The sequence below is a fragment of the Bacillus sp. UNC437CL72CviS29 genome, from assembly GCF_000482345.1.
Lineage (GTDB): Bacteria > Bacillota > Bacilli > Bacillales > Bacillaceae_G > Bacillus_A > Bacillus_A arachidis.
The window spans coordinates 1-57,671 of record NZ_AXVB01000006.1 but is presented as its reverse complement, the minus strand read 5'-3'; the positions used below and the strand labels follow the sequence as shown (position 1 = coordinate 57,671).

52 protein-coding genes, 1 other RNA gene and 6 pseudogenes (1 of these 59 running past the window's edge) are annotated in these 57,671 nt (G+C 34.5%); 41 read left to right on the top strand and 18 right to left on the bottom strand.

All coding sequences use genetic code 11. The features are described from left to right. From panB to M014_RS0107525, 10 genes are all read left to right on the top strand, one after another. Window positions 1–508, top strand: the 3' portion of a protein-coding gene (gene panB, locus M014_RS0107570) for a 3-methyl-2-oxobutanoate hydroxymethyltransferase (RefSeq protein ID WP_026591175.1). It extends 329 nt beyond the left edge of the window; the window shows 508 of its 837 coding nt (coding positions 330–837); its start codon lies off the left edge, out of view; it ends in the stop codon at window positions 506–508. Next, window positions 508–1,356 (top strand): pantoate--beta-alanine ligase, encoded by an 849-nt coding sequence (panC, locus tag M014_RS0107565; protein ID WP_026591174.1) that lies wholly within the window; start codon window positions 508–510, stop codon window positions 1,354–1,356. Before panB ends, panC begins: the two co-directional genes overlap by 1 nt. Window positions 1,357–1,368: 12 nt before the next feature. Continuing rightward, window positions 1,369–1,752 carry an aspartate 1-decarboxylase gene (panD, locus tag M014_RS0107560; protein ID WP_026591173.1) on the top strand — a complete coding sequence of 128 codons (384 nt, stop codon included), beginning with the start codon at window positions 1,369–1,371 and terminating at the stop codon, window positions 1,750–1,752. A gap of 204 nt (window positions 1,753–1,956) precedes the next feature. Continuing rightward, complete coding sequence (gene dinG / locus M014_RS0107555) at window positions 1,957–4,749, top strand: ATP-dependent DNA helicase DinG (protein ID WP_026591172.1); 2,793 nt, start codon at window positions 1,957–1,959, stop codon at window positions 4,747–4,749. A gap of 389 nt (window positions 4,750–5,138) precedes the next feature. Next, entirely contained in the window at window positions 5,139–5,309 is a 171-nt protein-coding gene (locus M014_RS28055; protein ID WP_000412180.1) for a YpmA family protein, read from the top strand. 7 nt (window positions 5,310–5,316) lie between these two features. Then, entirely contained in the window at window positions 5,317–5,793 is a 477-nt protein-coding gene (locus M014_RS0107545) for a cell wall elongation regulator TseB-like domain-containing protein (protein WP_026591171.1), read from the top strand. An 18-nt stretch (window positions 5,794–5,811) separates the two neighbouring features. Further along, window positions 5,812–6,999 carry an aspartate transaminase AspB gene (aspB, locus tag M014_RS0107540; RefSeq protein ID WP_026591170.1) on the top strand — a complete coding sequence of 396 codons (1,188 nt, stop codon included), beginning with the start codon at window positions 5,812–5,814 and terminating at the stop codon, window positions 6,997–6,999. A 149-nt stretch (window positions 7,000–7,148) separates the two neighbouring features. Further along, on the top strand, window positions 7,149–7,856 hold the full coding sequence (gene dnaD, locus M014_RS0107535; RefSeq protein ID WP_026591169.1) for a DNA replication protein DnaD: 708 nt from the start codon (window positions 7,149–7,151) through the stop codon (window positions 7,854–7,856). A 15-nt stretch (window positions 7,857–7,871) separates the two neighbouring features. Then, complete coding sequence (nth, locus tag M014_RS0107530) at window positions 7,872–8,519, top strand: endonuclease III (protein WP_026591168.1); 648 nt, start codon at window positions 7,872–7,874, stop codon at window positions 8,517–8,519. Window positions 8,520–8,523: 4 nt separating this feature from the next. After that, window positions 8,524–9,042: a YpoC family protein gene (locus tag M014_RS0107525; protein WP_026591167.1), complete on the top strand. Its 519-nt coding sequence runs from the start codon at window positions 8,524–8,526 to the stop codon at window positions 9,040–9,042. Between the two features lie 23 nt (window positions 9,043–9,065). On the opposite strand, the gene M014_RS0107520 is transcribed toward M014_RS0107525, so the two are convergent. Together M014_RS0107520 and recU are read right to left on the bottom strand one after the other, a co-directional pair. Beyond that, on the bottom strand, window positions 9,066–11,708 hold the full coding sequence (locus M014_RS0107520; RefSeq protein ID WP_026591166.1) for a PBP1A family penicillin-binding protein: 2,643 nt from the start codon (window positions 11,706–11,708) through the stop codon (window positions 9,066–9,068). A 65-nt stretch (window positions 11,709–11,773) separates the two neighbouring features. Then, the gene (gene recU / locus M014_RS0107515) at window positions 11,774–12,376 is read right to left on the bottom strand and encodes a Holliday junction resolvase RecU (protein ID WP_026591165.1); all 603 of its coding nucleotides are present in this window, start codon (window positions 12,374–12,376) and stop codon (window positions 11,774–11,776) included. A gap of 103 nt (window positions 12,377–12,479) precedes the next feature. Between recU and M014_RS0107510 the strand changes: the two genes are divergently transcribed. The 3 genes from M014_RS0107510 (at window position 12,480) to M014_RS0107495 (ending at window position 14,644) form a co-directional block, all read left to right on the top strand. After that, entirely contained in the window at window positions 12,480–13,505 is a 1,026-nt protein-coding gene (locus M014_RS0107510) for a DUF2515 domain-containing protein (RefSeq protein WP_026591164.1), read from the top strand. Window positions 13,506–14,041: 536 nt separating this feature from the next. Continuing rightward, window positions 14,042–14,284 (top strand): hypothetical protein, encoded by a 243-nt coding sequence (locus tag M014_RS0107500; RefSeq protein ID WP_026591163.1) that lies wholly within the window; start codon window positions 14,042–14,044, stop codon window positions 14,282–14,284. 15 nt (window positions 14,285–14,299) lie between these two features. After that, the gene (locus M014_RS0107495; protein WP_026591162.1) at window positions 14,300–14,644 is read left to right on the top strand and encodes a YppE family protein; all 345 of its coding nucleotides are present in this window, start codon (window positions 14,300–14,302) and stop codon (window positions 14,642–14,644) included. 23 nt (window positions 14,645–14,667) lie between these two features. Here the strand turns inward: M014_RS0107495 and M014_RS0107490 are convergent, their stop codons facing one another. After that, on the bottom strand, window positions 14,668–14,859 hold the full coding sequence (locus M014_RS0107490; RefSeq protein WP_026591161.1) for a YppF family protein: 192 nt from the start codon (window positions 14,857–14,859) through the stop codon (window positions 14,668–14,670). A 176-nt stretch (window positions 14,860–15,035) separates the two neighbouring features. Between M014_RS0107490 and M014_RS0107485 the strand changes: the two genes are divergently transcribed. The 12 genes from M014_RS0107485 to M014_RS0107430 all read left to right on the top strand — a co-directional run bounded on the left by M014_RS0107485 (window position 15,036) and on the right by M014_RS0107430 (window position 25,202). Further along, window positions 15,036–15,683 (top strand): YppG family protein, encoded by a 648-nt coding sequence (locus M014_RS0107485; protein WP_026591160.1) that lies wholly within the window; start codon window positions 15,036–15,038, stop codon window positions 15,681–15,683. A 149-nt stretch (window positions 15,684–15,832) separates the two neighbouring features. Beyond that, entirely contained in the window at window positions 15,833–16,297 is a 465-nt protein-coding gene (locus M014_RS0107480; protein WP_026591159.1) for a CotD family spore coat protein, read from the top strand. Window positions 16,298–16,350: 53 nt separating this feature from the next. Next, on the top strand, window positions 16,351–16,905 hold the full coding sequence (locus M014_RS0107475) for a DUF1273 domain-containing protein (RefSeq protein ID WP_026591158.1): 555 nt from the start codon (window positions 16,351–16,353) through the stop codon (window positions 16,903–16,905). Window positions 16,906–17,002: 97 nt separating this feature from the next. After that, on the top strand, window positions 17,003–17,338 hold the full coding sequence (gpsB, locus tag M014_RS0107470; RefSeq protein ID WP_026591157.1) for a cell division regulator GpsB: 336 nt from the start codon (window positions 17,003–17,005) through the stop codon (window positions 17,336–17,338). Between the two features lie 87 nt (window positions 17,339–17,425). After that, window positions 17,426–17,816, top strand: an RNA gene (rnpB, locus tag M014_RS28050) — RNase P RNA component class B. Between the two features lie 176 nt (window positions 17,817–17,992). Next, entirely contained in the window at window positions 17,993–19,132 is a 1,140-nt protein-coding gene (locus tag M014_RS0107465) for a THUMP domain-containing class I SAM-dependent RNA methyltransferase (protein ID WP_026591156.1), read from the top strand. A 62-nt stretch (window positions 19,133–19,194) separates the two neighbouring features. Continuing rightward, entirely contained in the window at window positions 19,195–19,380 is a 186-nt protein-coding gene (locus M014_RS0107460; protein WP_026591155.1) for a DUF3921 family protein, read from the top strand. 135 nt (window positions 19,381–19,515) lie between these two features. Continuing rightward, complete coding sequence (locus tag M014_RS0107455; RefSeq protein WP_026591154.1) at window positions 19,516–21,453, top strand: ATP-dependent DNA helicase; 1,938 nt, start codon at window positions 19,516–19,518, stop codon at window positions 21,451–21,453. 99 nt (window positions 21,454–21,552) lie between these two features. Next, on the top strand, window positions 21,553–23,070 hold the full coding sequence (locus tag M014_RS0107450; protein WP_026591153.1) for a carboxypeptidase M32: 1,518 nt from the start codon (window positions 21,553–21,555) through the stop codon (window positions 23,068–23,070). An 87-nt stretch (window positions 23,071–23,157) separates the two neighbouring features. After that, window positions 23,158–23,637 (top strand): GNAT family N-acetyltransferase, encoded by a 480-nt coding sequence (locus M014_RS0107440; protein WP_026591152.1) that lies wholly within the window; start codon window positions 23,158–23,160, stop codon window positions 23,635–23,637. Between the two features lie 98 nt (window positions 23,638–23,735). Beyond that, window positions 23,736–24,710: an SMI1/KNR4 family protein gene (locus M014_RS0107435; protein WP_231503917.1), complete on the top strand. Its 975-nt coding sequence runs from the start codon at window positions 23,736–23,738 to the stop codon at window positions 24,708–24,710. A gap of 66 nt (window positions 24,711–24,776) precedes the next feature. Then, window positions 24,777–25,202 (top strand): hypothetical protein, encoded by a 426-nt coding sequence (locus M014_RS0107430; RefSeq protein WP_026591150.1) that lies wholly within the window; start codon window positions 24,777–24,779, stop codon window positions 25,200–25,202. Window positions 25,203–25,250: 48 nt separating this feature from the next. On the opposite strand, the gene M014_RS0107425 is transcribed toward M014_RS0107430, so the two are convergent. From M014_RS0107425 to M014_RS0107395, 5 genes are all read right to left on the bottom strand, one after another. Next, on the bottom strand, window positions 25,251–26,900 hold the full coding sequence (locus M014_RS0107425; protein ID WP_026591149.1) for a b(o/a)3-type cytochrome-c oxidase subunit 1: 1,650 nt from the start codon (window positions 26,898–26,900) through the stop codon (window positions 25,251–25,253). Further along, window positions 26,897–27,370, bottom strand: coding sequence for a cytochrome c oxidase subunit II (locus tag M014_RS0107420; RefSeq protein WP_026591148.1), 474 nt, complete (start codon window positions 27,368–27,370; stop codon window positions 26,897–26,899). Before M014_RS0107420 ends, M014_RS0107425 begins: the two co-directional genes overlap by 4 nt. 30 nt (window positions 27,371–27,400) lie before the next feature. Beyond that, a complete protein-coding gene (locus tag M014_RS29120) occupies window positions 27,401–27,547 on the bottom strand; it encodes a cytochrome c oxidase subunit 2A (protein WP_090691183.1) in 147 nt (48 codons plus the stop codon). Window positions 27,548–27,960: 413 nt separating this feature from the next. Beyond that, a complete protein-coding gene (locus M014_RS28045) occupies window positions 27,961–28,068 on the bottom strand; it encodes a YjcZ family sporulation protein (protein WP_000505670.1) in 108 nt (35 codons plus the stop codon). 861 nt (window positions 28,069–28,929) lie between these two features. Further along, window positions 28,930–29,283: a hypothetical protein gene (locus tag M014_RS0107395; RefSeq protein ID WP_026591146.1), complete on the bottom strand. Its 354-nt coding sequence runs from the start codon at window positions 29,281–29,283 to the stop codon at window positions 28,930–28,932. A 251-nt stretch (window positions 29,284–29,534) separates the two neighbouring features. Here M014_RS0107395 and hfq point away from each other — a divergent pair, with 251 nt between their 5' ends. Beyond that, on the top strand, window positions 29,535–29,723 hold the full coding sequence (gene hfq, locus M014_RS0107390) for an RNA chaperone Hfq (RefSeq protein ID WP_026591145.1): 189 nt from the start codon (window positions 29,535–29,537) through the stop codon (window positions 29,721–29,723). Between the two features lie 433 nt (window positions 29,724–30,156). Here the strand turns inward: hfq and M014_RS0107385 are convergent, their stop codons facing one another. Continuing rightward, window positions 30,157–31,830, bottom strand: a complete 1,674-nt coding sequence (locus tag M014_RS0107385; protein ID WP_026591144.1) for a M4 family metallopeptidase — start codon at window positions 31,828–31,830, stop codon at window positions 30,157–30,159. Between the two features lie 473 nt (window positions 31,831–32,303). Further along, window positions 32,304–32,987 (bottom strand): annotated as a pseudogene (locus tag M014_RS26600) (IS6 family transposase). A 66-nt stretch (window positions 32,988–33,053) separates the two neighbouring features. Here M014_RS26600 and M014_RS26595 point away from each other — a divergent pair. The 5 genes and pseudogenes from M014_RS26595 to M014_RS0107350 form a co-directional block, all read left to right on the top strand. Next, window positions 33,054–33,580 (top strand): annotated as a pseudogene (locus M014_RS26595) (acyl-ACP desaturase); the annotation flags it as partial. A 216-nt stretch (window positions 33,581–33,796) separates the two neighbouring features. Then, window positions 33,797–34,258, top strand: coding sequence for a CarD family transcriptional regulator (locus M014_RS0107365; RefSeq protein ID WP_026591143.1), 462 nt, complete (start codon window positions 33,797–33,799; stop codon window positions 34,256–34,258). A 553-nt stretch (window positions 34,259–34,811) separates the two neighbouring features. Next, a complete protein-coding gene (locus tag M014_RS29115; protein ID WP_035414715.1) occupies window positions 34,812–34,949 on the top strand; it encodes a BC1881 family protein in 138 nt (45 codons plus the stop codon). Window positions 34,950–35,246: 297 nt separating this feature from the next. Further along, the gene (locus M014_RS0107355; protein ID WP_026591142.1) at window positions 35,247–35,480 is read left to right on the top strand and encodes a hypothetical protein; all 234 of its coding nucleotides are present in this window, start codon (window positions 35,247–35,249) and stop codon (window positions 35,478–35,480) included. 239 nt (window positions 35,481–35,719) lie between these two features. Next, complete coding sequence (locus M014_RS0107350) at window positions 35,720–35,953, top strand: YuzF family protein (protein WP_026591141.1); 234 nt, start codon at window positions 35,720–35,722, stop codon at window positions 35,951–35,953. A gap of 37 nt (window positions 35,954–35,990) precedes the next feature. Here the strand turns inward: M014_RS0107350 and M014_RS0107345 are convergent, their stop codons facing one another. Further along, a complete protein-coding gene (locus M014_RS0107345) occupies window positions 35,991–36,296 on the bottom strand; it encodes a hypothetical protein (protein WP_026591140.1) in 306 nt (101 codons plus the stop codon). 599 nt (window positions 36,297–36,895) lie between these two features. On the opposite strand from M014_RS0107345, the pseudogene M014_RS26585 reads away from it, so the two are divergent. Continuing rightward, a pseudogene (locus M014_RS26585) lies at window positions 36,896–37,393 on the top strand (DinB family protein). Window positions 37,394–37,772: 379 nt separating this feature from the next. Here M014_RS26585 and M014_RS0107335 read toward each other — a convergent pair. After that, the gene (locus M014_RS0107335) at window positions 37,773–38,027 is read right to left on the bottom strand and encodes a SunI/YnzG family protein (protein ID WP_026591139.1); all 255 of its coding nucleotides are present in this window, start codon (window positions 38,025–38,027) and stop codon (window positions 37,773–37,775) included. 153 nt (window positions 38,028–38,180) lie between these two features. Further along, entirely contained in the window at window positions 38,181–38,387 is a 207-nt protein-coding gene (locus tag M014_RS28035; RefSeq protein WP_081810984.1) for a hypothetical protein, read from the bottom strand. A gap of 742 nt (window positions 38,388–39,129) precedes the next feature. On the opposite strand from M014_RS28035, the pseudogene M014_RS0107325 reads away from it, so the two are divergent. Then, a pseudogene (locus M014_RS0107325) lies at window positions 39,130–39,735 on the top strand (IS6 family transposase); the annotation flags it as partial. Between the two features lie 218 nt (window positions 39,736–39,953). On the opposite strand, the gene M014_RS0107320 reads toward M014_RS0107325, so the two are convergent. Further along, on the bottom strand, window positions 39,954–41,972 hold the full coding sequence (locus M014_RS0107320; protein WP_026591137.1) for a serine hydrolase domain-containing protein: 2,019 nt from the start codon (window positions 41,970–41,972) through the stop codon (window positions 39,954–39,956). Between the two features lie 579 nt (window positions 41,973–42,551). Between M014_RS0107320 and M014_RS0107315 the strand changes: the two genes are divergently transcribed. From M014_RS0107315 to M014_RS0107295, 5 genes are all read left to right on the top strand, one after another. Then, window positions 42,552–43,712, top strand: a complete 1,161-nt coding sequence (locus tag M014_RS0107315; protein ID WP_026591136.1) for a serine hydrolase domain-containing protein — start codon at window positions 42,552–42,554, stop codon at window positions 43,710–43,712. Between the two features lie 586 nt (window positions 43,713–44,298). Continuing rightward, on the top strand, window positions 44,299–45,630 hold the full coding sequence (locus tag M014_RS0107310; protein ID WP_026591135.1) for an erythromycin esterase family protein: 1,332 nt from the start codon (window positions 44,299–44,301) through the stop codon (window positions 45,628–45,630). 430 nt (window positions 45,631–46,060) lie between these two features. After that, the gene (locus M014_RS0107305; RefSeq protein WP_026591134.1) at window positions 46,061–46,651 is read left to right on the top strand and encodes a sensor domain-containing protein; all 591 of its coding nucleotides are present in this window, start codon (window positions 46,061–46,063) and stop codon (window positions 46,649–46,651) included. Window positions 46,652–46,655: 4 nt separating this feature from the next. After that, window positions 46,656–48,446 (top strand): helix-turn-helix transcriptional regulator, encoded by a 1,791-nt coding sequence (locus M014_RS0107300; RefSeq protein ID WP_026591133.1) that lies wholly within the window; start codon window positions 46,656–46,658, stop codon window positions 48,444–48,446. A 296-nt stretch (window positions 48,447–48,742) separates the two neighbouring features. Next, on the top strand, window positions 48,743–49,780 hold the full coding sequence (locus M014_RS0107295) for a serine hydrolase domain-containing protein (RefSeq protein ID WP_026591132.1): 1,038 nt from the start codon (window positions 48,743–48,745) through the stop codon (window positions 49,778–49,780). 626 nt (window positions 49,781–50,406) lie between these two features. On the opposite strand, the gene M014_RS0107290 is transcribed toward M014_RS0107295, so the two are convergent. Beyond that, window positions 50,407–50,703: an ArsR/SmtB family transcription factor gene (locus M014_RS0107290; protein ID WP_026591131.1), complete on the bottom strand. Its 297-nt coding sequence runs from the start codon at window positions 50,701–50,703 to the stop codon at window positions 50,407–50,409. Window positions 50,704–51,342: 639 nt separating this feature from the next. Here M014_RS0107290 and M014_RS26575 point away from each other — a divergent pair. Both M014_RS26575 and M014_RS28030 read left to right on the top strand, forming a co-directional pair. Then, window positions 51,343–52,227 (top strand): annotated as a pseudogene (locus M014_RS26575) (Rpn family recombination-promoting nuclease/putative transposase). A 335-nt stretch (window positions 52,228–52,562) separates the two neighbouring features. Continuing rightward, window positions 52,563–52,676 (top strand): YjcZ family sporulation protein, encoded by a 114-nt coding sequence (locus tag M014_RS28030; RefSeq protein WP_081810983.1) that lies wholly within the window; start codon window positions 52,563–52,565, stop codon window positions 52,674–52,676. Between the two features lie 615 nt (window positions 52,677–53,291). Here M014_RS28030 and M014_RS0107270 read toward each other — a convergent pair. Together M014_RS0107270 and M014_RS0107265 are read right to left on the bottom strand one after the other, a co-directional pair. Beyond that, window positions 53,292–53,960 carry a lipoprotein BA_5634 family protein gene (locus tag M014_RS0107270; protein WP_026591130.1) on the bottom strand — a complete coding sequence of 223 codons (669 nt, stop codon included), beginning with the start codon at window positions 53,958–53,960 and terminating at the stop codon, window positions 53,292–53,294. Between the two features lie 418 nt (window positions 53,961–54,378). Next, window positions 54,379–55,323, bottom strand: coding sequence for a nucleoside hydrolase (locus tag M014_RS0107265; RefSeq protein ID WP_026591129.1), 945 nt, complete (start codon window positions 55,321–55,323; stop codon window positions 54,379–54,381). Between the two features lie 746 nt (window positions 55,324–56,069). Here M014_RS0107265 and M014_RS0107260 point away from each other — a divergent pair. Beyond that, window positions 56,070–57,281, top strand: coding sequence for an IS110 family transposase (locus M014_RS0107260; protein WP_026591128.1), 1,212 nt, complete (start codon window positions 56,070–56,072; stop codon window positions 57,279–57,281). 134 nt (window positions 57,282–57,415) lie between these two features. Here the strand turns inward: M014_RS0107260 and M014_RS26570 are convergent. Beyond that, window positions 57,416–57,671: pseudogene (locus tag M014_RS26570) on the bottom strand (IS4 family transposase); the annotation flags it as partial.

Sequence of the window (57,671 nt, the reverse complement as noted above, 5' to 3'; positions counted from 1 at the left end):
AGTGAAAGTGGAAGGGGCTGATGAAGTAGTCTCAATCATTCGCTTCTTAACGAATGCAGGAATTCCTGTTGTATCCCATCTTGGTTTAACACCTCAATCTGTGGGGGTATTAGGTGGTTATAAAGTGCAAGGAAAAGATGCGGAAAGTGCAAAGAAATTGTTAGAAGATGCGAAGAGGTGTGAAGAAGCTGGTGCGATGGCAATCGTTTTAGAATGCGTACCAATGCAATTAGCAGAGCTTGTATCACAGCAACTGACAATTCCTACAATAGGCATTGGTGCAGGGAGTAAAGTAGACGGCCAAGTGCTTGTTTATCACGATCTCATTACGTATGGAGTGGAGCGTGTTCCAAAATTTGTGAAGCAATATACGTCTGTTCAGGAAGAAATTGTACGTGGGATCTCACAATATGTTACTGAAGTAAAAGCAAGACAATTTCCTGAAGAAAAACATTCATTCACAATGAAAGAGGAAGAGTGCTTAGCGTTATACGGAGGGAAACAGTAATGAAAATTGTAACAACAGTGCAAGAGATGCAGAGAATTGCCAGTGAAATTCGTGCAAGTGGGAAAGAAAGTGGCTTTGTTCCAACGATGGGATATTTACATGAAGGGCATGCTACTTTATTACGTCAAGCACGAGAAGAGAATGAAGTGGTTATTTTAAGTGTATTTGTAAATCCATTGCAGTTTGGACCGAATGAAGATTTGGATCGCTATCCTCGGGACATTGTTAGGGATGAGAAGGTAGCAAAAGAAGCTGGAGTCGATTATTTATTTTATCCGAGTGTGGAAGAAATGTACCCAGCAGAACAGACTACAAAAGTTGAGGTTGTAAAGCGGACAGACGTGTTATGCGGTAAGCAACGACCAGTTCATTTTTCTGGTGTTGCGACTGTATTGATGAAGCTATTTAATATTACAATGCCGAATCGTGCCTATTTTGGTATGAAAGACGCACAGCAAGTTGCTGTTATTGAAGGGTTTGTACGTGATTTTAATATTCCAATTACAATTGTACCTGTTGATATTGTTAGGAAAGAAGACGGATTAGCAAGAAGTTCTCGCAATGTATATTTATCGGAGAAAGAGCGCGAGGAAGCGCCGCATTTATATCGTAGCTTATGTATAGCGAAAGAGCGGATTGAAGAGGGAGAGCGTAATCCACAAGTGGTTACAAACCTCGTGAAAGAATACATTGAAAAAAATACACAAGGTACTGTTGATTATGCAGATCTATATACGTATCCAGCTTTGACAGAGTTAGAGGTAATTCAAGGACGTATTATTCTTGCAATTGCAGTGAAATTTGAAAATGCACGATTAATTGACAATATAACATTAACAGTTAAATAAGGGGGAACATCTATGTTTCGCACAATGATGAGAGCAAAGTTACACCGCGCGACTGTAACGGAAGCAAATTTAAATTATGTAGGTAGTATTACAATTGATGAAGACTTAATGGATGCAGTCGAGATTGTAGAAAATGAAAAAGTACAAATTGTAAATAATAACAACGGAGCTCGCTTAGAGACGTATGTGATTAAAGGAGAACGTGGAAGCGGCGTTGTTTGTTTAAATGGTGCAGCTGCAAGGCTTGTACAACCTGGAGATAAAGTTATTATTATTTGCTACGGCCTCGTAGCGGCAGAAGAAGTATATAAGCAAGCACCAAAAATTGCGGTGTTAGATGATAACAATCAAATTATTGAAATGTTAGGTGCTGAAAAAGCTGGCACGATTTTATAAAGTAGAATTTTAATTAGTCGGGGACTTCATCCTCACCGATTGAGAGAAACAAAAGAAAAGTTATTCCTTATGGAATAGCTTTTTTATTTTGAAATGAAATCATTTCATTTTGTGCATCTTTTCATTAAGATGATATAAAACGTGGTATAGTAACAATATATGAATTTTTATTGTTTGAAAGGGTAAGAAATTGAGGTGTTACATATGAGTAAGCGTTATGTCGTTGTCGATTTAGAGACGACAGGGAACTCCTGGAAAGATGGGAAGGACAGAATTACACAAATTGCAGCTGTTGTAGTAGAAGATGGAGAAATACTGGAAATTTTTTCGTCTTTTGTTAACCCGAAGAGAGAGATTCCCCCATTTATTACAGAATTAACAGGGATTGATGAAAATCTTGTGAAACAAGCCCCGCTATTTTGCGATATTGCGCCAATGGTAGCTGAACTATTACATGGTGCTTATTTTGTTGCACATAACGTTCACTTTGATTGGAATTTTTTGAAGGAAGAATTAAAGCAGGCTGGATATGGAGAAGTAAACTGCCCAAAAATTGATACGGTTGAATTGGCACAAATTTTATTGCCGACAGCTGATAGCTATAAATTGCGCGATTTAGCAAAAAAACATGAATTGGAACACGATCAACCGCATCGTGCGGATAGCGATGCTCTTGTGACAGCAGAATTATTTTTACAATTTCTAAATCAATTAGAAAAACTCCCCCTTGTCACCTTACAATCTTTTTATGAGCTAAGCGATGTATTACAAAGTGATATAGCGAATATCATTTCAGAAAATATTTTAAATAAAGTGATGCTTGGTACAGAAGAGGCAAATGAGTACGAAGTATACCGAAATATTGCGCTGCGAAAACGAAATTATGCATTAGAAATGGGTGATGATTGTTCATCTAAATTTGATGCTTTTTTATACAAGTCAATGGAACAACTTGAATTAAAGATGCCAACTTTTGAAAAAAGGGAAAGTCAACAGCGAATGATGAAGGAAATATATACAGCGTTAAGAGATTCTCGTTTTTCATTAATTGAAGCTGGTACGGGTACAGGTAAGACACTTGCTTATTTGCTTCCAAGTATTTATTTTGCAAAGAAAAAAGAAGAGCCAGTTATTATTAGTACGCAAACGGTACAATTGCAACAACAAATGATTGAAAATGAAATTCCTTTATTGCAAAGTATACTACCATTTCCATTCGAAGTGGCTCTCTTAAAAGGAAGGAAACACTACCTTTGTTTACATAAATTTGAATATGCATTGCAAGAAGAAGAGAAGAACTATGATGCTGCGCTTACGAAAGCAAAAATTTTAGTATGGTTACTGCAAACAGAGACTGGTGATCGTGATGAGCTTAATATCCCAGAGGGTGGGAAGTTACTGTGGGATCGTATATGTAGTGACACATATAGTCCAGGTGGAATGCAAAGCAATTGGTTTAGTCGCTGTTTTTATCAACGTGCAAAAAATAAAGCGTTGTTCGCAGATATTGTTATTACAAATCATGCATTACTATTTCAAGACTTTGTTAGCGAAGATCCATTGTTGGGATCATGTGAATATATTATTTTTGACGAAGCTCATCATATTGAAGAAACAGCGACTCGGACACTTGGAGACCAGTTTTCATGCATGTATTTTCAATTGATCTTATCACGATTGGGTACGTTAGAAACAGATGATGTACTATCAAAGGTGTATGAATTGGTGGGAAAATCTAAAAATTCACCACGATCAACTTTTCGGATGTTAAGTCATAGGTTGAAAGAAATTAAATTTGATGCGGATGAATTATTTCAAATGTTACGTACATTTATATTTCAGCAAACACAGCAAGAACAAGGGGCAAATAATATACCACTTATTTATCGATATAATGCGGATCAAGAGGATGGAAAACTATGGAGGAGTATAGTCGAGTTAACTAATCGCTTCGTATACGAGTTGAGAAAAATACTTACTGTGCTAGATAAACAAGCGGATATATTACAAAGTAAAATTGAATGGGAGATACATGTTGTTACAGGCGAATTTATGCATTTACTTGAAATATTGCGCAAAATGGCCGACTCATTACAATTGCTTATACTAGAAAAAACAGCATATGTGACATGGATGGAAACAGAAACGAAAGGTACAATTCATTCCACTGTGTTATATGCACAACCTGTCCATATAGGCGAAAGATTTGCGGATGAGTTCTTAACAAAAAAGAGAAGCGTTATTTTTACTTCGGCGACTTTGACAGTTAATAATACATTTGATTATATGCAGGAACAACTTGGCTTATATGACTTTGCACCAGATACATTAACAGTTTCATCGCCATTTCATTATGAGGAGCAAGTGAAATTAATGGTTCCTACTGATGTCCCTCTTATTAAGGAAGTAAGCGAGGATACGTATATAAGAGAAGTATCCTATCATATTACGAAGATTGCTAAAGCGACAAATGGAAGGATGCTCGTATTATTTACATCATATGAAATGTTAAAGAAAGCATATACAAACTTAAAACAAGCGGAGGAATTAGAAGATTTTGTATTACTAACACAAAGTGTTCATAATCGTAGTCGAAGTCGTTTAGTTCGGAAGTTTCAAGAGTTTGATAAATCAATTTTGTTAGGAACAAGTAGTTTTTGGGAAGGGATTGATATTCCTGGAGATGCATTAAGCTGTCTTGTTATTGTTCGATTACCATTTACACCGCCTCATCAGCCGATGATGGAAGCTAAAAGCGAATGGTTGAAAAATAAAGGGGAAGATGTATTTACGAAGTTGGCACTTCCGCAAGCGATTCTTCGTTTTAAACAAGGATTTGGTCGATTAATTCGTACAACGACGGATACTGGAACGGTGTTTGTGTTAGACCGTCGTTTAACTAATTCTTTCTATGGAAAAAGGTTTATGCAATCTATTCCGAATGTTCCTCTTTATGAAGGGACATTAGAACAACTATTAGAGCACTTAGAACAATAATGCCGAAACAAGGAAACTTTAGTTAGTAGGAGTTTCTTCATTCTATACCGGTTCTTCGTTTTTACAAATGGTTTTTAGACGAAAAGTGTACTCTTGTCTAAGTATTATTCCTAGAGGTAGGAAAGGTTACGATCCATAAGTAGTGGAATAAATAAAAATATGCCTGAAGTACGATGTACTTCAGGCATGAAATGTGGGTAGGAGGAAATTTATTTTTTCTTACTTCTTGTATACAAATGTTTCGGTTTTCAATTTGAAACCTTTTTTTGCTGAACATGTCCTGCTATAATAGATGGGTGATGAAGCAGGGGTTGTAAAGAATGTACTCTTATTGTAACCGCATTGCGTTCTTCTATAATTAGAAATTTTTGTGTAACGGAGGAGTTTTCATGGAAAAGAAAATCGAAGTGCTATCAACGACGCGTATTAAATATTCGTCTGACTTATATAAAATCGTTGATAGTTTAAATCGCACTTTAAAAGAGCAAGACCTCATGTTCGGATTGGCATTAGACGAAAACGAAAAAGAAACAGCAGTATTTACGATATACAGAACGTAGTGATACAATGAAAAAGTGGATCTTTGCCATCATTATCGTTATCGTTGCCGTTGTGCTATATGGGGTGCATGTTTATAATGCGACAATGGAAAAGAAAATTCCGAAAGAGTCAAAAGTCGTAGAGATTGCGAAAGAAAAAGGAAAACTTTCAGAGGTAAAAACCGTTGACTATTATAATGGAAAATCTTCATATACAGTCGTACAAGGTTTAAATGAAAAAAGAGAACAAACTATCGTTTGGGTACCTGAGAAAGAAGGAAATGTTCTAGTACGAAAAAAGAACGAAGGCATTTCTGAAAAGAAAGCTTTACAGATTGTGGCTAGTGACCGTAATCCAAAAGAATTTGTAAAGGCAAAATTAGGTGCTGAAAACGATGTTCCGTTGTGGGAAATTACATATATTGATCAAGAAGGTCGTTATACGTATTATTATCTAGAATTTCAAGATGGGAAATATGCTGGATATTACAGCATTGAAAAATAGATGCAGGGGGAACCACAAATGAAATTAGCAAAGCGAGTAGCTGCCTTAACACCGTCTTCAACTTTAGAAATTACAGCAAAGGCACAAGCATTAAAAGCCGAGGGGCATGATGTAATAGGATTAGGTGCAGGGGAACCTGACTTTAATACACCAGAACATATTATGAATGCCGCACATCAAGCAATGCTAGAAGGACATACAAAATATACACCAACTGGTGGATTAGCTACATTAAAACAAGAAATTGCGAAGAAATTTAGTCGTGATCAAGGATTATCCTATGATCCTACTGAGATTATCGTATGTAATGGAGCAAAACATGCACTTTATACGTTGTTTCAAGTGTTACTTGATGAAGAAGACGAAGTTATCATTCCGACTCCTTATTGGGTAAGTTATCCAGAACAAGTAAAGCTTGCTGGTGGTAAACCGGTTTATGTAGAAGGCTTAGAAGACAATCAGTATAAAATTACGCCAGAGCAGCTGCGCGGGGCAATTACAGAGAAAACGAAAGCTGTTATTATTAATTCGCCGAGCAATCCAACAGGGATGATTTACAGTAAGGAAGAATTACAGCAGCTTGGAGAAGTATGTTTAGAACACGATATCTTAATCGTTTCTGATGAGATTTATGAGAAATTGGTTTATGGTGGAATCGAGTATACATCTATTGCTCAGCTTTCTAATGCATTAAAGGAACAAACACTTATTATTAATGGTGTATCAAAATCGCACTCTATGACAGGATGGCGCATTGGCTATGCAGCAGGAAATAAGCAGCTTATTAAAGCGATGACAAACTTAGCAAGTCATAGTACGTCAAACCCTACTTCAATTGCTCAATACGGTGCAATTGCTGCGTATGCTGGATCGCAAGAGCCTGTAGAGATGATGCGTCAAGCATTCGAAGAACGATTAAACATTATTTATGATAAATTAATTCAAATTCCTGGTTTCACTTGTATTAAACCACAAGGTGCATTCTATTTATTCCCGAACGTAAAAGAAGCTGTAGCGCTAGCTGGATATGAAACAGTTGATGAATGGGCAAAAGCGTTATTAGAAGAAGAGAAAGTCGCTCTTGTTCCAGGAACAGGATTTGGCGCACCAAACAATGTTCGTTTATCCTATGCAACATCTCTTGAACAATTAGAGAAAGCGTTAGAGCGAATTAATACGTTTATGAGAAGTAAAGTACAGGCTTAAAAAGTTACTTATGTTCATTTTTATCACATAAGTAACTCTGAGCAAATGAAAATGACCTCCCTATCTATTCTATAGGGAGGTTTTTTGACGAATTGTGGTAAAAGGAAATCATAACAGGTGTGTTATACTAGAAAGCGAGGTGTATGGTTATGAAGAAAAAAATGATGTTACAATGGTTTGAACAAGGCAGCATCGCAATTCCGAAATTACTTATGATGCATTATAGAAAATTAGGTTTAAATGAGATGGAATTTATGGTTGTACTCCATGTCCATACCTTTTTAGAGTCGGGGAATTCTTTTCCAACCCCTTCAGAGATTGCAGAACGAATGACAATAACAGAAATGAAATGTATGGAGATCATTCAAGCATTAATTCAAAAAGGTTTTTTAGCCTTAGAAGGTAGTCAAAAATCTGAAGCGATGATGTGCGAAAGTTATTCCTTACAACCGCTTTGGGAAAAGATCTTGCATTTTTTAATGAACGAGACAATAGAAGAAGAAAAAGAAGAACAAAAGCAGCTCCAAGTAAATTTATATACAATTTTTGAACGTGAATTTGGTAGACCGTTATCGCCTTTTGAATGTGAAACATTAGCGATGTGGCAAGATCAGGATCAACATCATCCGAATTTAATTCAAGCAGCCCTTCGAGAATCTGTAATGAGTGGAAAACTTAATTTTCGATATATTGATCGCATTCTCTTTGAGTGGAAAAAGAACGGAATTAAGACGGTTGATCAAGCGCAAGATCAAGGGCGAAAATTTAGAGCGAATCAACAACGATCGCAGCAAGTAACGAAACAAGAGACGAAATATACAGGGAAAGTTCCCTTTTATAATTGGTTGGAGCAGTGATATAGGAGGAAAGGTATGTTAAACAAGACACAAATTCGTTACTGTTTAGATACAATGGCAGAAATGTATCCAGAAGCACACTGTGAATTAAATCATGACAATCCATTTGAACTTGTAATTGCGGTTGCATTATCTGCACAATGTACAGATGTCCTTGTAAATAAAGTAACGAAAAGCTTATTTCAAAAATATAAGACACCCCAAGATTATCTAAATGTATCTTTAGAAGAATTACAACAGGATATTCGTTCGATCGGATTGTATCGGAACAAAGCGAAAAATATTCAAAAGTTATGCCGAATGTTGCTTGAAGACTATAATGGAGAGGTACCACAAGATCGTGATGAACTAACAAAACTACCAGGAGTTGGTAGAAAAACTGCAAATGTAGTTGTTTCTGTAGCATTTGATATCCCAGCTATCGCTGTTGATACACATGTGGAACGGGTAAGTAAACGCTTGGCTATTTGCCGTTGGAAAGATTCAGTGCTAGAGGTAGAGAAAACGTTAATGAAGAAAGTTCCAATGGAAGAGTGGGGAGTTACGCATCACCGCATGATTTTCTTTGGACGTTATCATTGCAAAGCACAGCGACCGCAATGCGAAGTATGTCCGCTACTAGAAGTGTGCCGTGAAGGTAAGAAGCGAACGAAAGGAAAATAAAAAGATGGAACAAGTCGTACAAATACCGGATGAATTTCGATGCACTCCTTTTTTTGAAGGGAATATAGACAAGATTGTATATTGTTCAGAGCAAACTTTTGAAGAACTGTTACAAAGTACTTATTTTTTATTTGATATTGAAAAACAATACGAGCCATGGAATGGAATTGATAAGAGTATCCCAATTGTATTAGATGTATGGAAAAGTAAGCAAGGGGATATAGCTAGATTGTTTCGAAATAGAAAGCGAAAAGAAGCGAGAGATCCCATGATTCAATTTATCGCTCATGTATTATCAGTTTTATACTGGTTAAATGGAAAACGCGTACCAGGGCTGAAAGATATGTGTAGAGAAATTGAAGAGCTAAATATAAAACCTGTTAATTTTATGGAACGATATTTATATATGATAGAGCAACCAAATCATTATCATTCATATATTCAATTAACGCAGCTGTATCTAGAAATAGAAAAACTATATGCGAAAAAAATTATAATAAAAAAGAAGTCACCGTCTCAATAGAGAAAGGTGACTTCTTTTTTATATTATGGTGCTGGATTAACATTTTCTGCTGGAGGAACATCTCCACCACCTGTTGGTTGATCTGGTTTTGGCTTGTTGGCTTCCTCTTCAGCCTTTTTCTTAGCTTCTTCTTCAGCTTTTCTTCTAGCTTCTTCTTCAGCTTTTTTCTTAGCTTCGTCCTCAGCCTTTTTCTTCAGCTCGTCTTCAGCTTTTTTCTTAGCTTCATCCTCAGCTTTTTTATTGACTTCTTCTAATTTTTTCTGCTCATCTTGCTTTTTCTTAGCTTCATCCTCAGCCTTTTTCTTCAGCTCGTCTTCAGCTTTTTTCTTAGCTTCGTCCTCAGTTTTCTTCTTAGCATCTTCACTCTCGCCAGGAACAGTAAAGGATACACCAGCCGCATTGCTTGTGCCTGTTCCTTTTTTCGCTACTACTGAGAAGCTGTAAGTTACACCTGGTTTCACTCCGCTAAGTGAAGCTTTTGTGCCGCTTACGGAGAGACCGCCACTAGAACCATCAGTCGCTTTATAGCTTGCGGAGTATGATTCAGCATCTGAAGGACCAGACCAGCTTAGTGAAATCGTATTAGATGCTGCGTCATAAGATGGCGTTACACCAGTCGGTGGATCTACTTTGATCTGCTTAACAGCATCCTTTTTCGCACCTTTCACATAGAGTTCGTCATTTAAACGTTCTACAGAAGAAGGTTGCTCAAAACGAGATGTATCTGTTGCGAACTTACTCATCATTTCTTTGAAAATTTGTTGGGCTATTCGGACCGAAGGTGATTTATCTGGAATATAGTTTTCTTCAGAATCTCTTTCATACCCTGTCCATACCGACATCGTGTATTGCGGTGAATAACCTGCAAACCAACTATCTCTGTTAGCACTTTCTGGAATATTATATTTTTTTAATGTATCTGGATCAAAGTTTTGTGTTCCTGTTTTACCAGCAACATCAATTCCTGATACATAAGCTGTTGGACCTGTACCACCAGAACCTGGTTTTACAACATCACGAAGAACATCCGTAATCATAAATGCTGTGTAGTCTTTCATTACTCGTTCTTCTTTTGGTTTAAAGCTTTTCTCTTTTCCATCAGGAAAGACAACTTTTGTTACGAAATGTGGCTTGTTATAATTTCCTTCGTTACCATAGGCAGCATATGCACCAGCTACTTGTAATGGAGAAGCGGTGTTACTACCAATTGCTGTTGATTCGTATACTGTGTTGTCCTTGAAAGTCATTCCAAGTCCTTCAGCAAATGCTTTTGATTTGTCTAATCCAACTGCTTGTGCTGTTTTTAAAGCAGGGATGTTTAATGATTTTTTCAATGCTTCACGTAACGATACGTCACCTTTATAGCTGTTTGTAGCATTTCGGATTTTTTTACCGTTAGAATACGTATATTCTGAGTCATTTAATTGATGGTATGTAGACCATTGCATATATTCAATAGCAGGACCGTAGTCAAAGATTGGCTTCATAGTTGAACCTACTTGGCGCTGCATATCAACGGCCATATTATGTCCTTTAAATGCTGCTTTATTTTCTTTACGGCCAGCACCAATTGCACGAACTTCACCATTTTTTGTATCCATAAATACGAAAGCACCTTGGAAACGATCATTTGGATAGTTAATAATATCTCCATCTAGTAATTGGTCAGCGTATTCTTGTGCTTTTGTATCAATTGTTGTATAGATCTGTAATCCGTCAGATCCAATATTTACATCGGGCATTTCTTTTTCGATTTCTTTTACAGCCGCGTCGATAAATGCTTGATAAGGCATTTCGGTTACTTCTTTAGATGGAAGAAGCCCTTCTGTTACTGGGATTTTTATCGCTTCATCCATTTCTTGTTTTGAAATAAAGCCATGTCGATTCATTAATGATAAGACTGTATTACGACGTTTTGTTGCTCGATCGATATTTTCTTTTTTTGTTGGATCATACATATTAGGACCTTGTGGTAATCCAGCAAGCATCGCAGCTTCATGTAATTTTAGATCCTTTAACTCTTTCCCGTAATAATTTTGTGCTGCCGTTGCAACACCATAAGAGCGATTGCCAAGGTTGATTTTGTTTAAATACATTTCTAAAATTTCATGTTTGGAATATTGTTGCTCTAATTTATAAGCTAGATACCATTCCTGTACTTTACGTTTTGATGTTTTTTCCATCGTTAGAAAATAGTTTTTAATTACTTGTTGGGTAATTGTACTACCACCTTGAGAACCAAAACCACCTGTGACATTTTCAAGAATTGCTTTTCCTGTACGTTTAAAGTCGATTCCATTATGTTGATAGAAGCGAGCATCTTCTGTCGCTAGGAATGCACTTTCTACTACTTTCGGAACTTGATCGTAAGTAATATTCGTTCGTTTTTCGGCACCATATTCATAAATGAAGTTCTTGTCTTTATCATAAAATTTAGTTGATAGTGGGTTGACAAGTTTAGCTTTATCTAGCTTTGGAGCATCCTTTACCATTATAAAAAAGGCGGAAACTCCAGCTATAAGACCAACAATGCCAAGAAGTAGGCAGCCAATTAAAAATTTCTTGAAAAAGGAACCTTTCTTCTTTGGTTTCTCCGTTTTGTTTGTTTCTTGTTTTTGATGTTGTGCATGTTTTCGTTCTGTACGAGAACGATAATTCTCTGACATTATACTTTCTCCTACCTTTCATTTTCTCCCCAAAAGTCGAAAAAAGAGCCTTATTGTTGACTCTATCACGAAAAATAAACCATGTCTAGTACACGAATATAATCAATTCGAGGATGATAACCGCATGATAACAAGTATCCGTGTTCTTCGATTTCTTGTTTCTTAATCGATTTACGTCCACCAGCATCTTGGCGATTCCAAAATGAAATGACATGTTTTGCATCTAGTAAATAAAATTCATCATAAAGTGTAAATTTAATAATAACAAATGCAATTCCGTTATGAGCCATTACTTGTTCCATATGCTTAATTTGATGAAGATGAAAATTTTGCAGCGGGAAACTTGTTTTATTTTTTGTCTCTTTTGCTTCGAAGTCGATATATTTTCCTCTATATACACCATTGTAGTCTGTTGTAGAAGGCTGTTTAAAATAAGCTTCTTTCACAACTGCAGCACTTCGAGCGGGATAATCCACTTTTACAATTTGAAGAGGGGTGGGTTTTTTATGTATACAGGCAATATTATGAGTTAAATAATATTGATTTGTTTCATTTAATTCCTCTTCAAGAGACATACCTCTATTGCTATAAGTATGCTTTTTAAATTGTGTTTTTTGAGGTTGCAATGCTTGATTATACCTTTTTCCGTTTGGATAACGAATGGTCATAGTTTGTCCACTCCAACTTACATAGAATCACTTACAAAGGTGATTATATCAAAAAAAACAAAAAAGATGCGATTTTTTTCAAGAGAGATGTGGTGATTCATATATGCTCATGCAGAATGAGTATGAGAAAATAAATAGAGAGCGTAGTGGAATAGCTTGTTCAATGGAAGAGAAGTACTTAATAACGCATATTAAACAGCAGACAGCTCTAGCGAATATTGATAATATTTCACGTACACATACTTATCAAGAATATTATTTAAGAAATAAAGAAATCCGGTGGTCATTTTTGGCGAGTATGGTTTCGAGAAACGCTGGGTGGAATATAACAGATCTAGGGGGGGAATACTATGCGAATGTTTTATCTGAAAGAATGAGAAAGCAATTGTTCCTTACTTATGAAAGTGCAAATTGGCTTATTTTTTCAGATGCATACCCACAATTGTTGTTATATGAGTATAGTAAAAAAATGAATAGATCACTTTTTCATTTATCACAGTTTTTTAATGTATCCATTTTTATGGAGAAGGAATGGAAAGATTTTTGGAATAAAAGAGATTGCATACGTCTTATTACAGCACTTGTTATTAATGAACAAAATAAGATTCAAAAACCGATTATTGAACACCCATATTTTCAAAAATACGTATTTCAAACTTTACTGTTTAAATTTCAAGAGCTCTTTCATTTCAATGCTGTAATTTTTCCGACAACAAAAGGAAAGCTATATGGTTTTTCGGTTTATCAATTTGAAGAATTACAAAAACGGATAGAATTGGGAAAAAAATTGGCGTGGTTATTATTTCACCCTAAATATGAAGTGTTATTTTATGATTTTTCTTTGCGAACATTTCCTACAGGATCGAGAGTGGATTACGAGCAGTATTTTACAAATCCAAAAGAAAAAGATACACCCCGGTTAAGAGATGCTTTTCCAGTTGTTCTGCATCAAAATAGCTTAGAGAAAGATTGGTTTCATACAAAAATGAATATTGAGCCATTATTTTTGTTCCAGGAACCGAAAGAAGAAATAGATATTACAGAATGGTTTCTACAAAAACAACATCAAATACATATTTTTTCTGCCTTGAATAGCTTTTTTAAAAGGAATAATGACTTCATGATATAATAGGAAAAGTCCCACTCTCTTATAGGGAGGTGGGACTACTTGATTACATAAATGAATCGACATTTTTTATACAAAGGTACGAAAAATTAAAGAAGCTAGGTGAAAGGAGAAGTCACACCATTTAAATTTCACTTTATCCCGCTATTCATGGGCATTCATACTCCCGCCTTAAAATTTAGCGCAAAGGAGCTAGATGGAAGATAAGTTGCCCGTGAAGATAAGAGCTACTAACCAATAGGGAATGAATCCCTCAAATTGATTATTGTTTCGCTTTATGTAGCAGGAAAGTTCGGGCCATCTAGCTTCGGATTTCCAGTTTCAGGTTTATTTTGTTGTTTGTTTTGTTTTTTCTTCTTCTCATTTTTATTTTTAACCATTGTAAACACCTCCCTTTTGTATTGTTACCATTTCTATAAAACCCATACAAACCGATTTCTTTGCCGAATATCAACTAGTTTTGTCAGTCGTGCAGGAGTGATAAGGGAATCGTCGAAATAACAGGACAAAGGAAAAGCAAAGAAGGAGGCGTTTTATAAATGGCGATGGTTCAGAAGGAAAATGTAATGAAAAAAATGGATCAAATGTTAAGTGCTCTTGATTTGCTGGAAATGAATGTCTCAATTAGAGTTAATCATTCTTTAAAAGATAAACGTGAAGATATATGTAATAGAGGAGAAGTAACAGAGATGCACATTCAACATATGGAGGATAAATTATTACATCACGAAGAAAAAGGGAGTTGGCTCCAAACGTTTCAAAATGTCATAGTAAGCGCATAAGAGGGTGGAAATAAATTGGATTATGAAACATTAATGCAGTCTTCAATGAAATTAATACAGTACAATGATGAAACAATTATAAAAAAAAGAGCAGAAAAAGAGTTTGATTTTTATCAGGATATGAAGCCTTTTGTGGATATGGTTGATCGGGAGTTAGAAGTGTGGAAAGAATTAGCTTATCAATGGATAAAACATGAAAAGCCTAAGTATATACATGTGCAACAAATTGATCAAGTATATGAGAATTTACAAAATAATGCACTGCAATGTTTTGTAAATAAGGGAAAAGGTAAGCGATTTTATGAAACACATCAGGCGATTTTATATACATTGCAAAATATAGTAGAACAATGTAAATGACAAGAGGGGAAACCCTCTTGTTTTTATGATTCTACAGTTGTATGTGTGGGTTTCGCCCCATTTATTTCTAATTCACGTATTAATACTCGATATTCTGAGATGCAGATTTTTCCTTCTAAGTAGTGATGTCTAGCAAAATCAAGCAACTCATTCATATCCTCTGTAGCGTACCCCTTTTTTTGAGTGAAAGCCTGTTTTAAATCCCCTAATTTCATGTTGATTCCTCCCCTATGAGAATCTTCCTCGCTATTATCGTAACATGAAAAGGCTTACTTTCTTATTTTTTTAAAAATTTAAACTTCCGACAAAAACAGACATTTATCAGGTTACACATTTTATTTTATAGGTACATATTCTATAGGTAGAAACTTAGTTAGAGGAGGGAGAATACATGTTTCAACAACCAAATGCATATACGCAGCAACATGCATATACGCAGCAAAATGTATATACACACCCCAATGCTTATCAATATAATGAGGATACATATTTACGTTATAATATGTATCCATTCGCTCCTAATTACGGAAATCAAATGAATTATTATCAGCCATTTGAAGTATCTTTTATGAATCAGCAACCACAGTCTTATACGAATCAACAATCTGATGTACCACAGCAACCACAGTCTTATACGAATCAACAATTTGATGTACCGCAGCAACAACAGCCATATACGAATCAACAATTTGATGTACCGCAGCAACAACAGCCATATACGAATCAACAATCTTATGTACCACAGCAACCACAGCCATATACAAATCAACAATTTTATGTACCACAGCAACCCCAATCCTTTATGAATCAACCATCAATGTTTTACCCGCCAAAACAGCCTTTTCAACCATATCCAACGATGAACAAACAAAAACAACAACAGCCAAGTCAATTTTCTAGTTTCGTATCTCAATTTAAGACCGCAGATGGTAACTATGATGTGAATAAAATGATGAATACAGCTGGTCAAATGATGAATGCAATGAATCAGGTCACTGGGATTGTAAAACAAGTTGGAGGCTTTTTTGCTAAAGGGTGATAGTTGTGTGTCCAAGTTATCGTATGTAAACAGCTGTCATATAGACAAATTTCCATTAAATAAATGGGTATATATAACAAGCGGCTTTTATCTCTTTCTCATATTGTAAAGTGTAGTCAGATTTTTTATGAGAGAGGAGAGAAAAAACTATGTATCATTGTCATCCTTGTTTTGGAGGGCATAAACCTGTAGGACCTATTGGACCTGTAGGACCTGTTTGCACAACACCTCCTGTCATTCATCCAACAAAACAATGTGTAACGAACACTTTTTCCACAACAGTAGTACCACATATTCACCCAACTCATACAACACATGTTCATCATCAACAAGTTAAAAATCAACATTTCTTCCCGCAAACATTTTCAAATGTGAATGTTGTAGAACCTGTTGCTCCAGGATTCGGAGGAGGCTTTGGACCAGGATCACAAGTATCTCCATTTGGGCCAGGATCACAAGTATCTCCATTTGGGCCAGGATCACAAGTATCTCCATTTGGACCAGGACCACAAGTATCTCCATTTGGACCAGGACCAAATGTAGGGCCACAAGTATCTCCATTCGGACCAGGGCCAAATGTAGGACCAAATGTAGGTGGAATGTTTAAAAAGTAAATGTTATGTTAGAACTAGCAAAATGCTAGTTCTTTTTTTATTGGAGTGTTGACATGAAAGTTGTTGCGGTGACAGGATATAAACCATTTGAACTTGGGATATTTAAGGATGATCATCCAGGTGTTATTTGTATAAAAAAAGCATTGCATCGTAAGTTACTTGCTTTTATAGAAGAGGGATTGGAGTGGGTTATTATTAGTGGGCAGTTAGGAGTAGAGTTATGGACAGCTGAAGTTGTCTTTGACTTGCAGCTAGAATATCCTGATTTAAAGCTTGCTGTGTTTACTCCTTTTTTAGAACAAGAGGAAAATTGGAAAGAAGGAAACCGAGAACTATACGAGTTTATTCTAGGACAAGCAGATCATGTGGATAGCATTACGAAAAGAAAATATGAAAGCCCAGAACAGTTTCGATTAAAAAATCAATTTTTTATTGAAAAAAGTGATGCCTTTTTAGCTGTGTATGACGAAGAAAAACCGGGAAGTCCTAAATACATCGTAGAAGTAGCAAAGAAAAGAGGAGAAATAGAAAATTATCACAGTTATTTCATTCTTTTTTCTGATTTACAAGATATAATAGAAGAGGAACAGTGGAATAATGCAGAGTAATATGTAATATAGCTCACGTATATTTGATTGACAAAAGACGTAGTTTCTGAAAAAATTTAGTTAATGAAAGTTTTGGTAAAAATTTGAGGTGAAGAAAATGATTTCGGATAAAATTAAATTAACAGCGAAAGATATTTTGGAAAAAGAATTTAAAACGGGTATGAGAGGTTATCAGCAAGAAGAAGTAGATAAGTTTCTTGATATGATTATTAAAGATTATGAAGCGTTTCATAAGGAACTTGAGCAATTACAACAACAAAACGTTCGTTTGAAACGTGAATTAGAAGAGCAGAAAGTAGCGGTAGCACAAGCACCGCAACAACCTGCTCCAACACCGGTAGCACAACCAGTATACAACAATACGAATACAGATATCTTAAAGCGTTTATCTAATCTGGAAAAAGCTGTATTTGGAAGTAAGTTATACGAGTAATCTAGGGATGGAAAAAGATTGAAGCATTTTACATATAAAAAAGCATTGCAAAATCTTTTTGTTTCCACTATACTAATGTTTGTCATAACGTTTGGGTAATCGCTGCAACGCCAACGTTGTAGAGGAAAGTCCATGCTCGCACGACCTGAGATGGTCGTAGTGTTCGTGCCTAGCCAATTCATAAGCTAGGGTATTCTGGCTGCAAGGCTGGATTAACGGCAGGGAAAAAACCTAAGTCCTTTTGGATATGGTTTGACTACCTTTAAAGTGCCACAGTGACGAAGTCCTTGAAGAAATGATAGGAGTGGAACGAGGTAAACCCCACGAGCGAGAAACCCAAATAATGGTAGGGGAATCTTTTCCAAGGAAATGAACGATGGAAAAGGACAGACTTGATAGTCTGTAGATAGATGATTGCCACCGGAGTACGAGGCGTGGGCCGTTTGCAGTACAAAGGAACAGAACATGGCTTACAGAACGTTATGAACCAATTATGGAATGACTCAGCTCTCCTTTGTAAGAGGAGGGCTTTTTATTTGTATGAAGTTATAACTAGTGAGTTAAAATGGTTAATAAGAACATACTTCGTAATATTTAATAATTAATAGAAAAAACTGTTAATTATTGTTGATTATACATAAGAGGTGAATGCAAATGGGAAAAGTTACTTTAATTGCAACAGCAGCAATGGGTATCGAAGCTTTAGTTGCACGAGAAGTTCGCGATCTTGGTTATGAGTGCCAAGTAGAAAACGGAAAAGTAACGTTTGAAGCGGATGCGAAAGCGATTTGTCGTACGAATTTATGGTTGCGTACTGCAGATCGTGTAAAAATTAAAGTTGGTGAGTTTAAGGCGACAACTTTTGATGAGTTGTTTGAAAAGACAAAAGCATTAAATTGGGGAGATTATATTCCTGAAAATGGTGAGTTTCCTGTTATCGGAAAATCAATAAAATCAACATTATTTAGTGTTCCAGATTGTCAACGTATAGTGAAAAAAGCTGTTGTTGAAAAATTAAAATCAACTTATAGACGTACAACTTGGTTTGAAGAAGATGGACCGTTATTCCGCATTGAGATTGCAATGCTAAAAGATATTGCAACATTGACAATTGATGCAAGTGGCGTTGGACTTCATAAGCGTGGATACCGTGTGGATCAAGGGGAAGCACCTTTGAAAGAAACACTAGCTGCATCTTTAATTAAACTGACAAATTGGAAACCAAATCGTCCGTTTGTCGATCCGTTTTGTGGTTCGGGAACAATTCCAATCGAAGCGGCACTAATTGGACAAAATATTGCTCCTGGTTTTAATCGTGAGTTTGCATCTGATGAATGGGGCTGGATTGGTAAGAAAAATTGGAAAGAAGCACGTCAAGAAGTAGAAGATTTAGCAAATTATGATCAGCCATTACAAATTATCGGATCAGATATTGATCATCGGATGATAAGAGTTGCGCAAGATAACGCGGATGAAGTTGGATTAGGTGATTTAATTTCCTTTAAACAAATGCAAGTAAAAGATTTCACGACAAAAGAGGAATATGGCTATGTTGTAACGAATCCTCCATACGGAGAACGTTTAAGTGAAAAAGCACTGGTTGAAAAATTATATAAAGAAATGGGAGAAGTATTCCGCCCGTTAGATACTTGGTCGCTGTATTTATTAACGAGCTATGAAGCATTTGAAAAATGTTATGGACAAGATGCATCGAAAAAGCGTAAGTTATTTAACGGCTTTATTCGTACAGATTATTACCAGTACTTTGGGAAACGCCCACCTCGTAATTCATAGTATAAAACCTCTTTTCTGCGCATATACTGGCTATTATGTAATGTGCAAAAGGAGGAATCATTATGGACGGGTTCCAATTGTCAATGATTCAAAAAGCGATTCATCGTACGTATGATGAACTCGGAAAAGAACTCGATTTTCAAGGTGCAGTAGCAGATGAAATGCAAAGAGCGCAGGAAGAATATTTATCTGCGTTATCACATGAAACATTAATTGATAAGCGTTATTTAAAGTCATTAATAGAGTGAAAAAAGTTTTCCTTTATATAAAGGAAAACTTTTTTCACGCATTTCTATGTATTACAACAGGGGAAAGCAACTGCTATTTAGAAATAGCAGTTGCTATATCTTTTTATAGAAAAACTTTTTGGTTGGAGGCTGAGGATGTTTACTGAGAAGAGATTACCATTTGAAGTAGGGAAACAAGATAATTTTTATGATAAGTTGAATGAGTGGATTGGAGATGTGTTTTACGACATCCTCCCGGAAAAAGGTTTTGAAGAACGCGATGAACAAATTTTTATGGCGTTTCAATTAGAACGCGCGTTTCAAGAGAAAAAAGTAATGTTCGCAGAAGCGGGTGTAGGAACGGGTAAAACGATTGTATATCTTTTATATGCAATTTGTTATGCGCGTTATACAGGAAAGCCAGCTATTATTGCTTGTGCAGACGAAACGCTAATTGAGCAGCTTGTGAAAGAAGAAGGAGACATTGCGAAATTATCAGAAGCATTAGGGTTATCTGTTGATGTACGTCTAGCGAAATCAATGGATAATTATTTATGTTTACGTAAACTTGAAGATGTAATGAGTGGACGAGCTCCAGAAGTAATTGAAGATCTATATTATGAATTACCTCAGTTTGTATTTGATCATGGAACGATGCAAAACTTTACGCATTACGGTGATCGAAAAGAGTTTCCACTATTAAATGACGAAGAATGGTCAAAAGTATCATGGGATTATTTCCAAGATTGTTTCACATGTGATTCTCGTCATCGTTGTGGTCAAACGCTCTCTCGTGAACACTACCGTAAAGCAGCAGATTTAATTATTTGTTCTCAAGATTTCTATATGGATCATATTTGGACATATGATGCTCGTAAGCGTGAAGGACAAATGCCACTTTTACCAGAAAGTAGCTGTGTTGTCTTTGATGAAGGACATCTTGTTGAGTATGCAGCGCAAAAAGCACTAACTTACCGTTTAAAACAAACGATGATGGAACAACTCTTAACAAGGTTATTACAAAATGATATTCGCGAAGAGTTTGCTCATTTAGTTGAAGAAACAATTTGGCAAACAGAGCGATTCTTTGATGTTTTACAAGAGAATAAAAAAGAAATTGCTGGTTCAGATCGTCTAGAAATAACTGTGACAGAAAAAGTAACTGCTGAGGCGAAACGACTCTATGCGAAAATCGCGGAAGTCGGTGATGCATTAGTATTTGAAAGCGAAATGTATACAGTAAACACATACGATTTAAATATCGTTGACGAGCACTTAGATGTACTAGAACATTCACTTCGTCTTTTCATGCATGAGAAAAATGTAATTACATGGGGAGAAGAAGGCGATGGTGCATTCACGTTAGTTATTATGCCGCGTGCAGTAGAAGAAGTACTACAGGAGAAAGTATTCTCAAAAAAAATTCCGTATATTTTCTCTTCTGCTACACTATCTGAAAATGATTCGTTTGCATTTACAGCAAATAGTTTAGGTGTAAAAGATTATTTATCATTCTCAGTAGCTTCTCCATTTGACTATGAAGAGCAAATGAAAGTGTACTTACCATCGTATAACCAGGAAAATGAATGGGAACGAAAATGTCAGTATACGCTTGAAAACATTCAAAAAACAAATGGACGTACGCTTGTATTATTCCGTACAACAGGGGAGCTTGCAGCGTTCAAAGAATATGTGAATAAAGAGCAAATGTCTGTTCCGTTCTTATATGAAGGAGACCAAGAAATTAGTCAGCTTGTTTCACGTTTCCAAAATGAAGAAGAGACTGTACTTTGTGCGGTTCACTTATGGGAAGGTTTAGATATTCCAGGTTCTTCACTATCACATGTGATTATTTGGTCACTTCCATTCCCTCCAAACGATCCTGTGTTTGAAGCGAAACGTAAGCACGTTAATGATCCGTTTTGGGATGTAGATGTACCGTATATGATTTTACGTCTTCGTCAAGGAATTGGACGCTTAATTCGTACAAGTGAAGATAAAGGTGTTATTTCGTTATTCTTATCAGAAGATGAAAATGAAAAAGTTATAGAAGTTGTAAAAAAAGTACTTCCAGTAGAAGGTAAAGTATTGTAAAAGCTTGGCATTTGCTGAGCTTTTTTTCTTTTTAGCAGAAAAGGACTTTATATCTTTATGTCGAAATATAGGTGAGATAGAAAAAGGAGGCAATACAATATGACGATCGCTACATATGAAATTGAAAAAGAATTTTTAGCATACGTGAAAAAGATAGAAAATTATGGAGAAGCATTGAGTCTGATATTTTGGGATTTGCGTACAGGTGCGCCGAAGAAAGGTGTGGATCAGCGCTCTGAGGTAATAGGGATGCTTTCGTCAGAGGTGTTTTCATTATCGACTTCTGATGAGATGGGAAGATACTTAAAAGAATTAGAACAGTTAATTGCAGATAATAAAATTTCTGAAACAACGAAGAAAATTGTAGAAGAATGCCGCAAAGAATATGATCGAAATAAAAAAATTCCACAGGCCGAGTATGAAGAGTTTGTCAAATTACAAGCAAAATCGGAAAGTGTTTGGGGAGAAGCACGTGAAAAATCTGATTTTGAAATGTTCCGACCATACTTAGAAAAAATTGTTGAATATAAGAAGAAATTTATTGCATATTGGGGTTATGACACTTATAAATATAATACGCTTTTAGACATGTATGAGCCAGGAGTTAAAGTAGAAGTATTAGACCATGTGTTTGGACAACTACGTGAGCGGATTGTTCCGCTTGTAAAAGAAATTGCTGACTCAAATAAAAAATTAAAAACAAATGCTTTATTTGAGCATTTTTCAAAAGAACAACAAAAGAATTTCACTTTAGAGTTACTAAAACAATTAAATTATAATTTCGAGGCTGGCCGTCTAGACGAAACAATACATCCCTTCGAAATTACATTAAATAGAGGGGATGTTCGCATTACGACTCGTTATGACGAGAAGGATTTCCGGATGGCAGTTTTCGGAACAATTCATGAATGTGGACATGCTGTATATGAACAAAATATCTCAGAAGAATTAGAAGGAACGCCACTTTGCAGTGGTACGTCGATGGGAATTCACGAATCGCAATCACTATTCTTTGAAAACTTTATTGGGCGTAATAAATCGTTCTGGAAGAAAAATTATGATGTATTGAAACAATTTAGCGATGGGCAGTTTGAAAATATGTCTGTAGATGAATTTTATGATGCTATTAATGAATCAAAACCTTCCTTTATACGTATTGAGGCAGATGAACTCACATATCCGCTTCACGTTATGGTTCGTTATGAACTGGAGAAGGAATTATTTGATGGAACATTGGAAGTCAAGGACTTGCCGGCAGCGTGGAATGATAAAATGGAAAGTTATTTAGGTATCCGTCCAGAAACGGATGCACAAGGTGTGCTACAAGATGTACATTGGTCAGATGGATCGTTTGGCTACTTCCCATCTTATGCGCTTGGTTATATGTACGCAGCGCAATTTAAACATAAGATGCTAGAAGAAATTCCTAACTTCGATGCATTGCTAGAAGAAGGAAATGTGACGCCAATTCGTGAATGGCTTACAAAAAATATTCACCAGTATGGTAAAACAAAAAAACCATTACAAATATTAGAAGATATAACAGGTGAAGGGCTAAATGCGAATTATTTAGCTGATTATTTAGAGGCGAAATATAAAGAGATTTATGGGTTATAAAAAAGAGAAGGAGCTGCTTTTATGTGCAGCTTCTTTTTCTGGATTAACATTTTACTGTATATGTGCGTTACTTAAGGAGGAGGAAGAGTGAATTATACTTTTGAAGTGATGACACAAGATCAGGCAGAGGATATTGCATACAATTGGCATTATGAAGGGGAATATTCTTTTTATGACTTGGAAGCAGATCAAGAAGATTTAGCTGAGTTTTTAGACCCTAACATACGCGAAGAAACCACATTTGCTGTTAGTGAGAATAATAAGCTTGTTGGTTTTTTTAGTTTTCATAAAATAGATATACATACAGTAGATATTGGCCTTGGAATGAAACCGAGTATAACAGGAGATGGGTTAGGAGCAGATTTTGTACAGGCTGGCTTAGTGTTTTGTAAGGGGAAATACAAACCGCGGTATATAACATTATCAGTGGCAACATTTAATCAAAGGGCAATTAATGTTTATAAGAAAGCAGGATTTGAAGCAGTTGGAACTTTTATTCAAGAGACAAATGGAAGTCGCTTTGAATTTTTAAAAATGATGTATGTGACTATATGTCTATCAAGATAACATAGTTTTGAAACGGTTTGTTTAGTAGTGATATATGTTTTTTTATGGATTCTATCGTATGTAAAAAATACATTTTTTGAAATTTAGGGGGGATGAAAGTGGGTTGTTTTGATAATTTCGATTTTAATAACTTTTGGGATGACAGCGAATATGCAAGAGATGAATATATTTCTGAATATCCTACAGATGAAATGATTTCTAAACTAGAAAATGAATTAGGATATAAGCTACCTGAATCTTATATTTGGTTAATGAAGAAGTATAATGGGGGAATTCCGATAAACGATTGTTTTCCTACAGATATTCCTACAAGTTGGGCAGAGGATCATGTTGCTATAACTGGTATTTATGGTATTGGATATAAAAAAAGTTCTTCATTAGGTGGAGAATTTGGTAGTGAATTTTGGATTGAAGAATGGGGATATCCTGAAATAGGAGTAGCTATTTGTGATTGTCCTTCGGCTGGACACGATATGATATTTCTTGATTATAGGGAGTGCGGCCCAAAAGGAGAGCCTTGTGTTGTGCATATCGATCAAGAATATGATTATAAAATTACATGGTTAGCAAAAGACTTTGAGAGTTTTATTAGAGGGCTTGTAAATGGAGAAGTTTATGATGATAGCGAACAAATCAGGGAAGAATATTTAGAAATGGCGAAGAATGCAAAGTTTTCACCGAATTTATTAGAAATTTCCGCAGATATAGATGAGATACCGGAACTTGAAAGAAAAATTAGAACGCTTTCTACTGAAATAATTGAAGAGAAAGGGCACTTTTCACTTCATGCTGATGAAAAGTCAATGCTACTATATGATTTGCAATTCTGGTTATATACTCGCCAGTTTAAAAAAGTTTCGAAAGAAAAATATTTTGAAGATTATTCTCAAATTATGGCATGTGCTGGAAAACGGGGAGAGTATATCTTCAGTTGTGGCGGATATGCACCCGCGTTTATAGAGGATTGGTTAGAGCAACGTATACAAGAAAAAGTAATTGTAAATAAAAATGGAGAAATATGCTTTACTTCAGAAGCTACAAGGTCGGTAATCAAAAAAATGAATACAATATGATTTTTTATTATAGGGGACTCACCAGATTGTTCGATTTTATGAAAAAGCAAGAGTAGGAGAAGGGGTATGGAGGACATTAATAGATTTTTGAATAACTTTTCAAAATTTAATTCAGATGAATATGTGATGAATTACTATGAATTTGTTATTCTAGCATCAAATAAAGATGAAGATATTAAAAATTTATTCGAAAAGTTTCCAGATGTATATAAAGTTGAGTTAAAATTAAATAAATGGAAGGAAGCGTTTTTGAGGCAATACCCCAGTAGTGAAATATATTGGTTTGGGAAGTTTCCAGAAGGATATGAATTAAGTGGCCTTACACCAAAACAATATTTAATAGAACTTTTATTAGAGGAATTTAAACAAGAACCAGATGAGGTTTATTTAGTTCAAGTAGAACCAAATGGTTATTATGCTTGTAGCTCAGAAGAATACATTTTTAAAATAGAGAAAGGAATATATTTATTAAGCCTGCAGGTGCATGATTAAATAGCTATTCTCGAAATAAAGCAGAGGGGATTCCCCTCTGCTTTTCACTTACCATAATTTAAAGCCTTTCGAACCAGGCGGAGCATTTTGAATCATATCAATAAATGGAATGGTATAAGCGAATAAAATAAGTAGCGCTGTAATGCCAATCCAAAGTTTCCAATTATCGAAAGCCATCGGTGTCCGTTCAGAGGCATCCGCTACTTCACCGATTGGGAACTCTGTTTGACCTTTTGGTGCAAAGAAGACAAGATCTAAATAAATAATAATCGCTATTACGATTCCAACAAATAAAATCGCTCCTCCGACTGCTTGCGCAATTTGATAGGGAATCCATTCAAGTGCTTGTTGTGAATTTCCATATGTAGAAAATGCAGAGCGACGAGGTGCTCCGAGTAGTCCAGCAAAGTGCATACCAGCAGACATAAAGAACATACCGATAGCCCACACGCAAGTTTGGATGATAGCAAGGCGGTTCATTTCTTTTGTCATGACGCGTCCTGTTAAATGTGGAACGAGCCAATAACCAATTCCAAAGAACGTTAATACAACCGAAGTCGCTAATGTTAAATGGAAATGTCCAGTTACCCATACAGTGTTATGAACAACTTGATTGAGTTGGTTACTTGCATTAACAAGACCGCCGGCACCAGCTGGTATGAACATAAGCATACCGACGAATGGGGCGAAAAATCTAGCATCTCCCCATGGAAGCATACGAAGCCATCCAAATAGTCCAGTAGCTCCTTTAGAACGGCCGAACTGTTCAAAGGTTGCAAATAAAGAGAAGGCCGTCATTAAAGATGGAATAACAACCATAAATGTTAAGACAACTTGTAAGTATTTCCACCCTGGGTCAATACCTGGTTCAGTTAATTGATGGTGGAATCCTACAGGCATAGAAAATAGTAAAAATAGAATAAATGACAACCGAGCTAGTGAATCACTGAAAATTTTACCACCAATAATTTTCGGTATAATGACATACCAAGCCATATAAGCGGGAAGAAGCCAAAAATAAACGAGTGGATGACCGAAGTACCAAAATAGTGTTCGGCTGACCAAAACATCGATTTTATCAACTAAACCTAAGCTCCATGGAATAAATTGAATAAGTGCTGCAGCTGCAACGCCAAGAGTTGCAACAAGCCATAGCGCCATTGTTACAACAGCCATAAAGCTTAACAGGGGACCTATCTTTCCTTTGTTGTGTTTTTTCCATGTACGATACTGAGCAAACATTGCAAAGCCGCTGAACCAACTTCCAACAATAACTAGGGTAAGTCCGATATAAAATCCAGGGTGTGCTTTTAATGGAGCATAGAATGTATAGAGTACAGTAGCTTTATTGAGTAGAATAAAAATAGCGGTGATTGTTGTCCCTATTGTCATAAGCCAAAAACCAATCCAGCCTGTTTTTCGAACACCTTTTGATAGGACACCCGTTGTTTTACTCATACAAGCAAATAAGAAGCCAATAATGAAGAACGTTGTTAATACAAGTCCGAGTAAAACGCCATGTGTTGTTAATACTTGATAGTAGCCAATCCCAGCAGGTAAATTGAATTTACCTGAACGAACGAGAACTTGCAGTAAGCCACATATTCCACCTAGAAAAAGAGCAATAAATGCGACATGTATATGAGCCATAGCTAATTTTGCATCTCGTTTACTTATTTTATCTTGCAGTGCAATCATTTTTCTGTCACCTCCACTTTCGCGCTCATCATATGATGACCAGTACCACAATACTCATTACAAACAATTAAATACTCTCCAGCTTTTTGAAATACTTGTGAAGCTGTGCTTACATAGCCAGGCTCAATCATCATATTGACGTTTGTACCTGCGATTTCAAACCCATGTACAACATCTTTTGTCGCAACAACAAAATCTACTTTTGCACCTTTTGGTACTTTAATTGTATTTGGTGTAAAAGAAAAAGCTTGTGAGACAATCGTAACTTGATAATGATTTTTTCCAACTTGTTTCACACCGGGTTGATCAAATGGTGCGGTTGCATGAACTTTTTCTGGGTCAATTGTAGTTAAACAACTCGGTGGTTTGTTTCCCATATAAAAAGCACTAATTCCTAAAATAGCCAAAAATACGAACAGTGAGCCGACACCGAAAATGAGCCAAATTTTTTCGTATTTATGTAAGTGCATATCCCCATCTCTCCTTAAAAAAACAATGTGTTATAAACGATTGACAAAAATTTGATAGACGCTAAACCAAGTGAAAATAATGAAAAATCCAACAAAAAAAACAGAGATTAATGTACCTTTTAATGAATTTTTTTCATTACTTTCTGATTGTTGCTGATGCAGTTTATGCTCACCCATGATACCCCTCCTTGGATAAATGAAATCTTACAATTTTATAATACAAAAAATTTAGACAATTTCATCACGTCCGAATATGCTTTCAAAAAGTGTTCATTAATACAATAAAAACTATGTCTATGATGAGAACTTATAAAGCCGCGAATTCTTATACATTTTGGGATATTAATTTGTGAAAAAAATGTGAAATAAAGGCTCTTTTGAAATGGTTGAGAAGGGGGTGTAGGATCATACCCATCAACTTAAGAAAAGTAAACACCCCCAAAACGAAAAAAACAGCCGACTTCTCAAAATAACTAACTATAGAGAAAGAAAATTTTCATTTTGGGGGTACTTCAAAATTTTAGCTTGATGGGCATGGGGTACCGCATAAAGAAAAGACACCCATAAGAGTGTCTTTTCTGATAGTTTTTTTAGCAGAAGCAAGCAGCTCCAACTATGATCAATAATATAAAGAGGACAACGAGTAAAGCGAATCCTCCAGCAAAGCCACAGCCTCCACAACTACCACCAAAGCCCATAAAATAGTTCCTCCTTTTGATAAGAGGGGGAAACGTTGGGTCATTCATGTGTTTTCACGGTTTACATTACCTTATGTTTTTAAATGATATATGAGCAGGTCCTTTTGAAAAAAGAAAAGACACTCTAAGATTTCTTTCTCCGACTTGAACAACTTGAGGTACCGCCAGCATTTCGAAACCCCCCCACGCTAAACAAAAAATAAAATGAGCCGTCCATTTGGACAGCTCATTTACATAATTATCGTTATTGGAAGTTGAAACTTTTTATTCTTTGCTGGGACTACCGCCGAGATACCTTAAAATAAAGATTGCTTTATATGAGATCCAACATCTTTTGATTTTTTATCCCCATATTTTAGCGATAAAACTAATTCCCCACAGAATGTATGCGAATTGTGACAATATATACATTAGAAGCTCAAAACGGGTAAATTTTCTTTCTAATTTAATTTTCCTTAAATATATATATAAACAAAATGCAGATAAAACTAGTAATATTTCAGAAGCGTTATTTACATTTTCTAACATATTAATACGCATTCAACCCCTTGCAACAAATTGTAAAATATAACCTAAAATTACCATAAAAATTATTTGAATAGAAGTTTAATTATTGTTTAATGAAAAATTAAAAAAGAATCAAAGAAAGAAGAATAAAGGGTACAGAAACGATTTTGGTAATGAGGGGCCACTCTGTGGTTTAATTACAAATTAAACAGAACTTTATTCAAGTTCTTTTAATCTACGATACAGAACCTAAACAATCATGTAAGCATCCAAATAGGTTGCTTTTTTCTCTGTTAGGGATACAATTTCGCTTTAGTTAAATGGTGATTGGCGACTTCCTAACAAAAAATTAGTTTAGTATTTTTTAAACCGTATTAAATATATAACTATTTTAATACCATAAAAGAGTATTGCAATGGTCATTATTTTTCCAAAAATTTTTATCGTTAATTCTAAAAGAGCACCTTGTTTAAATGCTTTCTTTAGAATGAATTCAAATAGAAGTCCAAATACAACAATTATAGCTAAAAAAATTAATAAGGAAACTATTTTACTGGAATACGTAGTCGCATTAAAAATAAGATATTCTGGAAAGATGACAAAATCTATTACAGGGCTTAATGTGTTACATATTTGATTATCACATATGTCTGTAATAGAAGTTGATTCTATTATGGATTCAACTAATTTTTCAATTAATTTTTTCATGCCTTCTCCTTTTAAATCTATGCAAAATTGTTAATATAATAATGCTCTCTAAATACTGACCTATAATAAAATAATAACAAAAAAGTAAAAAAATTCAAATTAGATAAAAATTGATTTCGATTAAAAGATGTATGTTTTCATTCAATGCGCCTACTACTTTTCCTTCATTAATCCCTCCTAATACGATACTTAATAACAATACATTTAGCTGAAGTATGGTACCATGATGTAAAAGGGGGATGAGAATATCAATGCAAAATATACAAAATGGGTACTATGAACAATTGAAAAATAAAAAAGAAAAAGTGTTGGTCATTTTTAAAAATGGTTTTCGAGTTTCTGGTCAAATACTTGGTATTGATAGATTTACAATTTTATTGATGGTGAACGGTAAACAGCAATTAATTTATAAAACGGCTATTTCCACCATTACTACATAATACATAAGAACAGAATATAGAATCGACTTTGTTCTCAATGAAAGAGTTGCTTTTGATATATACGCACATTAGGCCCACGGCAACGATTCTTTATGCTACAATTTGTGATACCTATGATTTCTATTACATCTTGGGATTGGAATTCAATGAAGATATCGGATTTAAGGAAAGCAATCAAAGATTACAAACGACCGGCAAATATTTATGAGAATTGTCCCTGTAATAGTGGAAAAAATATAAGTTTTGTTGTATGAACAAAGAAATTGAGTTGGATATATAAAACCGAGATACTCCCATTTTTTCGGTTTGGGTATATCTCGGTTTTGTTAACTTGCTGGCGGTGTTTCCGTACCCCTAATACAGTGAAAAAAGGACACCTCGCCAGATACTCCTAGCAAGTTTGTCCTTTTTCACTCTTCTATCAATGAAACTATTAGTTTACTCCTACGTCATTCCAAGCTTTTTGCACAGCTTGATATGTTGCACTATTAACGCCATCGTAATCAGCGGCAGATTGTAATAAAGCAGCACGTGCTTTGCTGAAATCACTTGTTGGTGTAAGGTACGTTGTTAAAGCACGGTAATAGATTTTTTCTGCTTTTTCTTTACCAATAGCAGTAATGGTTAAATAAGCAGCTTTATTTGGAATACCGCTATTGATATGTACGCCGCCATTGTCTCCTTCCTCTGTTTCTGGTAAATATTGATAGTTATTCATATGAGTAGGTTGGCCATACTTTTCAGGATTTGATAAGCTGCGAAGTGCATCTCCTGCAACTCTTGGCGTATATACAGCTTCTCCTAAATCCCAGTTGGTTGGATCAACAAAATATCCAAATACATCAGAAAAAGATTCATTTAGTGCCCCGGATTGACTTAGGTACTCAAGATTAGCTGATTTTTCAGTTACCGCATGTGTTAGTTCGTGTGCAACAACATCAAGTGAACCTGACAGCGGTGCGAATTCAACACCATCACCATCTCCATAAACCATTTGTTGTCCATTCCAAAATGCATTATTGTACTTGGTTCCAAAATTGATTCCAGAACGAATTGTTGCACCGTTTCCGTCAAAACTATTGCGGTTATGAACATTTTTATAATAATCATATACTTTTCCTGCATTAAAATGAGCATCAACTGCAGGACCTTGGCTCTTATCTACCCAAGCATTATCCGCATCGAATAGAGAGTAATTAGTTGGATTTTGCCAATTAGTAGCATTTTTAACTGTATTTGTAACAATAAAGCCACCGTTCATCGGCTTTGTTGTGTCTTTTAAATAGTATTTTCCATATTGACTGCTGTAAGTTGTATTCAGGCTTTTTCGATCCCCAAATACGCCGTTACCATAGCCTTTTTGCGGAGTATCTGCATCTGTAACTGCATTATATGACTTTACAATTGTTCCATCTACTGCGTTTACATAGATTTGCCAGTTTGCTCCATAAGGTTTAACGAATTGTAATTGTACTTTATAAGCTAAGTAATAATTCCCGTCTTTTTCATAAATAACTAAATCTGCTTTTTCATTTGTAGAGTTTGCTTGTTCTTTTATTTGTTCTAACGGAGTCCCATTTGTTTCTACCAGTGTATCTTTTTTTGCTAGATTAATATGTTTCCATGCACTTGAAATGGCAGTTTCTTTTGAAATCTTTGCCTTTGTATTTCCTTTCAAACGGTCAGCGGCAGCAGGATGTACGTCTCCGTTTACTGTTGTTACTTTTCCATCACGATTTGTATGAACAATGAAACGTGCCCCATCAACTGGAACTTTATTAATAGATTGAATGTACACATAATGTTTCATTCCTAAATCATCTGACTTTACTTCTTTCAGTGTTAAGTCAGTTTGTGGGTTGATTTTAAATAATTCTTTATTTTCTTCAAGGAACAATTTTACTGCCTTTTCTGAATCGACCTTTTTATCAGATAATTCACCTGAAAGGAAGGATGGATTTCCTTTTTCATCATTCCACTGTTTTTGAACGACTTCCATTTTGTTCAAAGCTTCTTGCTGTGATACTTGTTCGGCTGCAAAGGCACTTGAAAATGGAGCGCCTAAAACCATTCCGGTTGCTAGTAATGTAACGACGGATTTCTTCATTTTTTCTTCTCCTTTGTTTTTACACCCTGTTTTAAACAGAATATTTATATTTTTTGAAAATTATATTTTTATATATACATCCTGTAAAGGTAGGAGACTGTAAAAAATGGGAAATGATTCAAATTATTCCGGTTTGTTTACTTACATTTTGGTTGTACAAGACCTTAAACTGTTGAGTTTTCTAGGTTTTCATAATGAATATGCAATTTTGCATATTATATAAATATAAATTGAGAAATATAGATTTTATAAAAAAGTCAAATGATGGTTTAAGCGAGAAGGGGAATCAAATATCATTTAATAATTAGTTAACTACACAATCGAATTATGGGTACGGAAACGATTCATGGAATGAGGGGCAACTATGGAAAATAAATACAAAATTAAGAGTGTCACTTTAGGAGATAATTTGCACGGTTCTGTTGCAAAGTTTCCGAAGACATAAAGAGATGGGGGAATATTGTGGACCAGTTTTATGAAACTATTAATAATTCATGTAATGCGTTATACGTCGAAAAAACGAAGTTTGGTTGAAGACTTCGTTTTTGTTTGTATATAGCATGAACAGTTTCTATACCTTTAGCAGTTCGTGAGGCATGGCGAAGACTTTGAAATCCTAAAGAACGGGAGCGACGTTTCACATGTCGGTGATCTTGCTCAATGATATTATTGAGGTACTTGATTGTACGATGAAAGGTATTTTTGTAAAGACCTATCTCCTTTAATTTTTTGAATGCGGAAGCTAAAGAAGGGGCCTTATCTGTCGTCAGAACCGTTGGTTCTCCAAAAGTTCGAACAAGTCTTTTCATAAAGGCATATGCTGCTTGTGTGTCCCGTTTTTGACGAAGTTGAATATCAAGTGTTTGCCCCTCTTTATCAATTGCTCGATATAAATAACACCCTTTCCCTTTCACCTTGATATAGGTTTAATCCAAACGCCAAGATAACAATGTATTTTTGTTTTTCTTCTTCCAAATGTGATAGATAAGATTTCCATATTCATGAACCCAGCGCATGATAGTTGTTGGATGAATAGAAATACCACGTTCTTTGAGAATTTCAGACACATCGCGATAACTTAAAGAAAAACGACAATAGTAGCCAACGGCTATTAAAATAATATCCTTTTTGAACTGTTTCCCTTTAAAATATCCCACCTGTGATTCTCCTCGTTTTCTTTTTCGAAAGTGTAGCTTAGTTTAGAAAACTTTGCAAAAGAATCATTAAGAAAGTCAGTCGTTGAGGGTGGATTTGAGCCTGATTTTCATACACCAATCGAAGCCATGACGTATACGACGCTACAAGAACTTGCAACGATGGTGTTTTACAATAATGTCGCTAAGGTTGCAAGTAAGTATGATCCAGATGTTGCTACATTATTACGCCGTCTTGCAAAAGATGAAACTCTTCATTATGCGTTTTATCGAGACGTCATTCGAACACATTTAGAATTGGAACCTAATTATTGCTATCATATTGCCAATATAATTAGAAATTTTAAAATGCCAGGTGCTTTCATGCCTGATTTTGAAAATAGAATGGCTGTGATTGCAAAAGAAGCTAACTATGGACCACTACAATATTTTGATCAAGTACTTGATGTCGTGATTGATTATTGGGGGTTAAAGGGCTTACGACCAATTGCACCTTAGCTGAAAAAGCAAGAATTGAGATTTTGGAGTACCACACAAAATTGAAAAAAATAAGAGATCGATTTGGTCGTTTTCAAGGGAAAACTGATCTACGTTAATGAGTAGCGGTTTCAGAATATGCGCGGGGAAATTTTCCTTCCCTTCATTAGAAATCTGGCACACTCCCTATTCTTTTGGTGCTGTTTTTATTTAATTTGATTTTTAAAGAAAAAGAGATTGACACTAAAAATAATTTTATGATATTATGAAATATTTGATAAAAAACAACATATATGTTAAGCTTAAGAAGGTTACCATATATGGAGGTGGATTATATGTTTCAAATTGGCGATAACATTGTTTATCCAATGCACGGAGCAGGTATAATTGAAGCCATAGAAGAAAAAGAATTCTCAGGGAAAAAACAACAGTATTATGTTATAAAAATGTCAATCAGTAATATGCAAGTCATGATTCCTATGGGTAAAATATTAAGTTCGGGTATACGACCAGTTACTGATATACTTGCATTAGAACACATTATACACATTTTTCAGCATGGAGAATCAGATAAATTATTGCCGTGGAAACAAAGGTATAAAGTGAACACGGACAAAATAAAAACGGGTGAAATACAAGAAGGTGCTGAAGTTGTACGTGATTTAATGCGTATGAAGAAAGAAAAGGCACTTAATACAAGCGAAAAAAAAATGTTGGATAACGCACATGAATTTTTGATTAGTGAACTAGGATTAATTAAAGGAATCACTGAAAATCAAATAAAAAGTTTCTGTTAAGGTTCATTATAGATAATGTATTACACCTCCCGGAAATATCCTGAATTTTTCGGGAAAATGATTATTATCAAAAGTAAATCATTTCAAAGACATTCAATTTCTTCAACTCACTTTTAGAGTAGGAACCTCTTTTGTTATTACTTCAACCTAATCCATTTTTATTATAAAATTTCTTTTACGAACGTTCGAAGTTCCATCAAATAACTAGGTTAAATAGTCACTTGATTTTTGCAATCCTGATTCACACTGGCGCGGACAAGGAGCCGTAAGGATGAAAGAGAGGTAGGGCTTTCATTGTTTTAGGTAATATATTATCTAAGTCATTATTTCTAGAAGAAAAAACAATCAATCTCACTGCTATCTTTAAGAATTTCTTACATCTACTGAGACAGTGAAGAGTAATTGTTTATCTTCTCTACGTAAAATTGATAAACGAACTGGTAAAACCATATGGTTAACTACAAAAATGGTTTCCAGACCAGGAAATCATTTTTAATTTCATTTACATAACAATAGTAAATTAAGCATTAAGAAGGAGTGCACACATGAAAAAATGTTAACAAATGAATTGAGTAATGAATTAAAGAAGCGGGAAGGGATTATTTCTATTACAGTTGAGCCTTATGAAAAAATCGAAGTTGGTGGCATTCGTGTAGATGGACTAGCTGTTATTCTAATTAATCAAGAATAGGTAAAAATAGTTGCATGTAAGGAGAAAAGGATCAGCCTTTAAGAGAAGGGGGGATCCTTTTTGTTTGCTGCAGCTAATATGGGATATACATAACTTTTATCTGATGTGTTGGGGTTAAAAGGAAGGAGAGGGTCGGGATTATCATGGTGGAAAGCTTAATATTGGTAGGATTTCTTTTTACGTTATATAAATTAGTTGATAAAAAAACAAACTAATTATTTAAAACGATAGATTGTTTCCTTTTTAAGGGCGAGATTTATTTGAGAGTGAAATGGATCATTTAAAGGAAGAATTTAGATAGATGCAAGGAAAGAACGCATAAAATACGAGAAGATGTCAAAGAATTATAATCGTATTTATTTAGTTTCGTTTATCCTATTAATTGTACTTGTTTGTAGTAGTGTGATTATCATAGGAGTTGCAGGGGGAAAATATGGAGTGTTTTTATTGTTAGCAATTTTACTTAACGCACGTATTACGAAAGAATCTCAAAAAAAGTATGAGAACTATTCTAATAAAGGGCGTATTTAAAATGATACATATCCTAAAAGGAACAGCCTAGATGTACATTCAAAATATCCCTATATCATCTCCTATTAACTAGTAAAAATAACTTTATATAAATCATTTTTTTAGCAATGTAGAAATAGAAACCGTACCTTAATAAAATGTTATTTCCGTTCCTATAATGAATTATCCTTCTAGCATATTGATAAGATTTATATCATATATTAGGAGAAAGAATGCAAGCTAGAAAGGAGTCTTATAGAATGAGTTATTCGGAAGGAAATAACTTGAGTGAACAACATATGGTAAGTGCACCCAATCCCTACGTATATCAGACATTACAATCAGTAATTGGTAAACATGTGGTTATTGAAACTGTAAGAGGTAATGTAAGAGGAAAGTTAAAAGATGTAAAACCAGATCATTTGCTCATTGAAGATACGATGCCATATATTGTACGCATTCAACAAATTGTATGGATTATGCCAAAACAATAATCAAATTATATCTAATCAGATTTATAAAAAATTAGTGTCATAGTCCACCTAGTAAAAACACAGGGTTATATCTCTGTGTTTCTTCAAATTTCCGTTTTTGAATATATGTTTGAGCATGAATAAGTTCTTCCTGAAGCTCTTTTAATTCTTTCATTGATTCTGATTCAACGGCCATATAAGTAGTAACTAAACTGATCATCATATCCATTTTCTCTACTATATTTTGAATGACTTGTTCAGATTGCTCTTTTTGAGGGTGTTTTATTGCTGTTAATACATCTTCTATATAATTATTCTTTCTTTGCTGGATATCATAAATAAACTGTTTTGTGTTTGAGTTCATTTGTTTTCCCTCCGTTTTGGATATATTTCCATTCTATCATATTTGAATAGAAAATACTGGATTCCCTCAAAATTATGCCTGTCTCATACATCTCCTCAAATATACAAGCAAATTCCTTAATGTACAGGTAACTAATCAAAATATGTAAAATTTGTGTCTAAACGTACAATTTTCTTTTTTGATATGGTGACCCCATGCCCATCAACTTAAGAATTCAGAATTACCCCAAAACGAAAAAATGAGCTTTTTTGTTGCAAGTTAGTACAAAATTTCGTACTGGGGGTACTATAAAATTTTAGCTTAATTGTGAGTTTGAAATAAAGTCACGATGTTTTTAAGAAAGACGCGAGGTTTTGAAAAAAGTTGCGACGTTTCTAAAAAAGATGAACCGAAATGTCTTATTAAAGATGAGATTTCGGTTTTTCTTATTGCACTAACGAGGTTTGATATTGATTTTGAATAAAGCTTGATTATTTATAATGGGAGTTTTCTTAAAGATTGTTGTTTTGTAACTAAAAATACAGATAAGAACGTACGTTTGTTCATTTGGGGTTTTCTGTTATAATTATATTGATTTATCTTAGAAAAGAGGGAGAAAATTGAGTGAGGTAAAAAACATAATTAGTAATTTTAGTCATTATTCATCTTGGTTAAGCACTTTAGAAGAAATCAATGAAACATTATGATCTAAACCGATAGCCGAGGGTAAATGGTCTGTAAGTGAGATAATAGCCCATATTATGAATTGGGATAATTATCTATTAACAGAAATCCTCCCATCTGTTCAAAATGAAAAGGGAATGGAGTTTCCAGATTTTGATACATATAATAAAAAAGCTTCAAGCTACGCAAAATCGGGCATATCACAATCAAAACTTCTTGAAGAAGCAAAAGATACAAGGGAATTACTTGTAAAAGAACTTAACGAATTGCCAACCGAAAAGTTAAAAAATTCATTAACTGCAAACGGTGTAACCCATTGTCCGCATACTGGAACACCTTATTCACTTATATATTTTGTTAAGGAATTTACAGACCACGATAACCACCACAAAAGACAAATTATACAATTCCTAAGGGACAACAACATGGACTAATTCAATCACGGGTTGTAATTATGAATCATGGAAATGGTCAAACTTTTTTATAAAATTTTGTAGTATAGAATAACTAATCCCAATTATTTTGATTAATCTTTCTTCAAAATAATTGGGATTCTATTATAATGAAATCAATTTTTTTAGCTAGTTTTTAATTGAACTTTATTTCAAATCTACATTAATGGGCATTGGGAGGTACCCCTATAGAGTTAATTTGCCTTTTATGCAGGGAAACAAGCATTATTTTTGAATAGGTAGTTAGTAAGGTTAAGTAAAGGAGAGGAAATTGAAATCTTTCAAATTTGTTAAAAGAAAAAAAGACGACTTTACATTAGTCCTCTTTTTTCTAAAAAATCATGTCAAACCAATTGAATTATTAAGCATTTATTTTATTTAAAATTGAAACTTTATTAGTAGTAAATAGTACATAATCTTGCTTGCTAGTTCTAATTAAGATGCGATCAGTTGTAGCATAAGGTGTCCCAATTCGAATTGCATCATTTTTTTCAACACCAGCATAAGTGTCATCTTCAGTAACTTCAATAATTTCGTTTAATGGAATATTAACTTTTGTTAATTGCCATTTAATAATTAATTCCTCTGTTGTTTTTATAACATCAATACCCAACATATTACCAAGACCTTTCTATTCCATTTTCTAAATATAATTATAAATAAAATAATTATATTTGTAATTAAGTATCTTTATTGGATATCTATAATTGTAAGTAGCGAATCCACTTCTTTTTTATTTTAAATAGAAAAAGGAACCATAATAGGCTCCTTAATTTGCTTCAGAAGTTGTGTAATTTTTCTTGATGATATCTTTTATGTTGATAATTAAGGATATAAGGAATCCAGTAGCTAGAATACCATTTACCCAATAATATGTATTCCCTGATGTAAATTTATTATAAAAGGAATCGATATTATAATATACTAGGAGTACTGAAAAGATAGTAGAGCATACTAACATACCAAAACTTTTCATACTGTTCACCTCAATTCTAAAATTTTTGACTCTTGATATAATTATACATGTAAATAAAGAGATTTTAAGTAAAACATACAATAAGCTGCCCATATGGACAGCTTATTGTATGTTTTACTTAGCGTGGTTTTTTCCAAAATGCTGACGGTACCTCCATATGTAATATTGTATATAAGAATGTATTGATAAAAATGTAAGCGCTTACTATTATGAAAGCATAAAGATAAATCACATCTTAGCAATAACAAAAGAGGAGGAAATAACATGACAATCGCAATGGCAGTTTTAAAATTTGTAGGTGGAATCATCCCATTAGTAGGAGAGCTTTTAAAAGCAGTAATGTAAGTTCATTATTCCGCAATTATTTATAAAGATTATCATACAAATGATCTGTATATCAAAGATGAATTGATGTGCAGATCATTTGTGTGAGTAAAGTCCCTTTAGCATTATGAAGGGACTTTTTTAAATTTCTACATACTAGGGTACCGTTACGTCGCCATCAAGCCAAGAAAACAAGTCACCGCAAAAACGATAAAATGACCTTCTTAGTTACAAAAGGGTCTTAATTTTTGTTTTTGGGGTGCTGCAAAATATTAGCTTGATAGCGATAGAGTAGCACCACACATCCATCAACTTAAGAATATTATAATGCTCCTAAAACAAAAAATTGTACATTTTCACCCGGGGATGTTAATTTTTTCGTTTTGGGGGTATTTTGTTTTGTTAGCTTGATAGCGATGTGGAAATGATGGAAGAACGAGGCTTCTCTATTGCTCACACAACCATCATGTGTTGGGTTCATCAATATGGTCCTGAACTGGACAACAGAGTTCGTCGTCATCTTAAGAAAACCAACGATTCTTGGCGAGTGGATGAGACCTATATCAAAGTCAAAGGACAGTGGATGTATCTGTATCGTGCAGTTGATTCAGAAGGAAATACCATTGATTTTTATCTAAGTAAAACAAGGGACCACAAGGCTGCAAAGCGATTCTTTAAGAAAGCCTTGCGGTCTTTTCATGTTTCAATACCTCGTGTGATTACAGTTGATAAGAATCCCGCCTATCCTGTGGCGATTGAAGAGCTGAAGAAGGAGAAAAAGATGCCTTTAGGCATCCAAATAAGGAAAATAAAATATCTTAATAACATCGTAGAACAAGATCATCGCTTCATTAAAAAGCAGGTTCGTTCCATGTTAGGATTAAAGTCCTTTCAAACTGCCAAACAAATTCTTGCAGGAGTAGAAGCCGTGCATATGATGAAAAAAGGACAAACCCTCCAAGGGGAGAAGTCTGTCCGAAATCAAGTAAACCTCATTCATCAACTATTCGACCTTCCAGCATAAAATAGGTTCCACTAAGAAACGTTTCGCCTCTTTATGCCTCTCCTGAAGTATTTGCACCAGAACCTTAAATGCTAAAACTTCAAATGTATCGGGTTATGCTTCGAATGATTTCCGTTTGCATAAAGATCTTATATAGTTGAATTTCTTGTTATATTTTCGCCTGATGCTGATGAGATACCATCATCCAATTTTTTTATGATTCAATTTAGGGTGAATATCTACTGTCGTTTGATAGGCAGTGCATAATAGTTAAAAGCTAAATCCAGCAAGGCACTTGCTTCTTGACGCAGTAACAAATCCTTCGGACGGAAGATAAAGGATCCATCAGCATTGATGGAAGTATCAGGACCTAGAATTCCTTGGGAGGCAAGTGCTTGAATCGATTGGACTGCCCAATCATCTGCCGCATCAAGCAATTTAACTTTATTAGCTTGATCAGGTTGAATCTGTTTTAAGTTTTGAATCATGGTTGCTGCGATCTGTCGAGTAATTGGAGCTGTACGGTCATATCCAGGAATACCTATGGTAGATTTCTCTTTGGCCTCTTTGGATTCATCTGGAAAACTACTCCACCCATGTGCACGCAACAAGGAATCAGCAAATTCTCCTTGTGTCATAGTACCCATCGGATCGAATAAATTACCTTTTTTAGCATCCATGATATCTAAAGCATAAAGATTATCGATATGGCTTCTATAGTTACTCATTTGCGGGACATCCGCTAAGGACGGTTTGTTGTTAATTTTTTGTGCGTCAGCCATAAAATCTAGGCTTTTAGGAGAAGTATAGTGAAAATATGTGATTTCTCCAGCTGCATTTTTTTTGAAAGCAACTTTGTTGCCTTCCGAATCTTCAAATAACAACGGATGAATCATTTTGAGAACTTGTTTTCCGGATAATCCCCCTTCCATGACCAAATTCCCATCTTCATAGGTAAAGTGGGTGCGAATTGCAGCTAAACGTGTGTTTTGGAATATGCCCAGGTATTTATGAGCTTCCTTTTCCTCTAATGGGAGATAACTTGTTTTTGCTGCATTCTTCTTAGCAGGGAAATAGTGATCCATGAGAGCTTCATATATGTCTATGCTCATTGATGAATCATTATTGTAAGACATGAAGAAAGCTGTTTTTTGTTCAGGTACTAAAATCATCAGTGATTGATGTCCAGGCATACTTCCCCCTTTTATTACAACGTGTTGACCATTAGCAAATTTATTAAAAGGCGTTTCAAATCCAATTGTCGCAACAGGGTTGGTTTTATCATCAAAAACTTGATAGGCATGCATCATATCTATGCTTTTTTTACTTACAATTTCTTTGCCTTTAAACTTTCCTTTCTGTAGTTGCATAATCATGTATTTTGACATGTCTTCTGCAGTAGATAAAATGCCTCCTTGTGGCGTATCCCTTAAACCGCTCCCGTTTGTTGGGATCGGTTCACCAGTGGGACCATAATGTGTAGCCATTCTTTCTAAAAGTTCAGGCGTAAAGCTCATACTTGTAGATTTCATATCTAATGGTTTAAAAATATTATTTTCCATATATTTGGAGAAAGGGCTGTTAGTAACATTCTCTACTGCAAACCCTGCGAGCGCAAATGAGACGTTGTCATACGTATAAACTTCCCCTGGTGGCCGTACTACCGTTGGCATATGTTTAGAGAAAAATTCCTTCATTGGTATGCTATTGTTATTATCAACATATTCAGGTCCAGTTATATTTGTAAGGTCGGGAAAATCAAATCCGCTGGTATAAGTGAGCATATCAAACAGTGTTAGAGGTTCCCCTGTTTGATTAGGTATTTGTAATCCACCAAGATATTTTTGTACGTCTTGATCTAGTTTAAGATTTCCTTTATCGACTTGTTGCATTACAGCCAAGGCAGTAAAAGTTTTTGAGACTGAAGCAATTTGGAAGACAGTGTCCTTAGTAACAGGAATTTTCTTTTCTTTATTAGCATATCCATACCCTTTATTAACAACAACCTTTCCATCATGAACGACGACAAAACTAGAACCATTCACATTATACTTTTTCATTTTTTCCTCAAATAATGGATCAGCAAAAGATTCTATTTCTTTTTTATTATTGGGTCCTCTCATCATTTCAATATTAGTTGTGGATGCCGATGGTTTTGATGTTTCTCCTTCTAATGATTGTTGGGAACATGCAGAAATCATAGTTGATGAAGAAAGAAGAATTGCAACGATCCCCAGTTTGTTAATTGCTTGTTTCATTTTTGAACGCTCCTTTATTTAGTTAGGATTTTTTGTTAGCTCAACGAGTTAGCGACTCGCTAGCTTATGAACAGAGCGTAGCAAGCGGCGAGTCATAGTAGATAGTGAACTTCTGTCATATTTATAAAGAACAACAAAAATTGAGTGGATAAGGCTGTATTGATAGTTATGTCATAAAAGTCATGACATTTTGACACTAACATATGTGACAGAAAAACCCTTAGAATCAAGGAGCAGTTTATTACCCATTAATAACAAATGAGGAGGGGAGAGCTTCATTGTGTATGTTAAAAATATAAAGAGGCGTGAAATGGGAAACAAGTATGACCTATTTATAAAAACAAACCAGTAACAAGATTGTTTCAAGGAAAAAAGTAATTTCTAGTGTTAACGGTTAACATACATATGGAAAAAGAGGGACTTACTTAGGACAGAATGGCGTTTGTAAAAATAATAATTATGAATATGATTACGAATTCAATTCTGACCTTTTGTCATTGGTGGAGATAATAGCTGTGTGGTTAATATGAAACAGCAAGCAACTAACTATGCAATATAAATAGAGGAGAGGAATACTTTATGAAAACACGTAGCCAAATTACATCTGCAAGTCTAGCAATTTTAATAGCTGGAAGTTCCCTGTTATACATAACACCAGCCTCAATTGTAAAAGCAGAACCCACGCAAAATGTATCTAGTTCGTTACAAACAAGTACTCAAAGCGATCGTACTTCCGTTAAGAAAGCAATGCGGGATGTACTGCAACTTGGATACCCTGGAATACTCGCTCAAATTTCTAAAGGTGGTAAAACCTGGAGTTATACCGCTGGGATAGCGGATCTGAGAACCAAGAAACCAATGAAAGCAGATTTTCGCTTTCGCATTGGTAGTGTGACGAAAACGTTCATTGCAACAGTGCTACTTCAATTAGCTGGAGAAAACCGCTTAAATTTAGACGACTCCATTGAAAAATGGTTGCCTGGTGTTATTCAAGGAAACGGATATGATAGTAAACAGATTACTATCCGGCAGATATTGAATCATACAAGTGGTATCGCTGACTACATAAAGTCAACAGACTTTGATATTAAAGATACAAAAAAATCGTATACAGCTGAAGAATTCGTAAAGATGGGGATTTCTCTTCCCCCAGACTTTGCCCCAGGAAAGGGCTGGTCTTATTCAAACACGGGATACGTATTACTGGGTATCCTTATTGAAAAAGTAACTGGAAACAGCTATGCAGAAGAAGTTGAAAATCGAATTATTGAACCGCTTGAATTGTCGAATACATTTCTACCTGGTAATTCAACGGTTATTCCAGGCACCAAGCATGCCCGTGGATATGAAAGATATGACGGAGAAAGTGAGCTAAAAGATGTTACTTATTCTAACCCAGGTAGCTCGGATGGAGATATGATTTCTACTGCTGAAGATTTAAACAAATTTTTCTCTTACTTACTTAGTGGCAAATTATTGAAGGGACAGCAACTAAAACAAATGCTTACTACAGTTCCTACAGGAATAGAAGAAATCGATGGATATGGTCTTGGAATCTATGAAACTAAACTTCAAAACGGTACCTCGATATGGGGACACACAGGCGGTGTTCCAGGCTTTTCAACTTTTGCTGGAGGCACACTTGGAGGCAAGCATATATTGGCCATCAATTTGAATGGCCATAAAATTAGTCATTCTGATCCTTTTAAAAATATTTTACTTGCTGAATTTAGCAAGTAGGCAAAAAGGAAAATCGAATAAGTTTTGTCATAGTTTTTATAGTTTAAAATATGCCTTTCTGGTTCAAAAAACAACTTACTCTAAAAAAATTGAATAAAGCAAGTTCTTAAGTTGATAGGCATGAAGTCCCGCCACATCGCCATCAAACTAGGGTTTTGAAGTATCCTCTAAACGAAGATTTGTTTCTCTACAGGTAGTCACTTTGAGATGTCAGTTCCTTTTTTTAATTGATGAGTGTGGGGAGCATCCATCGCTACCAACTTAAGAGATTTTAATACTCGTAATTAAGTACCAAAAAACGTTATCCTTTCTAATATAGTTTAACCATGTGAAAAATGATTGACTTGAGCATTAAGCTCACGAAATGAATAACTAAATAACCTACTTCCTTTATTTTTAGATTGAAGGTTATTTGGTTTTATATTGGTATAAATGAATTCAGAATTTTTTAAGAACCTATTAAGAAATAAGTAAGTTTTAGGAACTAGAATAAATTTATCTTAACAGTAATAAGAGAGTTAATGGTTTAAATGGAAGTCCCTATAGTATGTCAAAAATTAATAAAGATGTATTTCAGGAGGTTTTTATGAAAAAGAAAATGATTATTGCAATTGTTACTTCTGCTATAACATTGACTAATTTTGTAGGAAATACTTATGCAGATTCGAAAATAGAAGCTTCTGTTACAGCTTCCTACAATACAAATCAAATAGTGAAATGGTTAGAAGTACATGCAAAGCCTTTAGAAACAACTAATCCAACTGCACCACTTAATGATTTGAAACCCCTTAAGAATATAGTAGGTTCAGCTTCAATTGTAGGTTTAGGTGAAGCTACGCATGGAGCTCATGAAATTTTTAAGATGAAACACCGTATTGTTAATTATTTAGTATCTGAAAAGGGCTTTACCAACTTAGTTTTAGAAGAGGGATGGGACAGAGCTTTGGAACTTGATCGATATGTTCTTACTGGTAAGGGAAACCCAAGCCAACATCTATCACCTGTATTTAAGACGAAAGAAATGTTAGATTTACTTGATTGGATTCGGCAATATAATGCTAATCCAAAACATAAATCCAAAGTGCGTGTCATTGGGATGGACATTCAATCAGTAAACGAGAATGTTTATAATAATATAATAGAGTATATAAAAAGAAACAATTCCGATCTTGTGCCTAGGATAGAAGAGAAGATAAAAGGTCTTATTCCTGTAACGAAGGATATGGATACCTTTGGCAGTCTTACGAAAGAAGAAAAGGAAAAGTATATTTCAGACGCTAAACAAATCGGTGCTTTATTAGAAGAAAATAAAAGTTATTTAAATGGAAAATCCACAGAGTTCTCATGGATAAAGCAAAATGCTCGTATTATTGAACAGTTTACTACAATGTTAGCGTCATATCCTGATAAACCATCGGACTTTTATTTGAAACATGATATTGCAATGTATGAAAATGCGAGGTGGACTGAAGAACATTTAGGAAAAACCATAGTTTGGGGACATAATGGGCACGTTTCGAAAACAAATATGATTCCTTTTGTATACCCTAAGGTAGCTGGGCAGCATTTAGCAGAATATTATGGGAAACGATATGTATCTATTGGAACATCAGTTTACGAAGGACAATATAATGTCCATAATAGTGATGGTAAATTTGGCCCATATGGAACATTAAAATCAGATGATTCAAACAGTTATAACTACATCTTTGGACAGGTCAAAAAAGATCAATTTTTTATTGATTTACGCAAGGCGAACGGAGTGACAAAAACTTGGTTAAACGAACAACACCCAATTTTCGCTGGAATAACTATGGAAGGCCCTGGTATACCGAAAACTACTGATATATCATTAGGTAAAGCGTTTGATATACTTGTTCAAATTCAAAAAGTGAGTCCATCTCAACTACATCAATAAGAATCTCTTAAAATCTAATACTATGTATTATTTAGTAAATTAAATGAGGGGCCAAGGAATTTATAAGTATGATGCACGAAATTAAGGAATTGATTATGTCACTTCGTTTCTTTCAGGAATTCTTATTATAAGGATTCCTTTTTTGTATCAAAAAATCTGTAAAGAAAAAAGATAAGATCGGGAACACAATCTTATCTTTAGCACAACGAGTTAACGTATGGACAGAGTGTAGCAAGGGGCGAGTCATATTCAATAGTGAACTTTTTGTCATATTTATAAAGGATAACAAAAGTTGAGTGGGCTAAGGCTGTATTGATAGTTATGTCATACAAACCATGACACTTTGACACTACCATATGTGACAGAAAAATACTTAGAATCAAAAAGTAGCTTTTAACGCATTAACAATGAATGAGGAGGAGAGATTTTAATGACGAAAGCATCAGCTCAAAAAACTTTGCAAGATTTCTATTTCTTGTTATTTACTTTTGCATCCGGATTCTTTTACTTTTGTTTCTATCTGGTCAGTATTACATTTGCATTAGTAATGACGATTATCTTTTTGGGTATTCCCTTGTTGGCTTGGGTGCTACAAACAACTCACACGTTTGTTCAGTATGAACGCATTCAGACGAAGGTTTATACGGATATATCGATAGAGTTATTCGAATCAAGGAAAAAAGAGGAGGGAGATAAATGGGTCAAAGCGAGAGATACAATCCTTAATAATAGCAACTGGAGGGCTATTTTTTGGCTCATGCAGAAATTTTTTATCGGAATAATGAGTCTTATATGTGCTATTTTACTGTATGTAACGCCGCTAGTATTTATCGTTATGCCCTTACTTTTTCGATATTTTAATATATACTTATTGGGAATTTCTATGAATTCATGGACAAAAGTTTTTTTTGTCATGGTTGTTGGATGTATTCTCATTTGGATACGTATATGTATTGGAAACTGTTTAGTTCGAATAATTGGAATGTATACACGTACTATGTTTAAAGCTATAAAGGAGTGATAATTTGTTTAAGACTTTGAAAATATGGTTCTGGTATGATTGGGCCTTACTTTGTATACGTTTTATTATTTGGCTATCATTGATATCAGTGACTATCCAACAACAAGATTATTTGACCGTACCACTTTGGTTCATTATTCTTTGGGAAGTCGTTTCATTTTCAGTACCTTGGATTTGTTTAATGTTCAGTTATCGCTATTATTTGTTTACTGAAATAATATTATTTGGCGGAGTGTGTTTCTATTTAACTTTATTATTTCCGTCAGCGTATCTTGCTTTTTTAATGCCAACTTTTATGATTGCGGCAAATAGCGCTCATAAATCTTACCTCTGGTCGGGTCCTATCACAGTTATTTTGTTCCCGCTGCTCATTGCGATATTTTCCAAAGTAACAGATTTATGGGTAATCATCCTACAAATCAGTTTAGCTTTTGCTATGGGCTCTTTCTTTCGTTTACTAGCTACTAACTACCGTCAAAGTAAAACTATTCGGAACCAGAAACATGTATTGGAACAATACATATCTCAAGTTGAGCGGATTACTTTACTAGAAGAACGTGACAGGCTCTCAAAGGATTTACATGATACTATGGGGCATTCCTATACCTCAATTATTATGGGGATGGAAACATTACGTACGGAATTAAAAACTAAGGAAGGGGAGCAACAGCTCGATTCATTAGTACAATTGGCCCGTAACAGTATGGAAGAAGTAAGACTTTATTTACATCAATTAGATTTATCACAAGAATCGCTTCCTTTAGCTGTCACATTACAACAATTGACAGAGGAATTTAAGAAACATGCAAAAGTAAATGTACGTACTCGAATAATAGGGGAAGAGTATATGGCCTCCAAACAATCAAAAATGGCACTATATCGGAGCTTGCAGGAATCACTAACAAATGCTGTTCGCCATGGGCATTCCACAGAAATCATTGTGTCACTTCACTTTGAACCACAACAGATAAGATTGGATGTACAAGATAATGGCTGTGGGGTAGAAGAGTGGAAGGATGGCTTTGGATTAACTGCAATGAAAGAGCGTGTGAGTCAGTCACAAGGAAGAGTCATTGTTTATTCCAAAAAGGGGGAAGGGACGTTAATTTCATGTGTTTTACCGAAACAAGTACAACTGTCTAATGAACAAATCCGCCTGTGTATTGTCGATGATCATTCTTTCATCCGAGAAAGTCTTCATACAATTTTGGATGGACAGGAGGATTTACAAGTAGTGGGAATGGCTGAAGATGGAGAACGGGCTTTGGAATTGTGTGAGAGACTAAAACCAGATGTAGTATTAATGGATTTAGAGATGCCAAATTTGGATGGGATTCATGCGACTAAAATGATTAAGGAAAAATGGCCGGACATTCGTGTACTCATTTTGTCAACCTTTCAGAATACAGAAAGGGTAAAAGAAATCATACGAAATGGTGCGGATGGATATTTATTGAAATCCATAGATTCGCGTGAACTAGCTGAATCAATTCGTCTAGTCTATCGAGGAGGCACTATGATTAATCATGACTTGTTCCATAGAATATGGGAAGAAAATGAAGAAACAGGATCATTTGAATCAAAATCAGATGGAAAAGAGTATGGATTAACGAAACGAGAATTAGAGATTTTGGAACTATTATCACAAGGAAGTCGTTATAAAACAATAGCTTCGAAACTTTACTTGTCAAACGGAACAGTAAGAAATTACGCTTCCAATCTTTATGAGAAGCTGGGAGTCAAAAATCGAGAAGAAGCCGTGCAAAAAGCAAAAGAAATAGGATTACTTTTGTAAGAGGGAACGTACTCAACTGTTAGGATACGTGAACAATTCTCTATTTAAGAGCCACATTTTAAAAAGTGTAATTTGAATGTCTCTATAGGGGATTATTTCGCTTTTGATGGAGGAAATATGGGGGAACTATCACTATTGATGTGAAGAAAAAGATAGTTGGCATACGAATAAAGTTACAACTGTTAGCTTCTAAAATTTCTTATGTAATCCGATACGGGGTTGAATTGGATTCAATAGGATAATGATCACAGGTTAATATATTCCTAATCATTTAAAGGGAAGGGGATGTAATTGAGATGGATAATACATATAATGAAAAGATACATACATCGATTAAGCAATTGTTTAATAAGTTTTCGCCACAAGCTCCGGGTTTTGCATATATAGCTAGTTTCGATAGCGGGGTAATTTATAAAGGTGCATTTGGCTTAGCTTCTATAGAGAAAAATCTACCCATAACTACAAAAGTCATTTTTAATATCGCTTCAGTTTCTAAACAATTTACAGCGTTTTCTATATTACTCTTAGAACAAGAGGGGAAATTGAATTTAGATGATTCAATTGTAAAGTTTGTCCCTTTTATAGGAGCATATGCTGAACCGGTAACATTGAGACACCTAATTCATCACACTGGTGGACTAGTTGATTATATGGAATTAGCTGAAGCAGCAAATATTAAATATACTGATACATTAACTGTGGGAGAAACGCTAGAACACCTTAAAAGTCATCAAATTGCAAGGTTCCCAGTTGGAACAAAGTTTGAGTATAGTAATACAGGATATTTCTTATTATCACAAGTGATAGAGAAGGTAAGTGGTAAGTCTCTACGTCAGTTTACAAAGGATCGTATTTTTGACCCTTTAAATATGAGGGCCACAACAATTGTGGATTACTACCCAACTACTATATCAATTGCAAGCGGATATTCGAAGAATGAGCAAGGAACATATGAAATCTATGAAAGCCCTTGGGAACATACAGGGGATGGAGCAGTTCATACAACAGTTGAAGACCTAGTAAAATGGGGAGAGAATTTAACTACAGGTACGGTTGGTGGAAAAGACCTTGTTAAACGAATGAGCGAATTGGGTACGAAAATCTCTCCAACTGGAGAGGGAATTATTGAAAAAGAAGATTATGCTTTTGGACTGAGGGTTAGAGAAGGTTTTAACTGTCGATACTTGGAACATTCCGGACGTTGGGCAGGTTATAGTTCACACTTCATTTGGTTTCCTGAAGAATATTTGTCTGTTGCGGTACTAAGTAACTATGATGAATTTGACTCTAAAAAATATGCTAATGAAATAGCTAAAATTGTTTTAGAAAAATAAAAAATAGACTTAACTTAAAAATAGAGTTGTACTTTTAGTTTTCGGAATAATAACTACGATTGTTGTGGTAATATTAAAAATCGGGTATCCTTGTATTCTTATTAAATCAAAGTGAGAATGCAAGGATAATATAAATATAAAATTTTAGTTTTGAAGGTAATTACTTTTCTTAGCTGGATGGACATGTGGTGCTACCCCATCGCTATCAACTTAAGAAATTGATTGTTCCCCAAAACGAAAAAAATGGGCCGAATTCTCATAAATAACTGTAAAAAGGTAAAATTCTCGTTATGAGAGTGTCTTAAAATCTTAGCTTGATGGGTATGTATGGTGAGGCCTAATTGAAGAAAAAAGCACGGAATTGTATGGAACGAGTTGTCGAGATTGCGATTTTAAGACGATTATCTTTTCTTTCATGTATAAATCTCCATCGTTAAATGTCTTCTAGAGTTCAATAGGAAAATATGAAAAAAGAGCATTTCTTACTGTAATAACAAGAAATGCTCTTTTATAGTAATGTACAGATAATCAACGGTTTTTTTACGCTTTCACTTATGATCTTTGCTTTTGTAACGAATGGCTCATATTTAATGGATTCGAAAGTAGAGCGTTTAACGCCATGATGTTCAGTATAGAAAGTCAGCATTTAAAACAATACTTGATAATATCGCCTTTGTACGATTGTCTGATACTTCATAATAAATTTCTAATCCTTTCCGAGTACCTGTAATGATTTTAGCAGCTTTTAGTTTGGATAAATGTTGACTAATTGTACTCTGAGGCATTTGTAATTTTACATACATTGTTGTTACATTAGTAGGGCCCTTTGTAAGCATTATGTCTACTAAGGTTAAACGGATAGGATGCGCCAATACCTTTAATGTTTCAGTGACCTCTTTATACTTTTCTATTTTTTCCTTCATATTTCTTCCTCCCTTTATATATAAAAATTAATGATATCTATATATAGTTCGAAAAGATATACGATTTTGTGTCCGTTGTTTTAAAAAAATAGATATTAAGAAGCCCTTTCAGTTCGAAACTGGAGTACAGCTGCATGTCCATCAACTTAAAAATTCAAAATTATCTCAAAACGAAAAAATGAGCTTTTTGTTACAAGTTAGTACAAAATTTCATTCTGGGGGTACTATAAAATTTTAGCTTGATGGCTATGGAGTACGACAACGATTCGTTCTTTTTTGGGCCACTCGTAAAAAACTTTAAAATGTATGATGAAACGATGAATTTAAAGAAATTAGTTTACAAAAAGAATAAAACTAAGTTAAGAAAGTGAATTTTATCAATACGAGTTTTTTCTATTACATATTAAAATGGAATTACCCTTTCAATTTATACTGACCCCTTCACAAATTGTGAGGGGATTTTTTATTCAACATACGAGTTTTACAAATTATAAAGTGGCATCAACTTAGTTTTACTTTTACAATAAAACCGTCCCAAAAAGTAAAGGTTTTGGAACCATATTAATTAGGGATAATTGCAATTGAATGTTGTAACTTTTTAGTGCTCCAAAAATTGATGCCAAAAGTGAGTTTAGAAATTTGATTCATATTTGTATAAGTTTGCATGTCCATTTTGCTTTTAAGCAATTATTTGGTACAAATGGTAGTGAGGATATTCTCATCGCGTTTTTAAATGCGATACTACAAGATTCCTTAGAGTCACCTATTGTTTCTTTACAGCTAGAAGATTCACATTTACATTGAGAACATGAAGAGGATAAATTATCGATTTTAGATATTTCAGCTACATTAGATACAGGAACAAAAGTAAATGTAGAAATACAGCTCAATAATAATCACGATATGATCAAACGAAGTTTGTATTATTGGGGGAAGCTATTCACATCTCAATTACAAAAGGGGATGCCATATAGTTCTCTTCATAAAACTATCACCATTAATCTGTTAAACTTTGTCATGTTTCCAGAATATGAAGCGTTTCATACAACAGGAATCCTGTGGAATCAGCAACAACAGAAGATATTGAGTGATGATATAGAAGTTCATATGGTTGAGATTCCGAAGTTAATGCAACAGTGGCGGAATGAACAAGTAAATCCCTGGGAAGATTCTTTTGTTCGTTGGTTATTATTACTTCCAGCGAATGAAGATGAACACTTAACTCAAACATTGGAGGACATTGCCATGAATCAAGATCCAATTTTACAAAAAGCAATGAATAAGTGGGAACGCATGAGCCAAGATTCTTCTTTCCGACAAGCCTATGAGGCAAGGGAAAAAGTGTTAATGGATGAAGCTGCAAAGGTTGCTCATGCTCGTAATGAGGGGAAGAAAGAAGGAATTCAAGAAGGAAAAATACAAATGATTAAAGGTATACATGAACTAGGTGTACCACTCGAAACAATTGCTAAAGCAAGTAAATTAAGTATAAATGATATTGAACGTATTTTAGAGGAGAAATAAAATAAAAAAAGCACATGAAATGGGGATAACATGCGCAAGAAAATAGTAATTTAGGTAACTTAACCATAACATAAAAGCTCTGATTTATGGGGCTTTTTCTTTTTTTCTCAATAAACAATATAGATAAATATGGTAAAATGGTAAGTGGATGGGAGTCCACATACATATTATTAAAATTAAGATGGTTCAAGTCGGAGGAAGGCACCTTAGGGTGTCTTTTCTTTTTTAAAAGGACCTGCTCATATATTATTTAAAAACATAAGGTAATGTAAACCGTGAAAATACATGAAGATGACCCCATTTTTCCCCTCTTATTAAGTAAGGGAGGAACTATTATGGGCTTTGGTGGTAGTTGTAGAAGTTGTGGCGGTGGCTTTGCTGGAAGCTTCGCTTTACTCGTTGTCCTCTTTATATTATTAATCATAGTCGGAGCTGCTTGCTTCTGCTAGAAAAACATCAGAAAAGACAATCTTATGGATGTCTTTTCTTTATGAAAAAATCCCTGCAATTGTGCTTTTATACTATTTTCATTATAATAATAGTGAAAAATATCTATACTAAACTTTGGGAATGTTCTGCATAAATGTTATCAATTTACAGTATTTTCTGTTAATGTTAAGCTTTAAGTGTAATATATATCTGTTTGAACCATGTCCCCTAATACAAGGTTTGAATAGTCATCTCAATACGCGAGAACAAACAAAGAAAAAGCACCTAAGGGTGCTTTTTCTTTATGGGGATCTCAGACCATGCCCATTAACTTAAGAAATTCGTTGTTAACCAAAACTAAAAAAATGAGCTGAATTGTTATAAATAATTGTAGATAGATAAAAATTTTCGTTTAGGGGGTACTTCATAACCTTAGCTTGATAGCGATGGGTAGAACCACACATCCATCAACTTTAAAAAAATAAATACCCCAAAAACAAAAAATTGTACATTTTCACCTGAAGATGCCATTTTTCTCATTTTTGGGGTATATAATTTCGTTAGGTTGATGGCGATGTGGCGGTATCCCTAATAAATAAAAAGAATTATGTACGATACAGTTTTGGATGGCTCGATCACAGTATTGAATAGTTAATCTTTTTATTAGTTTTTACTCTTATTGTTTTTACTTCAGGATATGATTTTTCTACAACTCCTATATCTGGAATATTACCCATTAAAGTGTTTTTAATATCAAAACGCAATATACTAAAAGTATTTTCTTTTAATAACAGCTCTTTATAAATAGAATCATCAACAATTATTAATTTAGATTGTATTTTTTGTCCCTGTCCAACGCCGATTCCTAAATCATCTCCTCCTTTTGTCACAGGAATAATTTGAGTTCCAATCTGTATCTCTTCACTAGAAATATCTTTTCCATATACCACACCTTTTTCTTTTGTGATGGATGGCAAAGATTGGATAGGTTCTGTAACACGTGGACGTATTGTTTTTTGCAACATCTGTTCTTTTAGTAGTTTCTCAGCTGTAGTTTTATTTAAAACTCGTACTGATCCAGTATTATTACAGGATGTTTCATCTTTATCTTTAAATTGAGAACCACACAACTGTTTTTCTTTATACTGCGTAGATGAACTTAATTTAGACTTATATTCTTCTGTTACTTTTTCTACTTGTTGTTGATCCCCAGATACAAGCAGTACATTTGGCAATGCTTGATAGAAACAATATCCTGCTCCTATTATTAATAAAATAATACAAAAAAATAAAAACTTTTTCATCAATCAAAATTCCTCCGTCTTATTAGTGTTTTGCGTCTTCACGTGTTTGAGGAAAATATGTGAAGTCGCAAAATAATAAAAATTATATCGTTTATATATAATATTTACTTATATTTTCTTTTTTAAGGGGTATTTTGAATTATAAATAGCATTTCTTAATAAATACTGATCAAATTTCTTAATTTTTTCTTAATAAATCCAAAAATTATTATATAGAGATTCATAAATTTTTATAACATCAACGCCCGTTTATCCTAATAGAGGTCACCATACATGCCCATCAAGCTAAGAAAATAAGTTACCCCCAAGAACGATAAAAATAAATTTCAGGTCTATAAAAACACAAAATTTCCATTTAGAGGGTACTTAAAAATCTTAGCTTGATAGCAAAACATACCCTTATATATAAGGGTATTCACTAAAATAGGTCGCCAGTCGTTACAGTCATAAACTCTTTAAAAAACTGTTCATAATTCATTTGTATTGCAATCCTATGTTTTGGACGATTACCGAATGTTTCTGGTTCAAAAGTAGATCTAAAATCTCCTATACTTTGCCCTCGTACAGTATCAAGTACATTAACCGTCACTGCTGATTGATGGTATGTAAAAATATCATCACGATTAATTGCAATCAAAGTGAGCGCATCATGAATTGGGCTACCTTGTATTCCAGGAACTTTTTTCTGATAAAATTGATAATAGTAATAGTCTAAAAGGGGCTTTAAAAACTTAGTTTTTCCTTTAGAGTGAATATAATTGACCATTTCTGGTGTTACGATAGCCGATTGTGTAACATTCAAAGGAAAAATTGATAGATTCTTTGCGTATCTCATTACAATATTGGCCGCAACAGGATCGCCATAAAAGTTGGCTTCGGCAATGGGAGTAACATTTCCTGGATATAGAAAAGCTCCTCCCATAATATAATAAGAATGTACATATTCCATCACATCTCCATAAAGGAGGAATAAAGTTGCAAGTGAAGTTAGCCTTCCGGTATTCACGATAATAAGTTCATTTTTATACTGCTTAATAAGTGCGAGAACCTCAAAAAAATTCTCAAATGTTTGAAGCTCTAGTCCTGGGTGAATGGGCCCTATCCCAAATTTACCGTGAACTTCTGGATAAAAAGTTTCAGCTTCTGAAGACATAGAATGCTCCGCCCCACCAAACACTTTTATATATTCTTTTCCTACACTTTTAAGTAAAAAGCGAACATTTCTAACAACTTCAGCTTGAGGTACGTTCCCATAGTCTGCAACAATTCCTATAACATCAATTTTATCTGTTAAATGCGCATATATGATAGCTATCGTATCGTCAATTCCAAAATCTCCAAAGAACAATACTTTTTTCCCCATACGATGTTTCTCCTTAATTTTACTAGCTTTTTAAATGGATTATAATTATGTATCTTGATGTGAGATTGTTCCCATGTTTTTTTGTAGTACTGTGTATGAATGAATTCGTCTAGTTAACATACACTTTCGTTAATAATGAACAAATTCCTTTTGTATGAAATGAAATAGTATATAATTACTAATCTTAACTTGTTTTTTTGATATCCTATGCTCATCAAATGGCCCTCAAAACATAAAAATGAGCTGACTTCTCAAAATAACTAACTGTAGGGAAAGAAAATTTTCATTTAGGGGGTACTTCAAAACCTTAGCTTGATGGCGATGTGGTGCTACCCCACATCCATCAACTTAAGGTATATTTTTATGGAAAATGCGGTCTTTTCATATAGTTTATTATTATCTTTTATAGATTTTATAAAAGTGGGCATATCAAATAAACCCTGACGGGTTTCAATTTTTTTACTATGCTACCTGATGAGTAGAAGTGGTATACTCATAAATAACACCCAAAACATACTAAGATTAGTAGTGTAAACCAATGCATTGGTTTACACTACTATTTTTTTATAGTAGAAGTGAAGAGTAGGTCGCTTTGATATTGGGATTTTAAATCCGTACCCAAAACAGACCTTCTTCACTTACCTTATTTGAATCAGTTTAGTATGTGGATCCTTGAGATCGTGTATAAGAAATGGGAATCGATAAGAGTAAGATGAGGACTTCAATTCTACATAAGGAGGAAAAATATGCAACATGTAATTGCGTTTGATGTTAGTATGGGAAAAAGTTATATGGTTATTTATAATGCTCAAAAACAATGTATTTTTGAAAGTGAAATCAATCATTCTAAGCCTGATTTTGAAGAACTACGAAAACGAATAGATCAACTTATGAATGAAAATAAGAAATCACCTCACATTGTGTTCGAAGCAACTGGTGTCTATTCGAGACAACTAGAGCGTTTTATGCAAGATAACAAGTTTGAATACTTTCTGTTGAACCCTTTAGAAGCGAAATTACAATGTGACTCCTTACGGATTCATAAAACCGATAGAAGCGACGCGCATCAATTAGCTCTCACACATTTCACGGCTTCCCGGAGGGAAAAGACAGGCACAGATAACTTATTTTATCAATTAAAATCACTCTCAAGGTTCTATAATGAACTGGATGACGAATTATCTTTGATTCGTAGCCGAATGCATAAAGTCATTCAATTGACATTTCCGGAATTGGAACAGATTTTCATAACTAAGTCAGATTTATTTCTAAACTTTGTTCAATTATTCCCTCACCCAGACTTTGTTCAAAATCTTTCTAAAACGGTCATGAAGAATCAGATTCGTAAGAATACCAATAAAAACATCTCAATCCGTATAGCAGAAAAGAAGGCTATGGAAGTACTTGAAGCTGCCAGGTATTCTTATCCAGCCGTACGTCAGGATGACGTTTTATGTGAACAACTCAAATCGTACGCGAAACGCTATCAGGAGCTCCTTCATCAAAAAGAACAGTGTATCACGAAGATGGTACGATTAGCTGAAAGTCGCACAGAATATCCAATTATTCTTAGTTTTCCGGGAATAGGTCCCAATACGGCTATACGCTTGTTAGCTGAAATCGGTGATATTACTCGCTTCAAGAATAACAAACAACTTAATGCATTTGCAGGTATTGATATACGCCGTTTTCAATCAGGAAAAACTTTTTTCAAAGATAAGATCAATAAACGTGGAAATAAGCATCTGCGTAAGCTTCTTTTTCTCATTATCCAGAACATGATAAAACTACGTCGTTACGGACAGAACCACATTGTTGAGTATTATGATAAATTAAAAACGCAACCTTATAACAAATGTCATAAAGTTGCGTCAATCGCATGTGTAAATAAGTTATTGAAGCTTCTCTTCTACCTTATTACACATAATATACACTATGATTATCGGTTAACCGCCTGAAATCATAGTCTCATTCATCATACTATATTTATTCCCCCTAGTAAAAAAATGAATACATATTAGGGGTATTTAGTTTGCATTAAATTTAATATATGCGATATTCAATTGATTAAAAATCTAAAAATAATGATTGACTAATCGTAAGAAATATCAAAGACTGTCTTTTTCTCGTATCGATGAGATTTTCGTCCGTTGTGCTGTAGGAGGTTAAACAGACGAAGGAGAACCTTTGATAGTTCTTGGGTGTTTTTGTGTAATGCTTGGTGAAAAAGTAAAAAATAATCCTTAATTATGTACATCGCTTTATATTCACTTAGCTCTTTCTGTTTCTTACGTAACAGGAGTTCTCGCATTTTAAACATAGTAGAAGAACATAATAGAATACTAATG

Coding starts and splice junctions, on each gene's coding strand:
- M014_RS0107485 (WP_026591160.1), top strand. CDS start 15,036: ATGTTTCAACAACCAAATGCATATACGCAGCAACATGCATATACGCAG.
- M014_RS0107420 (WP_026591148.1), bottom strand. CDS start 27,370: ATGCACTTACATAAATACGAAAAAATTTGGCTCATTTTCGGTGTCGGC.
- M014_RS0107315 (WP_026591136.1), top strand. CDS start 42,552: ATGAAAACACGTAGCCAAATTACATCTGCAAGTCTAGCAATTTTAATA.
- M014_RS0107450 (WP_026591153.1), top strand. CDS start 21,553: ATGACGATCGCTACATATGAAATTGAAAAAGAATTTTTAGCATACGTG.
- M014_RS0107475 (WP_026591158.1), top strand. CDS start 16,351: ATGAAAGTTGTTGCGGTGACAGGATATAAACCATTTGAACTTGGGATA.
- M014_RS29120 (WP_090691183.1), bottom strand. CDS start 27,547: ATGGGTGAGCATAAACTGCATCAGCAACAATCAGAAAGTAATGAAAAA.
- M014_RS0107525 (WP_026591167.1), top strand. CDS start 8,524: ATGGAACAAGTCGTACAAATACCGGATGAATTTCGATGCACTCCTTTT.
- M014_RS0107490 (WP_026591161.1), bottom strand. CDS start 14,859: ATGAAATTAGGGGATTTAAAACAGGCTTTCACTCAAAAAAAGGGGTAC.
- M014_RS0107295 (WP_026591132.1), top strand. CDS start 48,743: ATGGATAATACATATAATGAAAAGATACATACATCGATTAAGCAATTG.
- aspB (WP_026591170.1), top strand. CDS start 5,812: ATGAAATTAGCAAAGCGAGTAGCTGCCTTAACACCGTCTTCAACTTTA.
- M014_RS0107260 (WP_026591128.1), top strand. CDS start 56,070: ATGCAACATGTAATTGCGTTTGATGTTAGTATGGGAAAAAGTTATATG.
- panC (WP_026591174.1), top strand. CDS start 508: ATGAAAATTGTAACAACAGTGCAAGAGATGCAGAGAATTGCCAGTGAA.
- M014_RS28045 (WP_000505670.1), bottom strand. CDS start 28,068: ATGGGCTTTGGTGGTAGTTGTGGAGGCTGTGGCTTTGCTGGAGGATTC.
- M014_RS0107265 (WP_026591129.1), bottom strand. CDS start 55,323: ATGGGGAAAAAAGTATTGTTCTTTGGAGATTTTGGAATTGACGATACG.
- M014_RS0107310 (WP_026591135.1), top strand. CDS start 44,299: ATGAAAAAGAAAATGATTATTGCAATTGTTACTTCTGCTATAACATTG.
- M014_RS0107345 (WP_026591140.1), bottom strand. CDS start 36,296: ATGAACTCAAACACAAAACAGTTTATTTATGATATCCAGCAAAGAAAG.
- M014_RS0107305 (WP_026591134.1), top strand. CDS start 46,061: ATGACGAAAGCATCAGCTCAAAAAACTTTGCAAGATTTCTATTTCTTG.
- M014_RS0107520 (WP_026591166.1), bottom strand. CDS start 11,708: ATGTCAGAGAATTATCGTTCTCGTACAGAACGAAAACATGCACAACAT.
- M014_RS0107545 (WP_026591171.1), top strand. CDS start 5,317: ATGAAAAAGTGGATCTTTGCCATCATTATCGTTATCGTTGCCGTTGTG.
- M014_RS0107460 (WP_026591155.1), top strand. CDS start 19,195: ATGGACGGGTTCCAATTGTCAATGATTCAAAAAGCGATTCATCGTACG.
- M014_RS0107500 (WP_026591163.1), top strand. CDS start 14,042: ATGGCGATGGTTCAGAAGGAAAATGTAATGAAAAAAATGGATCAAATG.
- hfq (WP_026591145.1), top strand. CDS start 29,535: ATGCAAAATATACAAAATGGGTACTATGAACAATTGAAAAATAAAAAA.
- M014_RS0107385 (WP_026591144.1), bottom strand. CDS start 31,830: ATGAAGAAATCCGTCGTTACATTACTAGCAACCGGAATGGTTTTAGGC.
- dnaD (WP_026591169.1), top strand. CDS start 7,149: ATGAAGAAAAAAATGATGTTACAATGGTTTGAACAAGGCAGCATCGCA.
- M014_RS29115 (WP_035414715.1), top strand. CDS start 34,812: ATGTTAACAAATGAATTGAGTAATGAATTAAAGAAGCGGGAAGGGATT.
- M014_RS0107270 (WP_026591130.1), bottom strand. CDS start 53,960: ATGAAAAAGTTTTTATTTTTTTGTATTATTTTATTAATAATAGGAGCA.
- M014_RS28055 (WP_000412180.1), top strand. CDS start 5,139: ATGGAAAAGAAAATCGAAGTGCTATCAACGACGCGTATTAAATATTCG.
- M014_RS0107455 (WP_026591154.1), top strand. CDS start 19,516: ATGTTTACTGAGAAGAGATTACCATTTGAAGTAGGGAAACAAGATAAT.
- M014_RS0107510 (WP_026591164.1), top strand. CDS start 12,480: ATGCTCATGCAGAATGAGTATGAGAAAATAAATAGAGAGCGTAGTGGA.
- M014_RS0107425 (WP_026591149.1), bottom strand. CDS start 26,900: ATGATTGCACTGCAAGATAAAATAAGTAAACGAGATGCAAAATTAGCT.
- M014_RS28035 (WP_081810984.1), bottom strand. CDS start 38,387: ATGAAAAGTTTTGGTATGTTAGTATGCTCTACTATCTTTTCAGTACTC.
- M014_RS0107430 (WP_026591150.1), top strand. CDS start 24,777: ATGGAGGACATTAATAGATTTTTGAATAACTTTTCAAAATTTAATTCA.
- M014_RS28030 (WP_081810983.1), top strand. CDS start 52,563: ATGGGCTTTGGTGGTAGTTGTAGAAGTTGTGGCGGTGGCTTTGCTGGA.
- M014_RS0107395 (WP_026591146.1), bottom strand. CDS start 29,283: ATGAAAAAATTAATTGAAAAATTAGTTGAATCCATAATAGAATCAACT.
- M014_RS0107465 (WP_026591156.1), top strand. CDS start 17,993: ATGGGAAAAGTTACTTTAATTGCAACAGCAGCAATGGGTATCGAAGCT.
- dinG (WP_026591172.1), top strand. CDS start 1,957: ATGAGTAAGCGTTATGTCGTTGTCGATTTAGAGACGACAGGGAACTCC.
- M014_RS0107350 (WP_026591141.1), top strand. CDS start 35,720: ATGAGTTATTCGGAAGGAAATAACTTGAGTGAACAACATATGGTAAGT.
- M014_RS0107365 (WP_026591143.1), top strand. CDS start 33,797: ATGTTTCAAATTGGCGATAACATTGTTTATCCAATGCACGGAGCAGGT.
- panD (WP_026591173.1), top strand. CDS start 1,369: ATGTTTCGCACAATGATGAGAGCAAAGTTACACCGCGCGACTGTAACG.
- recU (WP_026591165.1), bottom strand. CDS start 12,376: ATGACCATTCGTTATCCAAACGGAAAAAGGTATAATCAAGCATTGCAA.
- gpsB (WP_026591157.1), top strand. CDS start 17,003: ATGATTTCGGATAAAATTAAATTAACAGCGAAAGATATTTTGGAAAAA.
- M014_RS0107335 (WP_026591139.1), bottom strand. CDS start 38,027: ATGTTGGGTATTGATGTTATAAAAACAACAGAGGAATTAATTATTAAA.
- M014_RS0107480 (WP_026591159.1), top strand. CDS start 15,833: ATGTATCATTGTCATCCTTGTTTTGGAGGGCATAAACCTGTAGGACCT.
- M014_RS0107320 (WP_026591137.1), bottom strand. CDS start 41,972: ATGAAACAAGCAATTAACAAACTGGGGATCGTTGCAATTCTTCTTTCT.
- M014_RS0107290 (WP_026591131.1), bottom strand. CDS start 50,703: ATGAAGGAAAAAATAGAAAAGTATAAAGAGGTCACTGAAACATTAAAG.
- nth (WP_026591168.1), top strand. CDS start 7,872: ATGTTAAACAAGACACAAATTCGTTACTGTTTAGATACAATGGCAGAA.